This is a genomic window from Pedobacter mendelii, from assembly GCF_014635725.1.
Lineage (GTDB): Bacteria > Bacteroidota > Bacteroidia > Sphingobacteriales > Sphingobacteriaceae > Pedobacter > Pedobacter mendelii.
Genome location: NZ_BMDJ01000004.1, coordinates 57672 through 115342, shown reverse-complemented (window position 1 = coordinate 115342; position 57671 = coordinate 57672). Strand labels below are relative to the sequence as shown.

At 35.6% G+C, this 57671-nt stretch carries 38 protein-coding genes and 1 tRNA gene; 13 read left to right on the top strand and 26 right to left on the bottom strand.

Going from position 1 to position 57671, the window contains the following annotated elements:
• Positions 1-38: 38 nt before the first annotated feature.
• The 18 genes from IEV50_RS08650 to IEV50_RS08565 all read right to left on the bottom strand — a co-directional run bounded on the left by IEV50_RS08650 (position 39) and on the right by IEV50_RS08565 (position 30128).
• Positions 39-2420 (bottom strand): glycoside hydrolase family 3 N-terminal domain-containing protein, encoded by a 2382-nt coding sequence (locus IEV50_RS08650; RefSeq protein ID WP_188413120.1) that lies wholly within the window; start codon positions 2418-2420, stop codon positions 39-41.
• 11 nt (positions 2421-2431) lie between these two features.
• The gene (locus tag IEV50_RS08645; protein WP_188413118.1) at positions 2432-3502 is read right to left on the bottom strand and encodes a dipeptidase; all 1071 of its coding nucleotides are present in this window, start codon (positions 3500-3502) and stop codon (positions 2432-2434) included.
• Positions 3503-3511: 9 nt separating this feature from the next.
• Positions 3512-4624, bottom strand: a complete 1113-nt coding sequence (locus IEV50_RS08640) for a D-TA family PLP-dependent enzyme (RefSeq protein WP_188413116.1) — start codon at positions 4622-4624, stop codon at positions 3512-3514.
• A 6-nt stretch (positions 4625-4630) separates the two neighbouring features.
• Positions 4631-5101: a RidA family protein gene (locus IEV50_RS08635; RefSeq protein WP_188413114.1), complete on the bottom strand. Its 471-nt coding sequence runs from the start codon at positions 5099-5101 to the stop codon at positions 4631-4633.
• Between the two features lie 16 nt (positions 5102-5117).
• The gene (locus IEV50_RS08630) at positions 5118-6434 is read right to left on the bottom strand and encodes a gluconate:H+ symporter (protein ID WP_188413112.1); all 1317 of its coding nucleotides are present in this window, start codon (positions 6432-6434) and stop codon (positions 5118-5120) included.
• The gene (locus IEV50_RS08625) at positions 6435-8732 is read right to left on the bottom strand and encodes a glycoside hydrolase family 20 protein (protein WP_188413110.1); all 2298 of its coding nucleotides are present in this window, start codon (positions 8730-8732) and stop codon (positions 6435-6437) included.
• 19 nt (positions 8733-8751) lie between these two features.
• Complete coding sequence (locus IEV50_RS08620) at positions 8752-10386, bottom strand: alpha-L-fucosidase (RefSeq protein ID WP_188413109.1); 1635 nt, start codon at positions 10384-10386, stop codon at positions 8752-8754.
• 66 nt (positions 10387-10452) lie between these two features.
• A complete protein-coding gene (locus IEV50_RS08615; RefSeq protein WP_188413106.1) occupies positions 10453-11982 on the bottom strand; it encodes a SusD/RagB family nutrient-binding outer membrane lipoprotein in 1530 nt (509 codons plus the stop codon).
• Between the two features lie 10 nt (positions 11983-11992).
• The gene (locus IEV50_RS08610) at positions 11993-15412 is read right to left on the bottom strand and encodes a SusC/RagA family TonB-linked outer membrane protein (protein ID WP_188413104.1); all 3420 of its coding nucleotides are present in this window, start codon (positions 15410-15412) and stop codon (positions 11993-11995) included.
• A 76-nt stretch (positions 15413-15488) separates the two neighbouring features.
• The gene (locus IEV50_RS08605) at positions 15489-16508 is read right to left on the bottom strand and encodes a FecR family protein (protein ID WP_188413102.1); all 1020 of its coding nucleotides are present in this window, start codon (positions 16506-16508) and stop codon (positions 15489-15491) included.
• Positions 16509-16578: 70 nt separating this feature from the next.
• On the bottom strand, positions 16579-17193 hold the full coding sequence (locus IEV50_RS08600) for an RNA polymerase sigma factor (RefSeq protein WP_188413100.1): 615 nt from the start codon (positions 17191-17193) through the stop codon (positions 16579-16581).
• 928 nt (positions 17194-18121) lie between these two features.
• Positions 18122-20980, bottom strand: a complete 2859-nt coding sequence (locus tag IEV50_RS08595) for a M16 family metallopeptidase (protein ID WP_188413098.1) — start codon at positions 20978-20980, stop codon at positions 18122-18124.
• Between the two features lie 63 nt (positions 20981-21043).
• Positions 21044-22087, bottom strand: a complete 1044-nt coding sequence (locus IEV50_RS08590; protein WP_188413096.1) for a peroxiredoxin family protein — start codon at positions 22085-22087, stop codon at positions 21044-21046.
• A 76-nt stretch (positions 22088-22163) separates the two neighbouring features.
• Complete coding sequence (locus IEV50_RS08585; RefSeq protein WP_188413094.1) at positions 22164-23714, bottom strand: RagB/SusD family nutrient uptake outer membrane protein; 1551 nt, start codon at positions 23712-23714, stop codon at positions 22164-22166.
• An 11-nt stretch (positions 23715-23725) separates the two neighbouring features.
• Positions 23726-27349, bottom strand: coding sequence for a SusC/RagA family TonB-linked outer membrane protein (locus tag IEV50_RS08580; RefSeq protein WP_188413092.1), 3624 nt, complete (start codon positions 27347-27349; stop codon positions 23726-23728).
• Between the two features lie 155 nt (positions 27350-27504).
• A complete protein-coding gene (locus IEV50_RS08575) occupies positions 27505-28677 on the bottom strand; it encodes a FecR family protein (RefSeq protein WP_188413090.1) in 1173 nt (390 codons plus the stop codon).
• Between the two features lie 126 nt (positions 28678-28803).
• Positions 28804-29394 (bottom strand): RNA polymerase sigma factor, encoded by a 591-nt coding sequence (locus IEV50_RS08570; RefSeq protein ID WP_188413088.1) that lies wholly within the window; start codon positions 29392-29394, stop codon positions 28804-28806.
• Positions 29395-30054: 660 nt separating this feature from the next.
• Positions 30055-30128 (bottom strand) — tRNA-His (locus IEV50_RS08565).
• A 175-nt stretch (positions 30129-30303) separates the two neighbouring features.
• Between IEV50_RS08565 and rnhA the strand changes: the two genes are divergently transcribed.
• A complete protein-coding gene (gene rnhA, locus IEV50_RS08560) occupies positions 30304-30777 on the top strand; it encodes a ribonuclease HI (RefSeq protein ID WP_188413085.1) in 474 nt (157 codons plus the stop codon).
• Between the two features lie 2 nt (positions 30778-30779).
• Here the strand turns inward: rnhA and fbp are convergent, their stop codons facing one another.
• From fbp to gloA2, 5 genes are all read right to left on the bottom strand, one after another.
• Positions 30780-31859, bottom strand: coding sequence for a class 1 fructose-bisphosphatase (gene fbp / locus IEV50_RS08555; RefSeq protein WP_188413084.1), 1080 nt, complete (start codon positions 31857-31859; stop codon positions 30780-30782).
• Positions 31860-31878: 19 nt separating this feature from the next.
• On the bottom strand, positions 31879-32370 hold the full coding sequence (locus tag IEV50_RS08550; RefSeq protein WP_188413082.1) for a metallophosphoesterase family protein: 492 nt from the start codon (positions 32368-32370) through the stop codon (positions 31879-31881).
• Between the two features lie 52 nt (positions 32371-32422).
• Entirely contained in the window at positions 32423-33073 is a 651-nt protein-coding gene (locus IEV50_RS08545; RefSeq protein WP_188413080.1) for a tRNA1(Val) (adenine(37)-N6)-methyltransferase, read from the bottom strand.
• 163 nt (positions 33074-33236) lie between these two features.
• Positions 33237-33446 (bottom strand): hypothetical protein, encoded by a 210-nt coding sequence (locus tag IEV50_RS08540; protein WP_188413078.1) that lies wholly within the window; start codon positions 33444-33446, stop codon positions 33237-33239.
• Entirely contained in the window at positions 33436-33819 is a 384-nt protein-coding gene (gene gloA2, locus IEV50_RS08535; protein WP_188413076.1) for an SMU1112c/YaeR family gloxylase I-like metalloprotein, read from the bottom strand. Before gloA2 ends, IEV50_RS08540 begins: the two co-directional genes overlap by 11 nt.
• 239 nt (positions 33820-34058) lie before the next feature.
• Between gloA2 and purL the strand changes: the two genes are divergently transcribed.
• Complete coding sequence (gene purL, locus IEV50_RS08530; protein ID WP_188413074.1) at positions 34059-37736, top strand: phosphoribosylformylglycinamidine synthase; 3678 nt, start codon at positions 34059-34061, stop codon at positions 37734-37736.
• Between the two features lie 142 nt (positions 37737-37878).
• On the opposite strand, the gene IEV50_RS08525 is transcribed toward purL, so the two are convergent.
• A complete protein-coding gene (locus tag IEV50_RS08525) occupies positions 37879-38712 on the bottom strand; it encodes an energy transducer TonB (protein WP_188413072.1) in 834 nt (277 codons plus the stop codon).
• Positions 38713-38914: 202 nt separating this feature from the next.
• On the opposite strand from IEV50_RS08525, the gene IEV50_RS08520 reads away from it, so the two are divergent.
• Together IEV50_RS08520 and IEV50_RS08515 are read left to right on the top strand one after the other, a co-directional pair.
• A complete protein-coding gene (locus tag IEV50_RS08520; protein WP_188413070.1) occupies positions 38915-41089 on the top strand; it encodes a glutamine synthetase III family protein in 2175 nt (724 codons plus the stop codon).
• Between the two features lie 634 nt (positions 41090-41723).
• The gene (locus IEV50_RS08515; RefSeq protein WP_188413068.1) at positions 41724-42905 is read left to right on the top strand and encodes an AIR synthase related protein; all 1182 of its coding nucleotides are present in this window, start codon (positions 41724-41726) and stop codon (positions 42903-42905) included.
• Positions 42906-43006: 101 nt separating this feature from the next.
• Here IEV50_RS08515 and IEV50_RS08510 read toward each other — a convergent pair whose 3' ends face one another.
• Both IEV50_RS08510 and IEV50_RS08505 read right to left on the bottom strand, forming a co-directional pair.
• Positions 43007-43210 carry a DUF2683 family protein gene (locus IEV50_RS08510; RefSeq protein WP_188413066.1) on the bottom strand — a complete coding sequence of 68 codons (204 nt, stop codon included), beginning with the start codon at positions 43208-43210 and terminating at the stop codon, positions 43007-43009.
• Positions 43211-43518: 308 nt separating this feature from the next.
• The gene (locus IEV50_RS08505; RefSeq protein ID WP_188413064.1) at positions 43519-46914 is read right to left on the bottom strand and encodes a TonB-dependent receptor; all 3396 of its coding nucleotides are present in this window, start codon (positions 46912-46914) and stop codon (positions 43519-43521) included.
• An 805-nt stretch (positions 46915-47719) separates the two neighbouring features.
• Between IEV50_RS08505 and lpdA the strand changes: the two genes are divergently transcribed.
• From lpdA to asnS, 9 genes are all read left to right on the top strand, one after another.
• Positions 47720-49108 (top strand): dihydrolipoyl dehydrogenase, encoded by a 1389-nt coding sequence (gene lpdA / locus IEV50_RS08500; protein ID WP_188413062.1) that lies wholly within the window; start codon positions 47720-47722, stop codon positions 49106-49108.
• A gap of 179 nt (positions 49109-49287) precedes the next feature.
• Positions 49288-50127, top strand: coding sequence for an MBL fold metallo-hydrolase (locus tag IEV50_RS08495; protein WP_188413060.1), 840 nt, complete (start codon positions 49288-49290; stop codon positions 50125-50127).
• A 2-nt stretch (positions 50128-50129) separates the two neighbouring features.
• The gene (locus IEV50_RS08490; RefSeq protein ID WP_188413058.1) at positions 50130-50696 is read left to right on the top strand and encodes a GNAT family N-acetyltransferase; all 567 of its coding nucleotides are present in this window, start codon (positions 50130-50132) and stop codon (positions 50694-50696) included.
• Between the two features lie 78 nt (positions 50697-50774).
• Positions 50775-51134 (top strand): hypothetical protein, encoded by a 360-nt coding sequence (locus IEV50_RS08485; RefSeq protein ID WP_188413057.1) that lies wholly within the window; start codon positions 50775-50777, stop codon positions 51132-51134.
• Positions 51135-51343: 209 nt separating this feature from the next.
• Positions 51344-51871, top strand: coding sequence for a ferritin (locus IEV50_RS08480; protein WP_188413055.1), 528 nt, complete (start codon positions 51344-51346; stop codon positions 51869-51871).
• A gap of 447 nt (positions 51872-52318) precedes the next feature.
• Complete coding sequence (locus IEV50_RS08475) at positions 52319-53767, top strand: circularly permuted type 2 ATP-grasp protein (RefSeq protein ID WP_188413053.1); 1449 nt, start codon at positions 52319-52321, stop codon at positions 53765-53767.
• Positions 53768-53776: 9 nt separating this feature from the next.
• Positions 53777-54712 carry an alpha-E domain-containing protein gene (locus IEV50_RS08470; protein ID WP_188413050.1) on the top strand — a complete coding sequence of 312 codons (936 nt, stop codon included), beginning with the start codon at positions 53777-53779 and terminating at the stop codon, positions 54710-54712.
• A 53-nt stretch (positions 54713-54765) separates the two neighbouring features.
• A complete protein-coding gene (locus IEV50_RS08465) occupies positions 54766-55752 on the top strand; it encodes a transglutaminase family protein (protein ID WP_188413048.1) in 987 nt (328 codons plus the stop codon).
• A 236-nt stretch (positions 55753-55988) separates the two neighbouring features.
• Positions 55989-57437: an asparagine--tRNA ligase gene (gene asnS, locus IEV50_RS08460; RefSeq protein ID WP_188413046.1), complete on the top strand. Its 1449-nt coding sequence runs from the start codon at positions 55989-55991 to the stop codon at positions 57435-57437.
• Positions 57438-57671: the final 234 nt, after the last annotated feature.

Here is a 57671-nt window from a genome sequence, read left to right as displayed (position 1 = left end):
AGCGCTATAATATATTAAACATACATTATCGAAACATACTATTTTTTACTCATGTTAAATTGTCCTTCCAAACGAACATAATCAGAAGATGAAGCAATCATTATGGAATAGATTCCAGATTCTACTGACCATTTCATATTCTTGTCGTAAATTTCAAGATCTGCCTTATTTAGTATAAATTGGATGTTCCGATGCTCACCTGCTTTTAAATGCACTCGGCTGAATTGTTTGAGTTGCTTTGATGGCAAAACAACGGAAGAAGTATTATTTTTCAAATAAAGTTGAACCACCTCTTCACCGTCTATCTGACTGGAATTTTTCAAATCAAATGTCACCAAAACTGTTTGTTTTGAAGGGTTAGCAGTAATTTTTAAATCATGATACTCGAAACTGGAATAACTCAATCCATAGCCAAAGCTGTATAGGGGTTTAGCATCAACTTCAATGTAACCATGTTTTTCTGGAAATCGCGAATTATAATATACAGGCAGCTGACCAACAGACTTCGGAACAGATATTGGTAATCGTCCGGCCGGGTTATAATCACCAAAAATAACATCAGCAATAGCATTACCACCTTCCTGACCCGGATACCACGCATCCAAAATAGCAGGAACATATTCATCCGCCCAATTTAAATTTAAAGGTCGGCCCATTATCAAAACTAAAATTACTGGCTTTCCTGTTTCAACTACAGCTTTCAATAATTTTATCTGGTCGCCTAGCAAATCTAAAGTGGCTCTATCAAAACCTTCTCCGCTTTCCATATCGCTTAATTCATTATCTCCTGTATTAATTTTCGCTGCTCCAGTTTCAATGTATTCCGTTTCGAAATCTCTCGCACTTGATCCGCCAAGCACAATAATAACTGCATCGGATTTTTTTGAAGCCCGAACGGCTTCATCAATATTACTCTGTGTGGTATCTCTTATAGCACACCCTTTTACATAATTAATTTTAGTTTCCCCTGGTAGTTTATTTTTAATTCCTTCTAAAACAGTAACGATATTTTCTTCTGTTTGCGGTGCGGTGTAATCGCCAAGCTGATTGTAAATATTATTAGCATTTGGGCCAATAACAGCAATGCTTTTTAAAGTTTTACTTAAAGGAAGCACTTTATTCTGATTTTTTAACAGAATGATAGATTCCCTGGCAACTTGCCTGGCCAAAGCAATCTTTTGTGTATCTCTGATTTTAAGTTTAGCGTTTTCAGGATTAACATACGGATTTTCGAAAAGCCCAATATTGAATTTAATTCTCAAAGCGCGGCTTACAGCAGTATCTAAAGTTTTTATTGAAACTTTACCTCGCTTAATTGCGTCACGTAAAGCTTTGCCATAACCAACGCCACTTAAATCGGCATCCAAACCGGCATTTATGGAAAGTGCAGCTGCTTCAGCGGCATTATCCGCAACATGATGATTTGCCTTAAGACCTGAAATACTATTCAAGTCTGAAACGACAAATCCTTTAAAACCCCATTCCTTTCTTAGCAATTCATTTAGCAAAAATTCATTTGAAGAACATGGAATTCCATCAATTGAATTATAAGCGGTCATTACAGACAATGCACCTGATTTAACAGCTGCTTTAAACGGAGGCAGATAAAACTGATTTAAACTTCTTAAACCAACATTAATACTACCACCATTGTGACCTCCTTCTGGTGCGCCATAAGCTGCAAAATGTTTTAGTGTGGCAACTACGTTGAGACCACTTTTTAGATTATTTCCCTGAAAACCCTGTACCATCGCTTCACCCATCCTGCTATTTAAAACATGGTCTTCCCCATATGTTTCCTCCACTCTAGACCATCGGGGTTCTCTTGCTAAATCTAACACTGGCCCGTAGCCAACATGACCACCTTGCAACCTCGTTTCTTCAGCAATCGCGGCTGCCATTTTTTTTATTAGCTCCGGATTAAATGTACTTCCCTGACCTATTGATGTTGGAAAAACAGTCGTACCTATGGCCATGTGTCCATGAGGGCATTCTTCTGAAAGTAATATCGGAATGCCTAAATGTGTATTTTCTATAGCATATTTTTGAATTGCATTAGTGGCCTTTGCCGCTAATTCAGGATTTAAACCATTAGCTAATGTTTTTTTTGTCCATGGATCCGCCCTAAGCGTTGCCCAAAGCATGCCAGTATATTCTTCTTTAAGCAACTTTTTAAACGTTTCACTCACCTCTACCCCAGTTTCGGTTTTGGTATACATTGGCCAGCCTAGTGGCATTGATATCTGCCCTACCTTTTCTTCAACAGTCATCCTGGAAAGCAAATCTTTAATTCTACTTTCTACAGAAGCTTTTGAATTTTTATATAATGGAAGATTTGTTTTTGATTGCGCAAAACTCTTCGCACTAAAAACCGAAACGGCTAGTACCAGGCAAAATATTGTTTTTATATTTTTCTTCATGTTGAATAAAACTACGCCCAGGCTTTTCTTAGAAAACGCAACCAATTGCCATGCATCAGGTTTTCTATATCGGTATCGTTATAACCTCTTTTTCTGAATAAATCAGGGATTTTTTGCAAATCGGCAATGGTTTCCAAATCATAAGGGCATTGCTCTGTACCGAAAGCGCCATCTAAATCAGAACCGATTCCAACATGCTCCGCATTTCCTGCAAGCTGACAGATATGATCAATATGATTAATCATCACATCAAGATTACAATTCATTGCTTTCGGCTGGGAAATACCTCTTTGCCAGTTAGGAACCATCATCCAGGCATCTAAAGCACCGCCGATTACAGCACCTCTATCAATCAATTCCTTAATTTGTTCATCACTATACTGACGATTATGGTTAACCAAACTGCGACAATTGTTGTGTGATGCCCACACAGGACCACTAAAACGACTCATTGCATCCCAGAAACTATCGTCGCACAAATGTGTAGCATCCAGAATGATGTTTAATCGTTCCATTTCCTTGAGCAAATCATGCCCAATGGAAGTCATTTTTCCAGTTGCATCTGTTCCTTGAGCATAACGCCCGGGTCCATAATGCGCAGGGCCAACCGCTCTTAGGCCATTTTGCCAAGCCTTTTCTAAATGATCAACGGTTACAAAAGAATCGGCACCCTCCAAGCTTAAAATATAACCTACGGACTTTTTATCATTCGCTTGCCCGCTGTTCCATAAAGCCAAATGTTCATCCAGTGTTTCCAGATTATTAACCTGAAACATTTCGCCTTTATCTTCCATCGCTTTATACCAGGCCAGTTGACCTTGTGTTTGCGCCCATGCCTGTTCGGGCGAATGCCAGCCCGGCAAATGATTATCCGGCGCTACGTAACGGGCAATTTGTGTGGCCACAACCAGACCAATATTTCCTTTTCGTAGTTCAGGAAGGGAAACAGTTGCCAATCCGCGGTCAGGTTTATCGGTTAATCCAATTTCCCTTGTATTGATATCGCTAACATTTTTTGTTAAATCGCGATTCCATTCCAGGGCGTTCATACTTAAATCTAAATGAGCATCTATGGTAAACATGGCTAAATATTAAATGGTAATTTTTCTTTTTCTGGAGATGATTTCCCAGTGTTGAATAGACTTATCGGAAATTAAACAAATCGCTTTTTCATGCAGTGCAACGGTTGGACAGATGTGATATGGCAAGCCATAAAGCACATCACCAATATTATAATTTTCGGGTTCATCCGTACTTAAAACCAAATGTTCTTCACTCTGGCTCTGAACTTCTAAATTTGGGGCATTAATAAAAAATACCCGATTGTTTAACGCCTTTTCGGCGGCAACTGCTTTATGCCCTAAATCCGTACATACTAATCCATTTACAGGTTTAGAAACAATTCGGCTAGCTACAAGTGCCGCAATACTAAATTTTTGCTCAGGATAAGCATCCTGATAGCCCTTATCCCAAAGAATAAAAGTTCCTGGGCTGCATTCGAAGTCCGTTTCATCAGCATAAATTGGAAAAGTTGGCGTTCCACCTGCAATAATGCTTAATTTATTTCCATTAATGCTTTCAAATTCTTCTTTTAAACGTTTGAGCCAAGTAATAATTGGTTCAGATTTTTGTTTACGTATCTCCATGGAGGCATCATGAATATGCCCGTCGTAAGTGTGTAAACCTCTTACATTTATATTAAAAATGGAAATTAATAACTTAAACAAAATTGAAGCGAATTCTGGCAAAATTCCTGTTCGGTTCATACCAACGTTTAAATCCATGTAAACATCCACTGTAGTATATTCTGACGATGCTTTTTTTGCCAGTTTTTGAGCAATTTGCAGATTATCAACCAGGCAACTAAAATGTGTATTACTATATTTACGCTTAAGTTTAAAGAAACGGTTAATGTTTTCTCCAACTGGCTGGTAAGCCAATAATACATCTTTAGCATTTGCCATTCCAAGCATTTCTGCTTCGGCAATCGTAGCACATTTAAATTTATTAATGCCTTCAGCAATAAGCATATTGGTAGTTTCTAAACACTTATGCGTTTTAACGTGAGGGCGAAGCCTATCCACATCATTAACCATACCTTTAAGTATTTTAATGTTTTGAAGGATGCGTTCCTGATAAAAAATAACTGCAGGTGTTTCTATGCTTTCCTCATCAGACAATAAATACCAGTTTTCTTGTTGCATAAGATTTTAAAATAGTTCGAAAAGTGCTTCAATCTCAACGGGAATATTATCAGGCAAAGAGCCAAAACCTACAGCACTTCTTACCCCAATACCATTTTCTTCGCCCCAAATTTTAGCAAAAAGTTCGCTGCAGCCATTAATGATGAACGGATGTTTTTCAAATTCCGGCGTACAATTTACCATACCCAAAACCTTAATAACACGTTTAACTTTATTCAGGCTTCCAATGTTGGATTTTATGGTTGATAACATGGTTAAACCAACCTGTAAGGCAGCAAGTTTACCTTCTTCCTGAGTTAAATCCGATCCAATTCTTCCAATGATCAGAGATTTATCATCCTGAACGGGACCATGACCACTTAAATACAGGTATTTTCCATCAACTAAACAGGGCTTGTAAACACCAAGCGGTGCCGGAGCAGGTGGTAAGTTTAGTTTTAATTGTTCGAAGCGTTCGTCGGGAGTTAAATTTTCCATTTTATATATTTGTCTTTTAAGCGATTACAATGTTTAACAAAAGTACCCCTGCAAGTCCAACAATGCCAACAATGGATTCCATTAAAGCCCATGATTTGAAGGTATCTTTTAAAGTTAAACCGAAATATTCTTTAAACATCCAGAATCCGGCATCATTAACGTGAGAAAACATCAGGCTTCCTGCGCCAACTGCCAAAACCATCAGATTTGGATTGGTATGTGAGTGTTCCATGAGCGGTATAATAATTCCAGCCGTGGTTAACCCCGCAACCGTTGCAGAGCCAACACAAAATCTAATAATTGCGGCAATCATCCAGGCCAGAAACAAAGGTTCTGCATTAACATCCTGAAGGTAATCGGCAATTTGATTGCTTACACCACTTTCCGTTAAAATTTGTTTTAATGCGCCTGAGCCGGCAATGATTAACAAAATCATAGCAATATCTTTTAAAGCATCGCTATAAATGGTCATTATTTCTGTAGTCTTTTTACCTTGAGATAAACCTAATAGCCAGGTTGCAGCTATCAATACGATTAACATGACAATTGAGGGGCTTCCTGCAAATAAAATATAAGGAAATAAGGCCGAATCTGATTTCAAAATCATTGGCAGAAATGATGCGGCAGCCAATAAAATTACTGGAAGCAGGGCTGTAAAAAAGCTTTTAAAACCATTCGGAAGTTGTTCTTCAGTTAATTCTTTTGCCTTAAAAGAAGCCATTGGGCTTGCCGGAATGGCTTTAAGTGTACTGGAGAAAATAGGTCCGCCTATGATGATTGCGGGAATGGCGACAGCTAAACCATAAAGTAAGGTTAAACCCATATCTGCCTTAAATTGAATAACTAATGCAGCCGGAGATGGATGTGGTGGCAAAAAACCATGTGTAACGGATAAAGCGGCCAACATGGGTAAACCAATATATAATGCAGGTAATTTATACCGATAAACGACAGAAAATATCAACGGAACCATCAAAACAAAACCTATCCCATAATAAAGGGGAATACCAATTAAGAACCCGGTTAAAACCATTGCCCATTGAATGTATTTAGTTCCGAAAATACCCATACTAACCTGGGCAATTTTTTGTGCGGCGCCACTTTCGGCAACCAATTTACCAAGCATTGCACCAACAATAATAATAATGGTTAGCGAACCTAATACATCGCCCATGCCCTTTTCTATGCTTGACGGAATTTTGGCAGGCGGTATACCTAATGCTAATCCGGCAATAATGGAAACCATCAGAAATGATAGAAATGCATTAATTTTAAATACCGAAATCAGTACAATCAATAAAGCAATGCAGAGCAAAACGATTAGTATAGTCATTTAATTTACAATTATTTCATCAACCATTAACCAGGCCTTTGTACCTGCGCCGTAAAATCCATCAGGTATGATGCCCGCATTTGCGGCTTTAATACGAACATACCTCGCTTTTACCGGGTTAATTTTATGTAATGCGGTGTTTATGCCTTCAACAGAAAACTTTGTTTGGCGAAATACTTCTTTAAAACTAATATTATCGGCAGATACTTCCATAATAAGTTCTTTCGGCGGATGCATTTTTTGCCATTGGTAATTCAACACGTTAATTCCAATTTCATGAATGGTTTTATCGGTGCCCAAATCTACAACGGCTTCAAAATCGGTTCCACTTAATCCTAACCACTCACCGTTATTGTATAATGGAGAACCCAAAATTCCATTAACTAAAACCTGTTTATCAACACTATAATTACCATTACCTAAATTTTTTAATGAGATAATTTTATCTGATGCAAGATTTTTAATGATTTGCTGTTCATATAATTTGCCTACCGGATAACGTCCTTTAAAAAGTTTAGATTTAATCGTAGCAGACTTTTCCAATTTTATATTTGATGTATATTTCTTGCTATTTCTTGTTGGTTCGTTACCATTTAACGTATAACGAATTTCGGTATTGGGCATATCTGTTTCAAGAACAAAACCATTTGGCACAGGCTGGCCAACAATTTCATAAAATGATGTACTGTAATTTATTCCTTTAAGAAACTTCAGACTACCATTTAAGCGAGTTAAAAAATCAGGATAGTTTTTATATTCTTTCTTAGACCAACCTATTTCTGCCAAAGCGATAATCCTTGGAAAAATCATGTATTCGGCTTTTTGTACATCAGACATATATTCTGACCATACATTTGCCTGAATGCCTTTAATATAGCTCTGTTCAGTTAAATTGAGTTCAGCAGGCATTGGCTCGTAATCATACAATTTCCGGAGTGGTAAATAGCCACCTGCAGCTGTTTGTTCGCTTTTGTTTAAGGATTGATAATAATCAAGATAAACGAATTTTTCCGGGGTCATGATTACGTCGTGCTTCAGTTTTGCCGCAGCAATTCCTCCCGACAAACCTGTCCAGCTCATTACAGTCGCATCAGGTGCCAATCCACCTTCTAATATTTCATCCCAACCGATTATCTTTTTGCCTTTGCCATTAAGGTATTTTTCCATTCTCGAAATAAAATACGATTGTAGTCCATGCTCATCTTTTAGCTTTTCTTCTTTAATTCGCTTTTGGCATTTCGGGCAATCGTGCCACTTAGTTTTCGGACATTCATCACCACCAATATGAATGTATTTGGAAGGAAATAACATAATCACTTCATCCAAAACACCTTCTAAAAAATTAAAAGTTTCTTCATTACCGGCGCAAAATACATCATCAAAAACACCCCAAAAGGTTGCCGTTTCGTATCGAACACCAGTACAGCCGAGATTAGGATAACCTGCAAGAACTGCTCTTGCATGGCCTGGCATCTCTATTTCCGGAACCGTTGTAATTTGTCTGTCTGCCGCATATTTTACAATATCTTTAACTTCTTCCTGCGAATAAAAACCGCCATAACGTTTCCCATCAAAAACATGGGGATTCGCACGTTTATGTCCTATTAGGGTTTCTTTTCTAAAAGCCGATATTTTTTGTAATAAAGGATATTTTTTAATTTCAATTCTCCAGCCCTGGTCATCCGTTAAATGCCAATGAAAAGTATTAATCTTATAAAATGCCAGTACATCAAGCCATTTTTTTATTGCAGCAACGCTAAACATATTTCTGGCAACATCAAGATGCATTCCTCTATAATCAAAACGAGGTTCATCAGAAATATGGTATGCAGGAACCTGTATTGTTCTTCCGTTCTTTTTTATAAGTTGTGTTAAGGATTGCAGCCCATAAAACAAGCCCCGTTCATCAGGAGATTTGATATCAATCCTCTTTGACGAAATATCTAAAATATAACCTTCAGCTTTAATTTTTAATGTCGAATCGATAATAAAATTAATGCCATTAACTTGTTCTATACTACTTTTCGAAAGTAAAAATTCAGATATATCCTTAAAGTATTGATTGAAAAAACTTAAACTAATCTGCTGATTATCAGAAAAAAATAATTTTGTACTGGCTTTAATAATAAAAAACCCTTCTTTTCTTATTTCCCCAACAGGCTTTGGAATGATACCTGAACCAGAAACATTCTGACTAAAGGTTTTTAAAACTATTAATTGTAAAACTGTTAAAATAAATAGTTTTAAAATTATAGCCTTAGAGAAAAAAGTTATTTTATGAAAGGGAATGTTTATCATAACGAAATTACAATAAAGTCTAAGGTAAGCTTAAAACTTTATTTTCGCCTTCGATAACAACATTTTGCTGCTCTGCTACCGCTTTATATTCATAGGCACCTTTTGGTAGTTTTACAATCCCCATAAAAGTTCCTTCGGGCTTAATCGGAAGCCATGGTGTCATCTTCCATGGTTCAGCATAAAGCGTTTCTACCTGTCCACGATATGGACGATAATAAAATCGTGCACGTTTTGGCTTAATATCTTTATAATTAAGAATTTGCGCATTCATTTCGACTAAGCCATTAAGCAGCTTAAAATTACCAGTCTGTACCGTTGCAGCTTCTGCAAAAACAGGGCTTACATTTTCAAGTTTTATAACAACAGGATTTGGCCAACGGTGGTCATCATAAATTCGTTGTGCTTTTACAACGGAAACTTCTAATCCATTTTCGGTTTGCTTAAATTTGCAGGAAACGTCTAAATTGGGTTTATATTCTATAATTTTACTATTCTGCCCTAAAACACTAATATTAGTATTGCTTGATGATTTCACGGAGTGTAAAAGAAAAGTTCTGCGTTCTCCTTCTTTCCAATCTTTGGAATCCATAACAATCGCAAATAAAACACCTGTATCTTTTTTGGTGAAATAAATATTTTCTTCTTTACTTACCACCCAGCTTCGTACATCCTCCATTGCTTCGTGGTTGATGTAGTACCAGCCTGCCATTTCGCGTAACCGGTTTTCCTGTTCTTCAGCCAAAGCACCATTTGCCCTTGGACCAACATTTAATAATAAAGAACCACCTTTTGATCTGGCCTCAATAAGTAAATCAATTAGTTGAGAACCTGACTTATATCGCTCGTTTGTAGGCTGATATTGCCATGCGGTACCAATGGTAACTGGCGATAACCATGGCTGCGTAATTTTTGCGCCTGGTAAAGTCTGTTCTGGCGTTAAAATAGCGCCGCGGGTTATTAAAATATTAGGTTGCATTTTCCATGCGGTTTCTTTAACGGTTTCTTTCGGATCGCCATCTATAAACAGAACATCGATTTTACCGTAGTTTTGCATCAATTCTTCCGTTTGTTTACGGTTATATTCTGCGTATTCCTTAGTCGTTTTAGCGTCAAGATTGGTAATATTCCTACTGATAGGTATTTTATGTTTGTAAAGAAAATTGAAATCTTCTGGAGAAAAATAAAAACCAACATCTAATCCAGCTTCGCGGGTAGCGTTTACAAACTCTTTAAGTAAATCTTTTTTATAAGGGGTATTGGTAATGTTAAAATCGGTGGTTTTAGTATCCCAAAAACAAAAACCTGCATGATGTTTTGTTGTAAAAACAATGTATTTCATACCTGCAAGCTTAGCCAGTTCGGCTATTTCTTTTGGATTAAAAGAGGAAGGATTAAAGGTTTTTGGCAAATCTCTGAAATAACGTTCAGTGTAATCATCAGAAGCGCCAACCAGTGAATGACTGATTACAATGCCTAATTGTGCATCGACATTAAAATGAATAAACAAGCCAGCTCCTGTATTCCTAAGCCATTCTTCTCTTTCAGGTTTATTTAAATTGTAGCTACTGGAAGTCTCATCTTCCACAACATCATTTTTTTGTGCTGAAGCTATAATACAGAAAAACAGGCATAAAATAATTAATCGATATTTCATTATGCTAATAAATTAATCCCGCAGTGCAACCACTATGCACCGCAGGGATTTTGAAAATTAATTTTGTTAAAGTTTATCCCACCAAATTCGGGTTAAGAAATCATCCGCACCTTGTCTTGCAATTGCAGCATCAAGTGATGTACGATTTAAATTCTGCTCTGAAAGTGGGTAAAGCATCCTTCTGAAAATCTTACCTCCTGTTGCGTTTCCAACATAAACTACAGGAACCAATGCAGGGTAACCTGTTCTGCGGTAACTTGCAAATACTTCCTGGGCATCAGGAAATAAAGCCAACCAAAATTCAGTATAAATTTGTTGTAATTTATTATCTAAAGTTCCTGCTGCATTTAAAGGATGGTATTTAATGTATGTATTGATTTGTAAATCGCTTATAACACCATCGGTTGGTGAGATAATTGCCCACTGTTTCATAGCAGCTTTTATACCAGCTTCGTAAAGTGTAGATGCATTACCTGTATACCAACCACGTAAAACTGCTTCAGCTAAAAGGAAATTTGTTTCAGCCGTGGTGAAGATAAGTTTTGCGCCCCCCTGGGCAAGAACCGTTTTTTGATTTGGTTCAGAATAAGTTACAAAATTTGCAGGTTTTGCATTTAATGTTGCAGGCATTCCTTTTTGTATGGCAGCAGAAGTATCAGCTACACCATTTACATAAACCACAGATAAAATTCCTAGGCGAGGATCTTTATTGTTTTTCATGTAACTAATAAATGTATCCTGGTATTTCCCCCCTTCAGGGTTACTTATTCCGTCTGCTCTAGTGTAATCGCTATTGTATAAAGCCAGGGCGATTGGATTTTTATTTATATCCTGGCCAGCACTTAAGTAAGATATTTTAGCGATATCCGCGTCATCAGTGATAACTCCACCTGCTATTGCCCTTTTTACCCAGGTTTCAGCTAAAGCAGCATCTACTTTTGTCATTCTCATACCCAAACGAAGCATCAATGAATAGGCAAATTTCTTCCATTTTACAGTATTACCCGCATAAATTAAATCGGCTGCACCAAAAGTTGCTTTGGCAGTATTTAAGCTTAAAGCAGCTTCATCCAACTCTTTTAATAAATTTAGATAAATTGCTCTTTGTGCGTCATAAGCAGGTTTAAAATTTGAGTTGGTGTAACCCTGAGCCGCCTCGGTGTATGGAATATCTCCATATAAATCAGTAATTCTGCTGTAGCAATATGCTTTCCAAATCCTAGAAGAAGCTAATAAATTTACTTTCTCCGGATCTGTTTTAACAGCGTCGATGACCAAAGTGAGTTCGTTAATCTCTTGAGCATAAGCCGCACTAAAAACGGCAGATGATTGCTGACTTTGACTAGAAACATATTTAGAACCAAAACCTGCAACATCATTAAAACTGGTTGTATACTGCATGGTTCCTAGCAATAAATTCAGGTTGTTTTTAGCACCATCGTAAAGAGATTTTGTAAAAACAAAGGCCGGTTGTATGTTCGATGAAGCTTCAGGATCTGTATTAATTTCCTGAAAATCTTTTGTACATGAAGCAAATGTTGCGCTTAACCATAACATGCAAATAGTTGCTTTATATTTATTTGAATACTTTTTCATTATTAAAGCTTTAAAATTTAACCATTAAGTTCATACCGAAAGTGCGTGTTCTTGGTAATCCAATCGATTCAAAACCCTGTGCATTACCATTGGTGTAACTAGACTCAGGATCGAAGTTATCTGTTTGCTTGTATAGCGTAAGGATATTTCTTGCCACAAAAGATAAACTAGCTGACTGTATTTTAACAAGTTTTAAATTTTTAACCGGAATATTATAAGATAAAATAGCCTGACGAAGCTTTATGAAACTTCCATCATGAACAAAAAGTTCGGAATAATTCCTCATATCATTATAATATGCCCTCAAATCACTAACCGGAATCACGGCAGTATAAGGGTTCCCGGCTTGGTCAACACCATTAAGTGTTAAACCACTTTCCCTTCCTGGCAACGTACTTTTCATTAAGCCTAAGCGAGTTGCATAAACTTCCTTGATAGAAAGAACTTTGTTACCGAATTTTCCATCGATTAAGAAACTCAGGGTAAAATTACCGTACCTGAAATCTTGATTTAGTCCCATAGTTAAGGGGGGAACACCATCACCTAGTTCTTGCAAACCAGTAGCTACCGGACGTTTACTGGTCGAGTTGTATACGATTTGACCAGCAGTATTTCTTAGTATTTTTGTTCCAACAATTGTTCCGTAAGAGCTGCCTACAGTCTGATTAATGTAACCCCAGTTACCTACCGAATTTGCTACTTGAAAACTATTTGTACCTTCTACCAGTTTGATAACTTCACTTTTATTATAAGATACGTTGTAACTAACGTTCCAGCCAAATTTTTCACCAGAAACAGGATTACCCGATAATAAGAATTCGACACCTTTATTACTTAATTCACCAACATTTAACACGGCATTATTGTAGCCCGATGTTGATGAAATGGCAGCATTCAAAATATCGTTAGTTGTTTTACGACTGTAAACAGTAAAATCTAAACCTAACCTGCCTTTAAACATTTTCAACTCAAAACCGCCTTCGTAGGTTGTAGAGGTATATGGTTTTAAATTCTGGTTTGTGATATCATTGCTGGTAACATTCTGTAATGGTAAGCCCGAACTTGGTACGTTGCTGTAGGTTAAGTTAATTTTATAAGGATCTGCTGCACCTCCACCAACTTCTGCCCATGAAGCCCTAAGCCTGAAAATATCAATTGATGAAGGAAGTTTTAATGCATCAGATACTACAAAACTACCACCAACACTTTGATATAAAATGCTGTTATTTGCGGGACTTAATGTAGAAAACCAATCATTTCTTGCTGTATAGGTTAAAAAGAATATGCTCTTATAATCAAAATCTGCCGAACCAAATACAGAATTCGTTCTGATTCTTTGGAAGGTTGGAACTGTATTCGCTGTAGCAAGATTTTTATAACTGTAGAAATAAGGAATCGTAAAATTAGAACCATCCATATTTAATTGTTTATTTTCAAACCTTCTACTATTTGCACCACCAAGTATGGAAATTCCTATTTTTTCTGCAATACGAGTTTTATAATTACCTGTAATTAATGCGTTGGTTTCAGAAACATCAGATTTTATAGCTGAATACTGCCCGTTTGGAATATAAGTATCGCCTGTTGGCAAAATATTTTCATAATTGTAATTATAAAAATCACGACTAATAACTCCTTTTAAAGAAAAGTTCTTTACAATATCATACGTAATTGAACCTTGACCAATAAAACGATTTTTAGTGTCATTTTCTTTATATTTATTTATTACAAAATAACCGTTGGTAGCAATACCTGCGTCGTTCCATGGAGTTTGATTTCCAGCGGCATCATAACCTGGCGCTAACCACCTTACGTCTACAGTATTTGCAACCTCATATGGTGTCCAGTTTGGATTACCCAAAGCATCGCCGGCAGAAGTTCTGTTAAAACCTCTTTCAAGGTTGTATTGCGCTAAACCTTCTACCCTAATTTTATCATTTATTTTAGCATTAACATTTAAATTAGCAGTTTGACGTTTAAACCTGGTCGTCGAAATAATACCTTTACTATCTAAATCTGCAATGGATAGGCGATATAGGACGCCATCAGTGCCCCCAGAAAAAGCAACGGTATTGGTAAAATTTGTTCCAGTTGAATAGAAATTTTTAATATTATCTGTAACTGCACTATACGGATGTGTTAAACCATCAGCGGCAATGTAATCAGAACCATCTATTTTGGCTCCAAAAGAAAGGCGGCCTGTAGCTATTGCATCATTTTTTGTTAGCGGCTTAACTCCGCCGAGCCCTTGTCCGTATTCGTACTGGTAATCATTATCGTTTATAGCATTTTCGATAGTAAAAGTCGAGTTGTATTCAACGCCTATGCCGCGTTGTTTAACACCTTTTTTTGTGGTAATTAAGATTACGCCATTACTTGCACGAGAACCGTATAAAGCAGCAGCCGTTCCGCCCTTCAAAACGGTAATCGTTTCAATATCATCAGGATTTATACTAGAAATACCATCTCCTCTATCTACGTTAGTCGCTATTCCATTAGTTGTCGCAGCTCCGCCCGGAACCGTATTATCAATCGGCATTCCGTTTACAACATAAAGTGGTTGGTTATTTCCATTAAATGAGCCATTACCACGGATAATTACCCTACTGGAACCTCCAGGACCTGTTGAAAGTCCTGTAGCATTAACACCTGCCACTTTACCTGTTAAAGCATTCGCAATATTATTTTCCCTGGCTTGTGTAAATTCCGAACCTTTAACTTCAGTTACAGCGTACCCTAAAGCCTTGCTATCTCTCTTAATACCTAATGCAGTAACAACTACCTCATTTAAATTACTATTACTCTCTTTAAGTTTAATAGAAACAGGTGCATTTAAGTCTGAAATTGGCAAATCCAAACTTTCATAACCTACTGATGCAATGGTTAGAACAATTGTTTGACCTTTTAAATTAGCAGGAACCGTAATGCTAAATAGCCCTTGTGTATCAGTTGATGAACCAGTTTTGGTTCCTTTAATGTAAACTGTAGCCCCAATAAGAGGCGTGTTATCATTTGCTGATAAGACCGTGCCCTTAATTACATCGTCGCTATTTGCATTTCTCGAATCAATAATGATGTACTGGGAATCACTGATTTTGGTAAAACCAAGTAATAAACCATTTAAACTTAATGTTAATGCTGCATTTGCATCAGTAACTGACATAATTTTTGCCTCGGTAACATTAGTCACTTTGTTTTCGAGAATACCTTCTTTATAGGCAATTTTAATATCGAACTTATTTTTAATAAGTTCAATGGCATTTTTAAGGGAAATTTTAACTTCTGCCGTTACCTGTGGCGCTTTATTAGTCTTTTTATAATTAGCCAAGTTTCTGGCCATTAGCTGAGCAGAACAAAATAAGGCACATGCGCTGAACAACATAGTAAGGCAACAGTATTTCACTGCCCTGCTAAGGTTGAGTAATCTCATAATTTGTTTAGTTAAGTTGGTTTTGTTTAGTTGATTGTTTGTTAAAGAATTCAAGCGCTTAAATTCTGTAACTGATTTATTCTTCAATGGTAATGTTTTTGTTTTCGGTTTCGATATTTAAGTGTAAAGTTGTTTTAAGTATTTTAATCAAATCATTAACATTATTAACATTAATTTCTCCTTCTATTTTTAGCTTGCTCAGTTTGTCATCAAGCCTTACATTGTAACCTAAATCATCTACTAACAACAGGCTAATCTCTTCTAATGTTGCATCTTTAAATACCAATTGATGACCTGTCCAGGCAGTTAAACGCTCTGGGTCTTGAAGTTTTTGGTGGCTTAAACTTTTTCCTTCAGCATATTTTACAAAATCTCCGGGCACCATAATAAATTGCTTTTTTACTTTGCTAAGATCTTTATAATCAATCCTGATTTTTCCACTTACTAGGCCTATGCTAGTTTTCTCATGTCTATCTCTAACATTAAAAACTGTTCCTAAAACTTCGATATTAACATCACTACAATGAACTATAAATTTCTCTCCCGGTTTAATATTATTTGTATCTATATTAAGGTGTTTAACTTTAAAAAGTGCCTCTCCATTAATCCAAACTTCTCTTAATCCCTTATTAAAATTTTTAGCGTAAGTTATTTTAGAATTTCCATTAAGTGTTACTTCAGATCCATCTGGTAAAATAACTGTTCTGATTTTTCCAAAATCTGTTTTCTGGATTTCTTTATTAAGGAAATTATTGTAGATAAATACTGATAGAAATATTAATGCAAAAGCGGCGGCTACTTTAAAATAAAAAGGAAGTTTAAATACTTTTGAAGCTGATTTTTGTTTAACAATTGTTGCAGAAATTCTATCAAATATTTTGGATTGAGCATCTTCATTAAAAAAGGTATCTTGATTACGGAAAGCTACTATTGCATTGAATGCAGTTTCTGCAATTTTCTTTCGCTCAGGGTATTCTGCTTTAAATGCATCCCAGGCTTCCAAATCGGAAGTTTTTTGCGCTTTAACGAAACTTAAGAATGAATCATCATTAAGAAAATCTTCAAAACTGTAACTGATATATTTAGAAAAATCCATATAGAGAATGATATAATACTCCCTATATACACGCAACACATGAAATTATCCCTTGCTTTTAAAAAAAAAATTAATTTATTTCTAAAATTGCCTTTTCTGATAATGTAAAGCACAAAATAATTAATAAATCAGTTAATTTTATTTTTTCCTGAAGCTTATTGACGGCTTTATAGAGCAGTTTATATGCAGAATTTATATTCAAATTCATGATATCGGCAATTTCATCGTAATTTAAACCTTCATAAAACCTTAGGTAAACGATTTCCTGTTGCCTTGCAGGTAAAGTTTCAACAGCTTCTTTTATTTTTTTTTGAAGGGCTTTTTCCGACTCACTCTCGATCATGACCGTATCGAAGGAAACTTCAAAGTTAAATGGATAGTCATCATCAGAATCGATATTTACAAACCTTTGTTGTCTATCCATCTTTCTGAAAAGAAGATTTCTGAGCGATTTATATAAGTAATTTTTAACGGAAGCCGGATTACCCAGGTGCGATTTCTTCTCCCAAAGATTTACAAATAAGTCGTGTACAGCATCTTCAATCAGGGTGATATCTCTTGTAAACTTGAATCCATAATTGTTTAATGCTTTATAATGAACATCATAAAGTCGCACATAAGCATCCCAGTCACCACTTTTAAAAGCGCCCCATTCTTTGTCACTGTATTCATTATTAGAAACCACTTTAAAAGCTATATTTATGGAAATAAAGAAAGGTAGAGTTGATTGCTTTTAAATATGGATATAAAAAATTTTACAACAAAATATTCTGGATAAATTATAATTTATTAGATGCTCACTTTCTAAGGTTTTAAAACTCATTTTATTTTAAATCAAAAAAAACAGTATAAAGCAACTCGATGACGAGGATCGAACCAAAAAATTAATACCAATCGTCCCAGAAAGGCATTTTTGAATATATTTACATTTTTGGCATCAAAATATCGAACCATTTCCTATATGACGATTTATTCAATAACTAATTGAAAATAAATACATTAAACAAAAAAAAGCAGCTCTTTTCAGAACTACTTCAAAACTTTTGGGTCAGTGGCGGTGCGTAATTCGAACCATTTTGTGGACGAATTGATTGAAATAGGTGGTTTTTCGAAGATTTTTGAGAAATAGATTACACCTATTTCAAATACTTAAAAAATCTATGCACAAATTAAATGAAGTTTGCGATCATTCTAAGCCCGTACTTGAAGAATGAATTTTAATTTGCTTTTGCTATTCTTATAGTTAAGAACATTTTGAATGTTAACAGCAAAGAGATTGTAGGACTAAACATTGTCACTTTAATACTTGCTATTGTATTGGGCTTTGGTGTGCATATTCCAATACATTAAATAATGCTTAAAATAAATGGATAACGTTTCGTTTCCCTCTTGCGCAATTCTTCTGGCACCTTGCTGATTAACAGCTAACCACTTGTACCAGTCTTTTATTTTGAGTTTTTATTGATTAAAAAACGGAGGTTGCCATCCAGCATTACCTCCGCTATTAACTAATCATTAACTAATGAAATCTTTTGTCGCATTATTAAAGTAAAAAATTTCATTGCCTTTCAATTACAAGTATCTTATTCAATCCATATTAAACCAACTGTAGCTTATGGCTTAGCTGTTTCTGGCATTAAGATAACACGTATTAAATTTTCGCCGCTTAAATATTTAGAAGCCATATCCTTAATGCTTTCCGTAGTTATGTTTTTCATTATTACACCATGGTCATTGATCTCGTCAATATTTTCGCCATTCAAAATCTGATCCGTAAGGTAGTTTGACCAAAAATCGATCTTTCTTAATTGTGTTTCCAGCATACGATCTTCTTCCGCTTTAAATTTAGACAAGTTGGTATCTGTCGGTCCTAGATTTCTTAGCTTAGCCACCTCATCGATCGCTGAAGCAATTAGCTTATCTACATTGGCCGGGGCACATCCGAAAGAAATATTCAAGGTGTAACGTGGAACCGGGATTTTCGAATATCTTACAATTACCGATGGAGAATAAACCCCACTTTCTTCCTCCCTTAATCTTTCAATTAACCTAATCTGTAAAACTTCAGCCATGGCATCCATAGCTAAATTATTGCTTGCATTATAGGCGTAATCGCCACTAAAAATTAATCTTACTGTGGCCTTTCGTTCCAAACCCTTATAAATAATTTTGGTTACCTGACCAGCAGGCGGACGGATTCCTAAATCCTTAGGTTTCTCATTTTTATAGGTGGATGGTAAAGAAGCAATATATTTTTCAATAAGCGGCTTAACCTTAGCTACGTCGAAATCGCCTACAAATGTAAAGGTAAAGTTAGCTGCATCTGCAAATCGTTCTTTAAAAATTTCATAACTCCGGTCATAATTGATCTGGTTTAATTTTTCGAGATTTGGTGGGCTTCTGCGTGGACTATTATTGCTTAAAACATTGTTTAATGTATCGTAAAAAACGTTTTCAGGATTATTTTTTCTATTTTCCAAACTTGCTTTGGTTTGGGCAATATATTTATCAAACTCAGCAGGATCCTTTTTGGGGTCGGTAAAATAGAGATAAGTCATCTGTAACAAGATTTCTAAATCATCAGGTGATGCTGCGGCCTGTATACCTTGGCTATAATCTGTAATGGATACACTGGTCGCGACAGAACTTGACGATACATATTTGCTTAGATTTTTATAATTATAGTTTCCCAAGCCCGATTTCGATACCAAATAAGAAGCAACATTTGCTGATTCATACTCTAAATCACTATATAATGAGCTTCCTCCTGGTGCGAATACTTTCACTAAAATGGTATTGGCCGCAAATTTGTTTGGTTTAAGAATTACTTTTGTACCGTTACTTAAGGTAAGTTCTGTAGCTTCAATAGCCTTCAAAATAGTTGTTTTTACAATTTTTCCGGGCAATGGTTGTTTACTAATTAAGGGCTGATCTGTAAAATCACTCTTGTAAGGAACTAGCGTCTCATTTTGGACCGATTTCATCCAGTTATTAACAGTTGCTTCATCTGGCAAATTGGTTTTCTCTTTTTCTGGAGCGGTAATGATAATATCGCGATGGATCTTACTAATGAATTTCAGGCCCAACTTGTTCACATCAGCTAATTGGATGGTTGGCATTTCAGCTAACATCATCAATCTTTCCTTTTCTATGCCTGGGGCAGCATTATCATGTAAAAAATAGTCCAGGTATTCTTTTACATATCCATCAGAGTACGCTGTAGTTTTCTGTTTATAATTGTTTTCAAACAATTTTAATGAATTCTTTTTTGCTCTATCAAGTTCAGCTACACTAAAACCATATTTTTTTAATCTTTCTATTTCACGCCACACTGCTTTAAAGCCACTTTCCAATTCTCCTGGATTGGCGGCAACTCTTAAGGTAAAAGCATCTAGGTTTCCTACAAAGCCTCCGATAGAAGCGCCACCCCCAAGAAAAGGCGGACGAGGTGCTTCAGCTAATTCACGATAACGATCTCCTAACATTACGTTGAATAAATTTTTGACCATAAAATCCCGATAATCTGCTGCTGTTTTCAATGGGTGCGCCTCCTGCTTAATGAGCACCTGTAACTGAGTAGATGTCATTTCAGGGTCGGTAACTTTCACAAAATTACTGTTGGTTGAAGGTGTAATTTGATATTTAGTCCTGACTTTTTGATTTACTGGATTTTGCAGGTCTGAAAATTTACGCTTGATCTCTTTTTCAATCTCATCAACATTGATATCGCCTACTACAATTAAGGCTTGTAAATTTGGTCTGTACCAATCGTTATAAAATTGAGCTAGTGTTTCTGGCCTGAAATTATTTAATACGGTATCCAAACCAATGGGCAAGCGTTTACCATAGCGAGAATTATTAAACAATACTGGAAAATATTTTTGCTGCATTCTTTGTGCAGCACCCTTACCAAGTCTTTTTTCTTCTATAATTACACCTCGTTCTTGGTCAATTTCTCCAGGATCAAGCAAAGCTCCCTTTGCCCAATCACGCATAATCTGAATGCCGTTACTTAGTATTTCAGGTTTGTCGCTAGGCAAGGGCAATTGATATACAGTTTCATCAAAGCCAGTATATGCATTAATGTCAGCACCAAACCTCACCCCAGCTTTCTGAAGATAATTTACCAGTTCGTTTTTTGGAAAATGGGTGGTGCCGTTAAAGTTCATGTGTTCCATAAAATGAGCAAGTCCCTGTTGGTCGTCATTTTCTAGTATTGAGCCTACTTTATTGGCTAAATAAATGGTAACCCTATTTTTTGGGGAATTATTTCTCCTGATAAAATAAGTAAAGCCATTAGCGAGTTTACCAGTCCTAACAGCAGTATCGAGCGATAATTTAGCCAATGAATTACTTTTTACAGTATTTTTTGGCGGACTTACTTTGGTTTTATTTTGAGCACTTACTAAAAGCGCACAAGTGATCAAAATAGCAGCGAAGGGCCACCCTTTGATAAATATTTTAATTTGCATATTAGATATATTTTTTTGCCTTGAACAGTTGTAAATAATAGAAGGATTGTATTTGATTGTTTCCTATTTATTGAAAACCTCTTTTAGTTTTTTATTTAACTCCTCACCCCTTAAACTTTTAGCGATGATCTTGCCATCCGGATCAACCAGGAAGTTTTCGGGAATAGAACCTACACTATATCTTACCTTCGCTTCATTTTGTCTTTTAAGGTCAGACAACTGCTTCCAAGGCAATTTATCTTCTTTGATAGCTTTAATCCAGTTGTCTTTAATCTCATCTAATGACACGCTTAAAATCACGAGATTTTTGTCTTTATACAAGTTATATTGTGCTAAAACATTTGGATTTTCATCTCTACAAGGATGGCACCAAGATGCCCAAAAGTCGATAAAGACATATTTCCCTTTAAAATCGGAGAGTTTAACTATTTTTCCATTCTGATCCGGCTGGGCAAAATCTGGAGCAATTGATCCCACATCTACCTTTTTCCACTTTCCCAACTTTTCCAGATAGTTCTTTCCTTCTGGAGAGATTTTTATTTCAGCAGAAAGACTATTAAATAGTGGCTCAACTACATTAAGATCTGGAATACCTCGCGACAAACTGTAGTTTAATTCTGTTAAGCTAACCAATGAGTTAGGGTGTGCTTTAATAAACTGGATACTCACAGCCTTTTGCTTATCATTATAAGCCATACTTGTTGGATCCCCTTTAATTGTTTGCTTCAGTTTAACTAGCTCATTTTGGTCATCATTCAGTGGTGTTCCTGAAAAAAATATTTTTCCAATTGAATCCAAATTATTGGCCTTAATATCGCCGGGTTCTAACCAAAGACGTACCATAAAAGCCATAGGTTTAGGAGTTCCCTCCACCTCATCAGGAATAACCATTAAACTGGCCTGCCCCTTTTTATTGGTGGTTCCCGATATCTTGATCATTCCATCTTTTACCTGTGCTATATTTTTCACAGGCTTACCGTCTTCAAAATATTGAAGCGTATAAGTTGCAGGTTTATTGGTTTTTCCTTCTATAATAAATGTGCTGTTAACTTGTGCAACTGAAATTAGCGGGCATAGGATTGCAATTAAAATAATTAGCTGTTTCATTGGTGTTTTAATTAGGATCTTGTTAAAGCTTCTAGCTTGATAAATAAAATCAAGCTAGAGTTTTAGCAAGATAAGGTTAGTAGGTATTTTGTTTAATAGCCCCTGCACCGTTATTAATATCAGTTTGAGGTAATGGAGAAGCGAAACGCCTTGAATTTGCAGGCAGCGTATACAGTTGAGTAGGCTGAGTATTTTGTACAGCCGATGGTGTATAGGGATAAAAAATTTTGCTAATTACCGCTACATCGTCAGCTGGATAGCTATTTGTATTAAACCTACGAATATCTGCCCAACGTTGCGCAAATGGAAGTTCACGACGACGCTCCTGCAAAATAACAGCAATAGCCTGATCTGGGTTGACCGCAGCTAAAGGTGCTGTCCCTGTAACTGTCCGCTTGCTATAAAGCAAATTTACGGTTATCATGGCACCACCAAAATCACCGGTTCTGGCCTGGCATTCTGCCTTGGTCAAGATCATTTCGGCTACAGTAGGTCCCTCAGGTATTTTCGTTTCTGCAAAAAACACATAGCCAGGATAGTTAAATGATGGACTTGTTAATCCTTTTTTATACGAAAAACCTTGGGTATAATGATATTTATAACGAAGATCATTATTTTGATCGTAAAGGTTTAACAATTCTTGGCTAGGGATAAACCATTGCGTAGTATTGTGAATAAGCCTATAATATAATAATTCTTTCCAAGCGAACGCATCCGTCGGATCGTTTCCAGCCTCTCTATTGTGGGTATACGGAAATGTTAAGGTTACCGTTCTGGCATTTGGCGTACTTGGATCAATGGAAACTGTAGATGGTGTACCAAAACTCATTTCCGTATTATAATTGATCAACGTGCTATATAAGGAAAGAGAAGCATTGGCATAAGTGAGTGCCTTAACATAATCATTCCTGTTGAGGTAATATCTTGCTGCAAAGGCATTCGCAGCCGCAGAATTTGACCTCCATGGACGAGCTCTTCCATTTTGCACCAAAGGAACCGTAATTTTTAGGGCTTCCGTAAGATCTGCCTCGATCAATTGATAGGTCTCAGCCAATGAACTTCTAGCAGGCACATCATAATCTGGAGTAGTTTTGATCGGCAATCCAGGTTCATTTTTATTGGCTTCGGTATAGGGTAAACAATAGGTTGTAGCCAGTTGCCAATAGCTGTATGCCCTGATCAAATAAGCATCGCTTTTCAAATTCGCTTTTTCTTCTGCTGTTCCCGTTACTTTATCAACGTTGTACAAGACAAGATTGGCATTGAATATTTTAGCATACTCGCCAGTCCAAAAATTTGTACCACTAAAGTCAGAAACATCCCGGTTGGCCAGATCAGTTTTATCCCACAAGGTAAATTCAATTTGTGGTATGGTAAATGTAGTTGGTCTTGCATTGTAGAGCGCTACAGAGAAGCCATTATCATCGGTTCCGTTGATGGTTATATTATTATTTTCTTGGTTAAATAAGCTATAGTTTTCTAATAATGCATTTAAATCTGAAGCGTTTTGAATAAGTACCGAAGTTCCCTTAGATGGTTTTTCATTCAAAAACTTTTCACAAGAAGTAAAGCAAGTGGTTGCCATCAGTAAGATGACGGTTAAATATAATTGATGTATTGATTTCATGATTCTAGGAATTAAAGTTGAAATTTGATGCCAAACGTATACTGCGCTCTTGGTCTAACCGTACCAAAACCAGTTAAAGGATTTGTTGGGTAATCTGGATCAATACCCGTATCATTAGCTAACCAGGTATATAAGTTATTACCTTGAAAGGTAAGCTGTGCACCACGTACATGTACCTTGTTCAATAATTTAGCTGGGATATTGTAGCTTAAATTAAGTTCCTGTAAGCGAATTAATGAGGAACTAACATAGTTATAAGACAAGTAAGGGTAAAAAGTTATCCAGCTATTAAATGTTGCATCATTAGGGTTACTTGGTAAGGTTAAAATTTGGTTGGGGTCTCCGTTGAGTACTTTTGACAATTGGTTATTCGGAGGTGTTGTACGACCTGAACTTGGGTAATTAAAAAATTGCGATCTGAATATGCCCCCAGCCCTTGCAGTTACAATAAACGACAAATTGAAATCATAAACTTTGAACGAGTTTGTCATACCGAAATTGTAGGGCGCATCCTGTGGTCCTAATCTTTCCAAGAATCCTCTTGCATCGCCAACTGGAGCTGATGTTAAACTAGCGGGACCTGATGGGCCTTGTACAGCTGGAGCATTTGGCCCACCTGGAATAGAACCTGGGAGAACCAGACCAAGGTATTTATAAGCCCAAACTGTGGTTGCACTGTAACCTTCCACATAAGATGCGGAGCCTCCATTTACTAGACTGAATGCCTGATAATTGGTATTAAAAAGTCGTGTAATTTTATTACTGTTATATGAAGCGTTGAAACTTCCGTTCCAGGAAATATCAGCACCCTTTATAGGTAAAGAAGTACCCAAAGTAATTTCTATCCCACGATTGGTCATGGCTGCATTATTAAATTTCTGTGTAGTTGCACCAACTATGGAAGAAACCGGGATTTGGGCAATAAGATCTGTTCCCTTTTTCCGATAAACATCAATTTTTCCATATAATCTGTTGTTTAGTACGGCATAATCTAAACCCAGGTTTAATGTTGCAGTTTTTTCCCAGGTTAACGTCGGATTCCCCTGATTGGCAACAGTAGCGGTAAAGGCATTGGTATATTGGTTTGGAGTACCTGCTAAATTAAGAAGCGTAAATGGACTGGTCGAGTTATCTACGTTCCCTGTCCGCCCATAAGTAGCACGCAAAGTTAGCCTATCTAGCCAGGAAATATTTTTCATAAAATTCTCACCGATTATATTGTATCTCAATCCCATTGAAAAAAATGGAGAAGAGCGATATTCAGGATCTGCTGCGATTAAATTGGAGGCATCGGTGCGATAACTGCCAGATAAGGTATATTTACCTTTATACGTATAGGCTGCATTAGCAAACACTGAATAAAATTTTTGAACGGAATAACTAAAACTATTGGTATACTGAAAACTATTAAATCCTTGAATATTGGTGCTTACAGCTGGCAGAGGAGTTCCTGGGCCATACGGAAAAGTACCTACCGTTAAAGTCTTATCATTATAACCAAAAGTAGTAGGGTTGGTAAAGGATTGGCCTACCGATCTACTGATTTCGGTACCAGCAACGGCATTAATTTCATGATCGTTGCCAAAGGTGCGAGAAAAATTAACTTGGTTTCTAAAATTATAGGCTTCTGTTGTAGTTCTGCTTTGATCTAAAGTGCCTCCCAAGGGAAGGCTTGGCGAAACAGTACCTGTTGGCTGTAAGTTCCAGAATGCCGATTCGTTAATTCTTTGTCTTGTTCTAAACGTTTTATCGCTTTGATAAATTTTACCAATAATATTAAAATTTTCATATTGAATTTGTGGATTATAAGTTAATCCATTTAATATTTTGAAAACTAAACCAGCTTGTAGGCGACCTATCATGTCTTTTTGCGAAAAATCACGTTCATTGATTTCTTGTATCGGATTATAAGAAAATGAATATGGAAATTTCGATAGGGGTACAAAACGATCTAATATGGGCTGATAATATTTGTGAACATCCGTTAAAGAACCATCGGGTTTTTTTAGCAATTCATAAGGATAAATCCCCTGAATATCTCCAGTACCCACCCCATTAGTAGTCGCTTTTTGGATCTGAAAAGTTGAAGACAAGTTAAAATCAAGCCATTTGAAAATATTAGCCGATGCACGATAATTTACAGCATATCTATAATTGCTAGTACCCTGAAAATTTGATTGTACTTGCTCGGCAAGTATAGAAACCAAATTATTGATATTCTTACCCCCTCCAGATAAGGTTAAATTATACTGATGGGTGGTCGGGTTAGCTAACAGCTCGTCAGTTATCTGCTTTCGGTTATCTTGGCTGCCTAACTGATTTAAATTAGTGGCTAACTGTGCACTTGACAAAAAACCCAGATAGTTTTCGTTAAGATTTATACTCGCCTCGTTTTGCTTAAAATAATTATTGGCATATGAGTTTGTTAATATTCTTGCTCCCCATTTCTGAAAGGCAAATTGTTCATAAGCCACTGTTTCTGAAGAAGGCGCAAAACCAGTCAAGTAATCTACGTCCACTTTACGTGCTAAACTGGTAAATGCTGAAAACTCAATCTTAAGTGGACTGTTATTTTTCCCTTTTTTAGTAGTAATTACAATTACACCATTGGCTGCCTTTGCACCCCAAACTGAAGAAGCAGCCGCATCCTTCAATATATCAATACTTTCCACATCGTTTGGGTTTAATGTAGAATAGATATCAATAGCTCCTTTAACCGGAAATCCATCTACGACAACTAATGGTTGGTTACTAGGTCCGCCATTAAACGAACCGGCAAACAGTGTTGATTGGCCACGTACTTTAATGTTTGGCCTCCCATTAACATCTAAAGATACCTGCATGCCTGCCGTAGTACCAATTAATCGTGACGCAATGTTAACGGATGGTTTTTCTAATTGCTCCTTTTTAATGTTGTCATAAGCGCCAGTTATACGCTCGGCAGAAATCTGCTGATAACCTGTATTAACTACATTCACGGTTTGTAATACAGTAGGTGCCCTTTTTAAAATAATCTGTTCATTGATGTCTGCATTTGAAGCATTGAATATTATTTCCTGCTTCTCATAGCCAATGGAAGTAATGGTCAATTTGTATACCCCTGCACTAACATTCACAAAGCGAAAATCACCAAAATCGTCAGTTATAGTAATAAAACTTTGGTTGCCTTCCAATCTTACTGTAGCGCCTATTACTGCACCAGCTGAGTCAACTACCCGACCTTTAACTACAATTGCTGTGATAAAAGCCCTAGACAACTTTTCTGTCAACGTTTCAATCTTGGGAGACACGACTACAGATTTATCTTCAATAGAGTATTTTAATGGCTGAGCATCAAAGATCTTTTCCAGTACATCTTTCAGTTCGGCATCCTTCAAGTTTAAATTAACTGGCCGAGCTCCCTTTAAAGTGGAGGCACTAAATAGAAAATCATAGCCAGTTTGCAACCTTATTTCATTAAACACTTTTATCAATGGGGCATTCTTCTCATTCAAGGTTACTTTTTGCGCAAACGAATTTGCACTAACCTGTAAGATAGCTGTGATCAACAATAGCATAATTAGCTTCATAATCAACAGAATTTTATTCGTACAGCCATGAGGCGGCACAAAATTTTTATAGTAAAATTTGTACATTTGTTTAGTTTGGTTGATCGTGAGACCCTTACTTTTCCAGAGAGACAGGTAACACGAGGTTCTTAAATAGTTGAATAAATTTTTAAGACATCCATTCAAAGTCATTCTGGTTAGCGCCAGATTGGCTTTTTTTTGTAGGAGTATTTTTTGTAAAATTATTGCATCACAATTATCCTCCTTCCTTCAATTCTTAAGTGTGCTCCACCTGCTTTTTGAAGCATTTTTAGAACCGAACTTAAATTTTTGGATCGCGATATTTTACCATAATAAAGTTCCTTGGTAACTGTACCCTCATATTTTATTTCTACGTCATACCATCTCGACAATGAAAACATAATATTTTTGATATCTACTCCATTAAAAATAAAGTCGCCATTTTTCCACGCTAAAACTTCCTGTATGTCCGCCTGCTTTGTCACAATATTATTTTCTTCTAAACTGACAATCCCCTGTTGACCAGGATTAAGAATTTCTGTTCGTAAACCACTTTTTATCTTTACACCCCCTTCTAATAAGGTAGTTTTTACATTAGGTTCATCTTTATAAGAATTAATATTGAAATGAGTTCCCAACACTTCAACAGTTTGATTATCTGTTTTTACTACAAATGGGTGTGCTTTATCTTTTGTAATCTCGAAATATCCTTCTCCTTTTAAAGTTACATACCGTTTTTTTAATGATGCGAACGTTGAAGGATAGGTTAGCGATGATGCAGCATTAAGCCAGACTTTAGAACCATCTGGTAGATTTACAATGTATTGTTGTCCATTCGCTGTTGACATAGTATTAAACTCTGGCCTTTCAGTACCAACATTTTTGATGGTATATATTAGTTCGCCTTTTAGTGATTTGGTAATGATTACTCCCTGTTGTTCTGCAAGTTTTCCTGTTGCCGCATTACTTAGTAAAATCTTTTGCCCATTTCCCAATGTAAGGGTAGCTGAATTAATGCCCGGATTTGCATCATAAGCATAAATGGTTTGTTTTTCTTTTTCATCGTATGATCTATAGAAATAAAAACCAATTCCAACAACCAATATAACCGAAGCAGCAGCTATAATCCGAGGCCAAAATTTGGCACGATAAGGTATGGTCTTCTTGATGTGACCATATTTGAAAATGTACGATAACACATTTTCCTTTTGCGTTTCATTAAGATCTTCATCGGTTAAATCAATGCTTAAAACGTCAGGTAATTTGGCTAATAGTTCTTCTGCGTACAGTGGATCAAGAACATAATTGAATAACTCTTCCTTTTCAACTGCCGATATTGTTCTTTCAAATTGAAGTTTGACTAACTCCTGAAGTCTTTCTTTTGATAGTGTCATTAATATTAGCTTAGATTTAAGATTAACTTAACTTTATAATACTATTGACAAAGATTCTAGATGAAAGGGGCAGTCAGTTTATCTTTTTTAGAGGAAATAATTTTAACTATTTGATATTCAACGATATTATTTAAACAACACCGCAAAAAACAAGGGGTAGGCAACCGCATGCTTTCTAAAATGCTCCCTAATATTTTTAAGTGCCTGTTTCATGTGTGAATGAACGGTTTTAGGTGAAATGTTCATTTTTAGGGCAGCATCATCGTATTTTAATCCCTCCAAATGGCAGAGATCATACACAATACGTTGCTGGGGAGGGAGGTTATTCAAAGCCTCATGAAGTATTCTAACGGTTTCGTTGTAATCCAATTGAAGCATGGTCGAGTTATCGTTCTCCACAAAATCCCTTTTAATTTTAAGACTAGACTTTGCCTCGAAAGCAAGTTTACGAAGCACATTGAAAGAATGATTCCTAACTAAACGATTAAGGTATGCGCCGAAATTTTGAACTTTGGCTAGCTTTTCCCTACCAAGCCATATTTTAAGAAAAATATCCTGAACAATTTCCAATGCAAGCGTTTCAGAATGTGTGAGCTTACTTCCATATTGATAGACATAGCGTTCATAATTTCTAAATAGAATCGTAAATGCATTTTGTTCCCCTTTTGCTATTCTAGCTAGAATTTCTGCTTCATTAGGAAGTGGGTTAACTGCCATTTTTTAATTATATCCTAATTTTAAATATACAAAAACCAGTGCCAATAATAGCTATAATTATTCAGATTCCCAGTTGGCCCCATCTGATGATGAAGTATGAGTACCCATCAAGCAATTACCTGCCTGTTTACATGGATCTTGCTTTCTCATGTTCCTTCCTCTTACTAGTTTTAATTTGGGAAGGTGATATTGATTTACAAATTTTCGGTTTTTTTGCTGGCTTTTTCTTCTCTGTTATTGGTTTCGGATCGATCAAGGTATTCAACTGTTCCCTGAACAGATAGCCAATCTGCTTTTTGATTTTCATGACATCGATGCTGTAGACTATAGAGCGACAGAAGAAGAATGCAATGAGAAAATATCCAGACTTGAATCACGATTACGTGATCTAAATGTGGAAAATTCGACGTTAATTGACTTAAGCCCATTGCAAAAGAGGCAATTAATAGCCTACGTTTATTGGACGGATTTTATGAAAAAGCCATCGTTGAGGGCAAAAGATACCTAGTAGAGATGTTACTTCCTGAAAAAGTGGCCTATGGTGCTATGTATCGAACACCCTACAAGAACTTGGCGATGAAGCTTATCTATTTAAAAAATAAATAGTTACGAGCAAAAAAAAAGGACAAATCCATTCGAAAATGTCTTTGTCCCATAAAGGGTGGCTGATGGGGCTCGAACCCACGACCCTCGGCACCACAAACCAATACTCTAACCAACTGAGCTACAACCACCGTATTTTTTAGTATCACAAAAGTACGACTTTTAATATTTCCTGCAAATATTTTTTCATAAACAAATGGCAACTAATTTTAATTAGCTATTATTCAATTATTTGAATTTTAAATAATTTGTAAAGAAGAGGCAAAAGCCACTATTTTAAACCTAAAAACATAACTTTACACCCTTATGATCGAGATTTATACAGATGGTGCAGCAAGCGGAAACCCTGGCCCAGGTGGGTACGGAACAATTTTACGATCGGGTAAACATGAAAAAGAACTTAGTGGCGGTTTTAGAATGACCACCAACAACCGTATGGAATTACTTGCCGTGATTAAAGGTTTAGAAGCATTAAAAAGCCTGAACCAGCAAGTTACAGTTTACTCTGATTCTAAATATGTTGTTGATGCAGTTGAAAAAAAGTGGGTTTTCGGTTGGGTGACAAAAAATTTTAAAGATAAAAAAAACAAGGACCTGTGGTTGAGATTTTTGGAATTATATAAACTACACAAAGTAAAATTTATTTGGATTAAAGGCCACAACGATCATCCTGAAAATGAACGTTGTGATAGGCTAGCTGTCGCAGCATCACAAGACAAACAAAACTTATCAATTGATACTTTTTTTGAAGTAGAACGAAACAAACCAACTTTATTGTAAAATCAATCAATACCGCCTATAATTCCTAAGTTTTCTAGCTGCTCTTCAACTTTGCCATTTAAAGGTTTTGGCTTACCTGTATAAATAAGCATCATTTCTTCCGCTTTTTCAACCATAGCTTTAGATCCTATAAAAATTGGTACACGCTGATGTAGTTCTGTAGGATTGATATCTAAAATACGTTCAAAACCTGTGGAAGCCTTACCTCCTGCTTGTTCAATTATAAAGGCCATCGGATTACACTCATATAATAATCTCAATTTACCATTTGGCGATCTGGATGTTGTAGGGTAAATATAAATACCACCTTTAATTAAATTTCTATGGATATCGCCAACCATCGAGCCAATATAGCGAGACGTGTAAGGGCGTTTTGTTGCATCATCTTCAACCTGGCAATATTTTATATATTTTTTTACTCCATCAGGAAAGTGCACATAATTACCTTCATTTATAGAATACATAAAACCTATTTCAGGCATTTTCATCTCTGCATGAGATAAGCAAAATTCTCCTATGGACGGATCTAAAGTAAACCCATTTACACCTTTACCAGTTGTGTAAACCAACATCGTAGATGAACCATAAATAATGTAACCTGCAGCAACTTGTTCAGTTCCTTTTTGAAGTACATCATCTAAACTTGCTTTACCATCAATTGATTTGCGACGATAAATAGAAAAAATAGTACCAACTGCAACATTAACATCTGTGTTAGAAGAACCATCTAAAGGATCGATACAAACAATATATTTTGCATTTTGAGATACAGGCGATTCAATATGAATAATTTCATCTTCTTCTTCTGTAGCCACAATACAACATTCGCCACCGCTAGTTAAAGCAGCAATGAATTGCTCGTTCGCATAAACATCTAATTTTTTTTGTTCTTCACCTTGGATATTCGTTGTACCAATATCGCCAAGTATATCCACTAAACCAGCTTTGTTAACCTCGCGATTAACAATTTTAGCTGCAATGGCAATATCTCTTAAAAGCCTTGATAATTCGCCTTTGGCATAAGGAAAATCTGCTTGTTTTTCAATGATAAACTGTCCTAATGTTTTTACTCCACATACCATACTTAGTGTACTTTATACGTTATCTACCTGATAACTCTATAACCTCTAAGGTATGAATATTTTCTTCTGTAATACAAAAACGAACCAAAGTTCTTACTTTATGCCAGCCTTGTTTACCCGCTGCCCCGGGGTTAATATGCAAACATTTTAACTTTTCATCAAACATTACTTTTAAAATATGCGAATGTCCTGTGATGAAAAGATTTGGCGGGTTAGTGTATATTTCCGATTTTATTGAAGCTGAATATTTACATGGATAACCCCCAATATGAGTCATTAATACATTTACGCCTTCGCAACTAAACCTATTCTGTTCAGGATATTCGGAACGGATGATTTTATCATCAATATTTCCATAAACACCCTTTAATGGCTTAAAGGCTGCTAAAGGCGCTGCAACATTTTCTCCAAAATCGCCTGCGTGCCAAATTTCGTCGCAATTATCGAAGTGTTTAAAAACAGCTTCATCCAAAAAACCATGGGTATCAGATATTAGTCCAATCCGCTTCATTTAATATTATGTTGTATTGTAAAAATCAAAATTATGTTTTGCTATTAGCTGATTAATAAGCTAAGAAAAAATCTTTTAATAAGTTTTTATAAGCTTCAGTATGCACCTTTAAAGATTCATATATAAAAAAATCATACTCCTTAAAATTTACCTGCTCTTTAGAGAAACAAATTATCTGCCTGAATTCTTTTTTGCTTTTATCAGAGTGAATATGAACTTTTTCTACCAAATTTATACCTGAGGCAGTGGCAATTTCGATAACCTCATTTGCTTGCTTTACAGGCAAGATTAACCAAATTTTACCAGCATCACTTAACATGGAAATTGATTTTTTTATTAGAATAGAAAAAAAATCTTCATCTGCATGCCTGGCAATCCCTTTACGTTTCTCTTCATTTTTTAAATCATTTACAAAAAATGGTGGATTGGAGACAATTAAATCATACTTATTCGCATGTTGAAATTGTTCTATAGCTATATTTTTAACCGATAATCGGTTGCTGAAAACCGATAACTTAAAATTTCTTAAAGCAGTAGTAGATGCCTGTTCATCTATTTCAACGGCCTCAACTTGGGCAGATGCAAAACGTTGAGCCAGCATTAATGCTATAACACCTGTTCCTGTGCCAATATCTAATATATTTTTAGGCTCATCCTGATGTACAATTGCAGCCAAAATAACACCATCGGTATTAATCTTCATGGCGCAATTGGTTTGATCAACCTCAAAATGTTTAAACTTAAATATATTTTTTTTATTTATCACGGTTACCAGAAACTAAAAATAGTAAAACTCAAAATGTTATCCACAATAAAAAAAAACAGCAAATAACTGATTATAAAGTAATTATATTTTAAAATTAACATCAATCAAAGTTTAATTGCAGGCTGTTAATAATTTTAACAAACGTTTGTTTTCCATCCTGATTTTGATGCGTTATGTTTGTTAAAGCAATTTGAATGTACCGCGTTTTTACCGGTCTTTGAATTGTGAAAACAGTAAATACTCGATCGGTATCTAAGTAGCCAACAACAAAATTGTTGGCTACTTTTCTTTTAAGTGCTTTATTTCTCATACAGCTCTAATGGTAAACCATCAGGGTCGGCAAAAAAGGTAAAGCGCTTTTCGGTTAATTCATCAATCCTAATGGGCTCTGTTATAATCCCATATCCATTCAATTTATCAATTTCTTTATCAATATCATCAACTTCGAAAGCTAAATGTCGTAAACCCTGGGCTTCAGGTCTTGAAGGCCTTTCAGGCGGGTTTTCAAAGGAAAAAAGCTCAATTTGATATAAATCATTAACAGCTAAATCCAATTTGTAAGATTTCCTTTCTTTACGAAAAAATTCACTTAAAATTTTAAACCCTAACTTGTTAACATAAAAATCTTTTGATTTTTCATAATCTGAACAAATAATTGCGATATGGTGAATACGGTTGAACATTTAATGAATGAATTGTTGAATGAGGACAAAGTTGCATAAAATATGAATTATTGAATGACAAATTTTATAAATATTGAAGCACAAAACCATAAAACAATTAGGCAATTCAATTAGCATTATACAATTGAGCAATCCAACAATTAAACTATTTTCAATTATTCAAAATTCTCTCATTCAATCACTCATTCCTTCACTCATTAAATTAAAAAAACCTAAATTTGCAGCTTCAAAAAAAAAGCATGATTCATTTCTTCCTAAGTCAATCCGACACGGTTTTTGTATTGCAAACAGACCAAGCCATATCATCAACTGATGTTACAAAATTAGAATGGTTATTCGGCGGTGCCAAATTACAAAATGAAACTGCGTTAAGCGGTTTTTTTATTGGTCCTAGAGCTGCAATGATAACCCCATGGAGCACTAACGCAGTAGAGATTACGCAAAACATGGATGTTCAGGGCATCATCAGAATAGAAGAATTTAAGAAGGTAGCTGGAGATTTTTCGGATTACGACCCAATGCTTTCGCAGAAGTACAGCGAGATTACTCAAAATGTTTATACTATTAATATAAAGCCAGAGTCAATTTTAGAGATTACAGATATTGCCGCATACAACAAACAAGAAGGACTTTCATTAAGTGATGAAGAGGTAGAATATTTAGTTTCATTAGCAAAAAAATTAGAAAGACCATTAACCGATTCAGAAGTTTTCGGTTTCTCTCAAGTAAATTCAGAACATTGCCGACATAAAATTTTTAACGGAAAATTTGTTATCGATGGTGTTGAACAACCTTCATCATTATTTAAGTTAATTCGTAAAACATCCGAAGAAAACCCGAATGATATTGTTTCCGCATATAAAGATAATGTAGCTTTTATTAAGGGCCCTGTTGTACAGCAATTTGCACCAAAACGTGCCGATGAACCTGATTATTACAGCACAAGCAATTTTGAATCTGTAATTTCATTAAAAGCCGAAACACACAACTTCCCAACCACAGTTGAGCCTTTTAATGGTGCTGCAACTGGTTCTGGTGGAGAAATTAGAGATAGGCTAGCCGGCGGACAAGGCTCTTTACCTTTGGCAGGAACTGCGGTTTACATGACAGCATTATCTCGCTTGGAAGAAAATCGCCCATGGGAGAAAGGTGTTGAAGAGCGGAAATGGCTCTATCAAACACCTATGGATATTTTAATCAAAGCATCAAACGGTGCTACAGATTTTGGAAATAAATTCGGTCAACCATTAATTACAGGTTCAGTTTTAACTTTCGAACATGAACACTTCGACAAGCTCAGCATGACATCTCGTAAGCTGGGTTTCGATAAAGTGATCATGCTTGCCGGAGGTATTGGTTACGGCAAAGCAAGTCAGGCTCAAAAACACAAACCGAAAGAAGGCGATAACATTGTAATTCTTGGTGGCGAAAATTATAGAATCGGGATGGGCGGTGCAGCAGTTTCATCTGCCGATACTGGTCAGCACGGATCGGGAATCGAGTTAAATGCAATTCAACGCTCTAATCCTGAAATGCAAAAAAGAGCGGCCAATGCCGTTCGCGGAATGGTAGAAAGTGAAGAGAATTTTATAGTTTCAATACATGACCATGGGGCTGGAGGCCATTTAAACTGCCTTTCAGAACTTGTTGAAGAAACCGGTGGTTTAATCAATTTAGATAAACTGCCCGTTGGCGACCCTACCCTTTCCGCAAAGGAAATTATCGGAAACGAATCGCAAGAACGTATGGGCTTGGTTATTGGTAACGATCACATCGAAACACTCCAAAAAATAGCCGACCGCGAACGCTCACCAATGTACACCGTTGGAAAAGTAACTGCTAATCATCGTTTTACTTTCAAATCGGAAACTACAGGTTTAAAACCAATGGATTTCGAATTGAAAGATATGTTTGGCAGTTCGCCGAAAGTTGTAATGGAAGATAAAAAGCTGGATAGAACATACGAGGCTTTAACTTACCAGGCAGAAAAAATTAACGAATATTTAAATCAAGTGCTTCAGCTAGAAGCAGTAGCATCAAAAGATTGGCTAACAAACAAAGTAGATCGTTGCGTTGGTGGCCGTGTTGCCAAACAACAAACCGCCGGCCCCTTACAATTACCTTTAAATAACTGCGGCGTAATGGCTTTAGATTTTCTAGGCAAAGAAGGTATCGCAACTTCAGTTGGTCATGCACCGGTTTCAGCTTTGATTGATCCTGCCGCAGGAAGTAGAATTGCAATTGCAGAATCGCTTTCAAATATCGTTTGGGCACCACTTAAAGATGGATTAAAAAGTGTTTCTCTTTCTGCCAACTGGATGTGGGCTTGTAAAAATGAAGGCGAAGATGCTAGATTGTACGAAGCTGTTAAGGCTTGCTCTGATTTTGCAATTGAATTAGGAATCAATATTCCAACAGGAAAAGATTCGCTTTCGATGAAACAGAAATACAAAGATGGCGATGTAATTGCTCCCGGAACAGTTATTATTTCTGCAGGCGGAAATTGCAATGACATTACTAAAGTGGTTGAGCCTGTGCTTCAAAAAGATGGCGGCTCGATTTATTACATCAATCTGTCTAATGATAGTTATAAATTGGGTGGTTCATCATTTGCACAGATTTTAAATAAAGTGGGAACAGAAACCCCCGATGTTAAGGATGCTGCTAAATTGAAAAATGCTTTCAACACCATTCAACAGTTAATAAAAGAAGATAAAATACAGGCAGGACACGATATCGGTAGCGGTGGTTTGATTACAACACTGTTAGAAATGTGTTTTGCAGATAATAATTTAGGTGCGGCATTAAATTTATCTGCTTTGGGCGAAGAAGACATTATTAAACTGCTATTTGCTGAAAATATTGCTTTGGTTTTCCAGGCAGATTCAAGTGTCGAATCTACATTATCTTCAAACAATGTTGAGTATTTCAAAATTGGTGAAGTAACTTCAAAATCAACGTTAGAAATTAAAAATTCTACAGATAATTTCAGTTTTGAGATTGATCATTTACGTGATGTTTGGTTTAAAACTTCGTATTTATTAGATAAAAAGCAGAGCGGCCCTGTTAAAGCTAAAGAACGTTTTGATAATTATAAAAATCAGCCACTTAAATACAATTTCCCTAAACAGTTTGATGGGAAAAAACCAATTATTGATAATAGTAAACCAAAACCTAAAGCGGCAATAATTCGCGAAAAAGGAAGTAATTCTGAACGAGAATTGGCAAACGCAATGTTTCTTGCAGGTTTCGATGTTAAGGATGTACACATGACAGATTTAATCTCGGGAAGAGAAACACTTGAGGATATTCAGTTTATCGGTGCCGTTGGCGGTTTCTCAAACTCTGATGTTTTAGGTTCGGCAAAAGGTTGGGCTGGTGCATTTATGTATAACGAAAAAGCGAGAATTTCTTTAGAAAACTTCTTTGCCCGTCCAGATACCCTTTCTGTTGGCGTTTGTAACGGTTGCCAGTTATTTGTTGAGCTCGGTTTAATTAATAAAGAACACGAAGAAAAGCCAAAAATGCTTCATAACGAAAGCCATAAACACGAAAGTGTTTTTACTTCTTTAACAGTTGCAGAAAATAATTCGGTAATGCTTTCCACTTTAGCGGGCAGCACTTTAGGTGTTTGGGTATCACATGGTGAAGGTCGATTCAGTTTACCTTATTCTGAAGATAAATATAGTATTGTTGCTAAATATGCTTATGAAAATTATCCGGCAAGCCCGAATGGTTCTGATTACAATACAGCGATGATGTGTGATACAACTGGTCGCCATTTGGTTATGATGCCCCATATTGAACGCTCTTTATTCCAATGGCACTGGGCAAATTATCCAAAAGGACGTAAAGATGAAGTTTCGCCATGGATGGAAGCATTTGTTAATGCCAGAAAATGGATTGAAAAAATTTAAGGCTGTAAGATGGGAAATGGATGTAAAATGGATGTAAAATGGATGATGAGAAATGGAAAAAAACCCATCTTCCATCTTACCTTCTTCCATCCACCATCTTACATCTTACATCTTCCATCCTCCCTCACCCATCTTACCTATACTAATTGGCAAGCGTAAAATTTATTGGTATATTATACCTCACACGTACGGGATTACCCTTATTTCTCCCTGCTTTCCATAATGGCGATTTCTTAATCACTTTGATGGCTTCTTCATCACAGCCAAAACCTATGCCTTTTAAAACCTGTACATCAGTTATCGAGCCATCTTTCTCTACTACAAAGCTTACAAAAACCTTGCCCTGCACGCCTTCTTCCTGAGCTCTGTATGGATATTTTAGATTACGTTCCATGTATTTTGCCCAGGCTTTCATTCCACCTTCAAATTCAGGATATTCATCAACGCCGCCAGTGATGTAAATCTCCTTATCTTCTCCATTCCCTACACCATCTTTAGCCACACCCGAACCATTATCTTTATTATCGGTTACTATAGCATTAGGACTAACAATACCATCTTGTGTTACCGAGCTGATTACCGCATCTTTCACATCAGCCATAGTTGGCGGTAGCAAAACCGCATCGTTTGTTACAATTATTTTTGAAGGAACAGCAATTGTTTTAACTTTAATAGGCTCAGCTTTTTCTGGCTCTGCTTTTTTTGGTTCATCAGGCTTTTTCATTTCATGAATAACATCCGTTAAATCGACACTTTTTGAAACAACAGTTATTTCAATTTCTTTAGGAAACAACATAATATAAACCATAGGACTTACAAACAGCAGCACAAAAAAGCTACTTGCTATAAATAATGATTTTGTCAATATAGATGATGATTGCATCCTTAACACATAGGCACCATAATTTTTATTTCTGCCTGAAAATACAAGATCGAGCCACTCGGTTTTGTAAAGATTAAATGAAGAATTAAACATAGCTTTTAAGTTTTATTTCATGATGTAAAAATTTAAATAATTCCATAAAACTTTAAAAAATCTATATTCTTTATCAAAAATGAAATTTTTCATCTCGAAAACATTTTTATATTTCATTTTCAATAATTTTTAATTATTTAAATGAATTATTTGATAAAAATTAAGAAAATATGCTATTTTTGACAAAAAACATAACAAATTAATGAAAAGCTTAAGAACCATCGCATTAAAAGAGGCTCAAAACAGAATTTCACCAGAAGTTAAATCACCATCAGCAAAAATTTCTGACTTTTTTGGCGCTAATGTATTTGATAAGAGAAAAATGAGAGATTTCTTATCTAAAGACGTGTATGAGAAGTTAATATCATCCATCAACCAGGGTGAGTTAATTAATACGGATGACGCAAATCAGATTGCAACAGCTATGAAAGCTTGGGCAATGAGTGCAGGCGCTACACATTATACACATTGGTTCCAGCCTCTAACAGGTACAACTGCAGAAAAGCATGATTCATTTTTTGAGCCAAGTGGCGACGGTGCCATCGAGAAATTTGCAGGAAGTGCTCTAGTTCAACAAGAGCCGGATGCATCAAGTTTCCCAAATGGTGGTATTCGTAATACCTTCGAAGCTCGTGGTTACACTGCATGGGATCCTTCATCTCCTGCTTTCATCATGGAAAGCAAAGCTGGTAAAACACTTTGTATCCCTACAGTTTTTGTATCTTATACCGGTGAAGCCTTGGATTATAAAGCACCTTTGTTAAAAGCATTAGCTGCGCTTGATAAAGCCGCTGTTGATGTTTGTCAATATTTTGATAAAAGTATTACTAAAGTAAATGCTTCTTTAGGTATCGAACAAGAATACTTTTTGGTTGATGAGTCTTTATTTAATGCTCGTCCTGATTTATTATTAACAGGCCGTACTTTATTCGGACACATGTCTGCTAAAGGGCAGCAATTAGAAGATCATTATTTCGGTTCAATTCCTGAACGTGTATTCAGTTATATGGTAGATTTTGAAAACGAAGCTTTAAAACTTGGTATTCCTTTAAAAACCCGCCATAACGAGGTTGCTCCTTCTCAATTTGAGTGTGCACCTATTTACGAAGAAATCAACTTAGCCATCGATCACAATCAATTATTGATGGATTTGATGGAGAAAGTTGCTCGTCGTCACCATTTCCGTGTTTTATTGCATGAAAAACCTTATGCTGGTATAAACGGATCAGGTAAACACAACAACTGGTCGCTAATTACCGATACAGGTAAAAACTTATTAGCACCAGGTAAAACGCCTAAAAACAACTTAATGTTCCTTGCTTTCTTTGTAAACACAATTAAAGCGGTTAGCGAACATGCAGATTTATTACGTGCAAGTATTGCATCGGTAAGCAACGATCACCGCTTAGGTGCTAATGAAGCGCCACCCGCAATCATCTCCATCTTCCTTGGTTCTCAATTAAACGATGTATTAGATGAGATTGAGCACTCACGCATCAGTAAAAAAATTAAAGAAGATAATGCACTTTGGTTGGGTATTCCTAAAATTCCACAAATTCTGTTGGATAATACAGACCGTAACCGTACATCTCCTTTTGCTTTTACAGGTAATAAATTTGAGTTAAGGGCTGTTGGTTCTTCCGCAAATTCTTCAGCACCAATGACCATCTTAAATGCAATCATGGCTGAGCAATTGGTTAAATTTAAAACTGAAGTTGATAAATTAATTAAGAAAGGTGATAAAAAAGATATCGCTTTACTAACTGTAATTAAAAAATACATTAAAGAATCGAAAGCAATTCGCTTCGAAGGTAACGGTTACAGCCAGGAGTGGGAAGATGAGGCTTTAGCTCGTGGTTTATCAAACATCAAAACCACACCTAAAGCATTAGATGCTTACTTATCTGATAAATCAGCAGAGTTATTTAATTCTACAGGTATTTACAGCAAACGTGAAATTCATGCCCGTCATGAAATCATGTTAGAAAACTTCTACAAAAAACTTCAGATTGAAGCACGTGTAATGGGCGAAGTTGCAAACACTGCAATAATCCCTGCTGCAATTGCTTACCAAAATGCTTTAATTACAAACGTTAAAGGATTGAAAGAAATCGGTATTGATAGCAAAGTATCTATAGATATTGTGAAGAAAGTTTCTGAGCATTTAGAAATTGTTAAATCAAATATCGATGCGATGTTAGAAGAACGTAAATTAACCAACAAAATCGAAGATACTCGTGAAAAAGCAATTGCTTACGATGAGAAAGTTAAAACATACTTCGAAGTTATTCGCTACCATGCAGATAAATTAGAGCAAATTGTTGACGACAGCGTTTGGCCATTACCAAAATTCAGAGAATTGTTGTTCATGAAATAAGCTAAGCCGAAAGGTTTTAAGCAGAGGGCGTAAGGTGAAAACTTTACGCCCTTTTTTATTAAGATTTTTAGGATTATAGGATTTTAAGATAAATGCCCCAAGAATTAAGTGCTTTAGAATTTGGAAAAGGATAGGATTTTAAAATAACTTAAATGCCATTACAGAATCTTATATGGTAAAGATTATATTTTCAGGACATATTCCTCATATACAAATGCCAACCGAATAGAATGTTAAGTTTGGCAAAACGTTTAAAACACCAACCATGAACGGGTCGTCATTCCCAATTTAATTGGGAATCTTAATGCAATTAGTATGGCAAAGCCTTTATAAAGCTATTATACTTAGGTATCTGATGTGGTAATAAAGAATAGAATTTATAAGATGACATGATTTTAAGATTATGACAACTTAAATGTTATAATATGGTATATATTTTAATATAAATAGGATTACTAAGATTATGTCAAAATAAATGTTTTAGTAGTCTTTAAATATTATATCGTAAGCTTAAAGCATTTCTAATTCCATTTTCCATCTTACATTTTCACCAATTTTTCAATTTACAGGAGAAATTAAAACATCTGAATTCAGTCTTCGAACTCCGGACTTTTTCCTTTATCTTTGCGCCAACATGAGTGATAACAGGTACAATCAACGTGGCGTTTCTGCCTCAAAAGAAGATGTGCACAATGCCATCAAAAATATCGACAAAGGAATTTTCCCAAAAGCATTTTGTAAAATCATCCCTGATATTTTAGGTGGTGATGAAGCCTATTGCAATATTATGCATGCTGATGGTGCAGGTACCAAATCATCCTTGGCTTATGTATATTGGAAAGAAACCAATGATATTTCTGTTTGGAAAGGCATTGCACAAGATGCTATTATCATGAACCTCGACGATTTAATCTGTGTTGGTGCGACTGATAATATATTGCTTTCTTCAACAATTGGTAGAAACAAAAATTTGATTCCAGGCGAAGTTTTAGCAGAAATCATTAATGGAACCGAAGAAATTTTGGCCGACTTAAGGGAACAGGGCATATCCATTTATTCAACCGGTGGCGAAACTGCCGATGTTGGCGATTTAGTTAGAACCATTATTGTTGATTCTACGGTAACCTGTCGTTTAAAGCGATCAGAAATCATTAGTAACGATAATATTAAACCAGGCAATGTTGTTGTTGGTCTGGCATCCTACGGACAAGCAACTTACGAAACTGAATACAATGGAGGAATGGGTTCTAACGGATTAACCTCTGCCCGTCATGATGTATTTAACAAAACTGTAGCAAACAATTACCCAGAAAGTTTTGACCCTGCAGTTCCTTTTGATTTAGTTTTCTCAGGCAATAAAAATCTGACAGATGAAATAAACATTGATGGTTTTGGAACAACAACTATCGGCAAATTAGTCTTATCTCCTACCCGTACTTATGCACCGGTTATTAAAAAAATATTAGAAAGTTATCGCAGTCAAATAGATGGCATCGTTCATTGTAGCGGTGGTGCTCAAACCAAAGTGCTGCACTTCGTTAATGATGATATCCACGTTATAAAAGATAACCTATTCCCTGTTCCACCATTATTTAAACTGATACAGGAAGAATCAGGAACGGATTGGAAAGAAATGTATAAGGTATTTAACATGGGCCATAGAATGGAATTATATGTACCTCAGGAAATTGCAGCAAACATCATTGAAATTGCTAGAAGCTTTAATATTGATGCTCAAATCATTGGCCGCGTAGAAAAAAGCGACAAAAAACAGGTGACGATAGAAAGCGAAAAGGGAACTTTTGTTTATAATTAGAAAGAAAATAATGTATCGGATCAATAATGTCCTTTTAGAAATTCGATATAAATTATTTCCTCAGTAACTATATAAATAACTCTGTGCTTGTTGGATATATTCTATTTCCATAAATCGGCAATGGGAATTTTTTTCGTACGCCCTTGCTTAATATCCTCATCACCTTTTTTTATTTTTGCAATAAATTTAGGATCATAAGGACTCTTTTCTATTTTTTCTTCAGTTATTTTAACGCCCAATTCTTTTAGCAATTGTTTAATTAGGGTTGCCTTTTTATCAGGTATTTCTATCGTTGCAATCGTCATATTCATAAATTTAAATACAAATCTAAATAATAATTCATTAACTTCTAAAAGCTTTAATACTGATGCTCAAATCATTGGCCGTGTAGAAAAAAGCGATAAAAAACAGGTGACTATAGAAGGCGAAAAAGGAAGTTTTACTTATAATTAATTAGACTAAAAATAATAAAGCCATGCAGATTTCGAAGTCTGCACGGCTTTTTTGTATCCATTGATATAATTTTTACAGATTTAAGGAACACGCTATAATTTTCTTAACAAAAAAAGTCCCGATTTTCATCGGGACTTTCAACTATATTAAATTTAATGTATTAGTTAAAATTATAACGAACACCAAACTGCATGTAATAAGTAGAAGCTGTTGTTTGAGATGTACCAAAAGTTTCTCTAACAATATCACTTGATGCATTTGCAACTCTGAATGTAGGTCTATTTGTTGCACTAATTGCATTAGTTCCTGTAACATTTTGAGGTACTAGGATAGATGCATTGTTCACGAAGTTAACATTACCCCATTTACGGTTTAATAAATTACCTACATTAAAAATATCGACAGTGAATTGAAATGAATTTTTAGTTTTACCGAAGTCTTTAAAAACCTCTTGAGTTAACCTGAAGTCGAATTGATTTCTCCAAGGTGAAGTACCACCATTACGCTCAGCAAATTTACCTCTGTTTTTGCTTAAGTATTTATCCTGATTAACATATGATTCAAATATATCAGCCTGCTCTTGAGCACTATATGCTCTTGCATAATTAGCTGTTCCAGCAGGAATAGCTACGAAAGAAGCTGCTGTCAATTCTCCTGGATTAGGAATATAAATTAAATCATTACCTGATACACCATCACGATTAAAATCACCATTGTATGTATAAGAGAATCTACCTTGTTGGGCACCTTCATAAAACAATGAGAATGAAGTAGCTAAATTTCCAAAGTATGCTTTTCTATATGAAACGTTTGCGATTACTCTATCTGGATTTAAATTGCTTGAGTAACTCAATGTCGGATTATTTGGATTACCAGATGTTTGAGGCAATGACCATAAATTACCTAATTGATCACCACCTTGATCTCCATAATTACGTTGATCCGAACGAGTATAAGCAATCATAGCTGCAATTCCATTAGAGAACTGTTTTGTCAATTGAGCAGTAGCCATCCAGTTATAACCACCTTTTACATTATCCATTTGGATAGCGTTAAAACCTGTAACCGTACCGTTAGCTCCTCCACTTGGAGTTCCTTGTGCAACTGGTAAACCTGCTGCATTGATTGGGTTATAATATTTGTCTGAATTGCTAATAGGATAGAATAACCTTGTATCGCCATATCCAGAAATCTGAATATTAGGATTTGCAAGATTTAAATTTCTAGCAAAAGCTACATTCAGATCACGTCCATATATACCTTCTAATGTTCCAACAATTCCAAATGGCAACTTAAAATCAAAGGCTAAACTAGATTTCCAGGTTTGAGGGAATTTTAAAGTTGGAGACATAACACTTATTCCTGAAGATGGAATTGAACTTCCTGCGGGTGGTGCTGCTGTAGTTAATTGTGGTGCAATTGACGGATTGAAGAACGGAGCGGCATTTCCAACATAACTTTGAGTATATTGAATTAAACCTGCATCTCCTGATTGAGAAACAATCCATACAAATGGAATACGACCAGTAAAAATACCAGACCCACCACGAACTTGAAACGAACGATCGCCCATTACATCCCAGTTAAATCCGAAACGCGGGGAGAATGACACTTTATTCTCTGGTAAAACACCAGTATCAATTTTTTGTCCTGCAAAATTTAAACCAGCAACTAAAGGATGTGTTCTTACTTCAGTTACATCTGGGTAACTTGCCTGTTCAACACGTAAACCCGCAGTAAATTTTAAACGATCGCTTACTGTAAACTCATCCTGTAAATAGGCAGAGTATTGTGCAAACTTAAAACTTGGAAAAGCCTGAGAACCATCAGCAGTCAATGGATATGTCACTGTATATTGTGCTGGTCTTTGGTTTGTTATAAAATCATTCCAAGTTCTAAAGGTATAAAAACCAGTTCCAAAGCGTTGGAAACCATTTTTGGTTGTACTGTATTCAGCCTGTACTCCTAAAGTGATATTATGCTTACCTAATGCTAAACTTAAATCATCGCTATAGGTATAACTTGTTACATCTCTCAAGTTACCATATGAGAATGGCTCATAACCAAATGTAGTTAAAACACTTCCTAAATTTGCGTTACTAGTTGGTGTACCATCTAAAATATCAACTAAAGGAAATGGACTTCCATCTGTTGTACGAGGATCATTCTGGTGTGAATATGTTGCTCTTAAAACATTTGTAATCTTACTTCCAAAGTTTGAGTTTAACTCCGCTACGCCTGAATATAAGTTAGCAGCTTGATAATAGTTTGAATTGAAGAATGGTAAACCAGCATTTCTAGCGGTACCAGATCTGGCGTTAGCATAAGCTAAACCTGTTATAGAACCGATCGGTGATCCACTAGTTGATGTACTTGCAGAAGCGGGAGACTTACTTTCAACTTGGTTATAACGAACACTAAAACGGTGATTTTTATTAATATTCCAATCTAAACGGGCAAACATTTTTTCGTTATCGCTAACATTTGAATAACCTTGATAAGGACCAGTTGAATAGTTATATCTACTTAACAAATAAGAGCTAACTTGATTCAAAAATGATTCAGAAGCTTGAACAACATTCGGATTTGCAATATTGTAAGGATTTAATGCATTCGAAGCAATACGTTGCGTCCCTGGTGAAGTTGTCAGTTTCTTCTCATAGTTTACGAAGAAAAATAATTTATCCTTAATTATTGGACCACCTAAACTAAATCCATAATTTTTCTCGTCTAATTTTTGAAGTGTACCTAATCTAAAGCTTTCACCAATTCTTTTCCCTTGATTATCTTCACCACGCATGGTGTAAAAAGCGTTACCAGAAAAAGAATTCGTACCAGAACGTGTTACAGCAGAAACAGAACCACCGGTAAAACCAGTTTGACGAGCATCATAAGGAGTTACGTTTATGGAAATTTGCTCCAATGCATCAATCGAAATCGGTGAACCACCCGCAGGAATGTTACCGCCAATACCAAACTGGTTGTTGAAGTTAGCACCATCTACAGTAAAATTATTCGAGCGGTAATTACCACCTCCAATTGAAGTACCATTTGCCTGAGGTGTTAAACGGGTTAAATCATTAACACTACGCGTAATCGTTGGCAAACTCTGAATTTGTGCTTTATTGATTACGGTTGAAGTACCATTCTTGTTAGAATTCAAAATAGCATTTGCTCCTTGTCCAACAATTTTAACTTCAGCCAAGGTTGAGCTATTATCAACTAATGTAGTATTAACCACATAAGGCTCTCCTAATTTCAGATAAACCTCAGTTAATTTTGATGGTTTGTAACCAACGAAACTAATCTCAACGGTGTATGGTCCACCAACACGCATACCACCAATTGTAAAACGACCATCATTATTGGTTGATACGGTGTAAACTGTACCTGTGGGCGTGTGCGTAGCTTTGATACTCGCACCAGGCAAAGCCCCCTTGTCATCCTTAATGGTTCCTGTCATTGATGAGGTTGTTACCTGTGCATGAACACTTAAAGTAATCCCCACAAAAGCCACAATAACAAGTAATAATCTTAAAAGTAAAGATTTCTTCATACTTTGATTTTTAAATTTGTTTTTTTTGAATAATAAATCGAAAAGATTTTATGCCGCAAATGTAATTATTAATTTTTAACACATTTTAACATTCAATGTTAAATTATCGTTAAGTCTTACAAAACTTTTCAACAATTAACATAGTTTTTCAGTCTATTAACTTTCAGTTTATCAATACTTTGCCTTTACAAATAAATTATCACTAAGAAATGCTACAAATTGCTATAATTAACGCAGTAAAATTTATTCAAACTTAAAATTTTACTAAAAACACATCCTAACAATTATGTTTTTTTCAAAAGAAACCTTAAAAAACAACAAAAGCTAAATCTAAATGCGGTATTAGGCAATCCAACTGAAGATTATCAAATCCTGAAACTAAATTCTGAATTATTCTATATTATTATTGCTTTATTACTGTTTATCAAGCATGTACATATTAAAAAATTCTTAAGAAAATTTGCTGGCTATTTATAATATATGATTGCTTTGTAAATTTATAATGCATAAACATCCTATGATTCAAATTGACTGCACCGTTTAACATTTTTTTTTTAGTTTTGATGATTATTAGAAACTCGTCTTTCTAATAAATGTAATGCCGAAATAGTTAATATTTAAGCGAGGATTACCTGTTTTCAGAGCCTTCTTTTACCCGGAGATTACAATAAATAAAACAATTAAAAAGCAAATCTCTTTAGAAAAGATAGGAACCATCCATAATTAAATCATAGTATAAATATCCGATAAATGATTATTTTATGGTAGGCTCCATATAACAGATAAAAACAAAAAATACAAATAGATGAATTACGATGTTATTGTTTTAGGCAGCGGCCCAGGTGGTTATGTAGCTGCAATCAGAGCCTCACAATTAGGACTAAAAGTTGCAATTGTTGAGCGTGAATCATTGGGTGGTATTTGTTTAAATTGGGGATGTATCCCTACTAAAGCACTTTTAAAAAGTGCTCAGGTTTTCGAATACATTAATCATGCAGCTGATTACGGAATTACAACCACAGCTGCAACTGCTGATTTTGCTGCCGTAGTAAAACGTAGCCGAGGCGTTGCAGATGGTATGAGTAAGGGTGTTCAATTTTTAATGAAAAAAAATAAAATTGACGTCATTATGGGTACTGGTAAGCTTAAACCGGGAAACAAATTAGAAGTTAAAGGTGCTGATGGTTCTCAACAAGAATTAACAGCCAAAAACATCATTATTGCTACAGGTGCTCGCTCAAGAGAATTGCCTAACCTCAAACAGGATGGCAAAAAAATTATAGGTTACCGCCAGGCAATGGTTCTACCTGAACAACCAAAAAGTATGGTTGTTGTAGGTTCAGGTGCTATTGGAGTAGAATTTGCATATTTTTACGCAACGATGGGAACAAAAGTAACCATTGTTGAATTTATGGATAATGTTGTTCCTGTTGAAGATGAAGATGTTTCTAAACAATTACTGCGTAGCCTTAAAAAAGTTGGTATTGATGTAATGACTTCTGCTTCTGTCGAAGCAGTCGACACCAGTGGCTCAGGCTGTAAAGTTTCTGTTAAAACGGCTTCTGGCATGCAAACTATCGAAGCGGATATTGTTCTATCTGCAGCTGGTATTGTTGCCAACATCGAAAACATCGGTTTAGAAGAAACTGGTATCAAAACAGAAAAAGGTAAAATTGTTACGGATGAATTCTATAATACATCTGTAAAAGGCTATTATGCTATTGGTGATGCAGTTGGCGGACAAGCACTAGCTCACGTTGCATCAGCAGAAGGAATTATTTGTGTAGAGAAAATTGCTGGTCAGCATGTTGAGCCATTAGATTATAACAACATTCCAGGATGTACGTATTGCACACCAGAAATAGCTTCAGTTGGTTATACAGAAAAAGCAGCAAAAGCAGCTGGTTACGAGTTAAAAATTGGCAAGTTTCCATTTTCAGCATCAGGTAAAGCAAGTGCTGCCGGCGCAAAAGATGGTTTCGTAAAACTTATTTTTGATGCTAAATACGGAGAATTGTTAGGCGCACACATGATTGGCACTAACGTTACAGAAATGATTGCCGAAATTGTTGTTGCTCGTAAATTAGAAACAACAGGACATGAGATGATAAAATCTGTACATCCACATCCAACCATGAGCGAAGCCATTATGGAAGCTGCCGCTGATGCTTACGGAGAAGTGATACATTTGTAAGGTCTCAAGGTAAAAGGCTAAAGCTAAAAGCTAAAAAAATAAAACTAAAACATTAAACACCTTTATAGAAACCCTTTAGTTAGTTCTAAAGGGTTTTCTTATTTTTAACCGATTCAAATCTTGATACTAGTACTTGATACTCGATACTAAATACTTGATACTAAATACTTGATACTAAAATGAAACTCCACACCATAAACACAGGCTTATTTAAATTAGACGGAGGCGCGATGTTCGGCGTTGTACCAAAAGCCATCTGGCAAAAAACAAATCCTGCTGATGCTAATAACCTTTGTACCTGGGCAATGCGCTGCCTATTAATTGAAGATGGTAATAGCCTTACATTAATAGATACAGGAATTGGAAATAAGCAAGATGAGAAGTTTTTTAGCCACTATTATTTGCATGGTGAGGATTCGATTGATAAATCTTTGGTAAATTTAGGTTTTAGTACAGCAGATATTACCGATGTATTTTTAACCCATCTGCATTTCGACCATGTTGGCGGCGCAGTAATTCGTGATGGGGAAAAACTTATTCCAGCATTTAAAAACGCAACTTATTGGAGCAATGAAAAACACTGGCAATGGGCTATTGAACCAAATGCAAGAGAAAAAGCATCTTTTTTAAAAGAAAACATATTACCAATACAAGAAAGCGGACAATTAAAATTCATTTCCGAGCAAGATAATATAGAATGGAGAAAAGGAATTAACATTGGCTTTGCCTACGGACATACCGATGCCATGATGCTTCCTAAAATAAATTACAAAGGTAAAACCATCGTTTACATGGCTGATTTACTTCCATCGGTCGGACACCTACCCCTTCCCTATGTAATGGCTTATGACATGTTTCCCTTAAAAACACTAAATGAAAAGCAGGCTTTTTTAGAAGAAGCAGTTAACAACAATTACATTTTATTTTTAGAACACGACCCAATTCACGAATCTTGTACTTTGCAAAGAACTGAGAAAGGAATCCGTGTAGCAGAAACCTTTAATTTAAGTGATATTTAATAATGATTCGCAAAGCAAAAATTAGTGATGCAAAAGCTGTCAGCCGCTTAATTATTCAGGCAATGGGCGAACTAGCTTACAAATTCAGCAATACCAATAATCATGATGCTACAATAAAACTATTTGAACATTTCTTTAAAGAAGCCAATAACCAGTATAGTTTTGAAAATACATTAGTTTATACTAATGAAAACGATGAAGTGCTAGGTTCAATAAACGCTTATGATGGCGCAAAGTTGATAGAACTCAGAACTAATTTTTTAAATTATCTTTCTCTTCATTGCAGATTAAAGAACTTTATCCCAGAACCCGAAACGCAAGCTGGCGAATTTTATCTAGATACAATTAGTGTTAACCCAACCGCACAAGGTAAAGGCATCGGCAAACAATTAATTGATGCCGGCATTAAATGGGCAGCAGAATTAGGCCATACTAAAATAGGTTTACTGGTCGAAACTAATAATGATAAAGCGTTGAAGCTTTATCAAAACAAAGGTTTCAAAATTAATGATGAAAAACAACTTATTGGAGGAATTTATCATCACATGATTTATCACATCTCGGTGTAAATCCTTTAAAGGTAATATTAAGAATTTATTTCTATTTTTATTTGTATTTAATCTAAATAATAGCAATTTTTGTAACCGATGGAAAAAGCTTGTATCAATATTAACGAACTGATTAACGTATTCTCAATAAAACAAGGTTCTATTTATCAATCGGATAAGTTAAACTGCTTTTTTGTTGATTTCGGCGGTAAGTTTGCTCGTTACAATTGTCTATCACTTCGCAAATTAAAAAAGGTTGTTGAAGATATTGATATCGATGCACTTCTATTGAATACCCATAAAGCTGATTTTGAAGTTGTAACTTTTAATGGCTGCGAGCATATTTATTTGCTGAACGCTTGCGAGATTGTTGCTTTAAAGGAATTATTACAAGGTACTTTTACCATGTTTAAACTAAATCATTTAATCAGCGATTGCTTACATAGATTGGTTGTTTAGCGATATTGGTTAATGGAATAGGAAAAAATTAGCAATCAACTGAGTACTTACTTCTTCTATTTTCCATCCACCCTACGCCATCTTCAATTTCCCATCATCCATCTTACATCTTCTTTACAACAATTTAGACTAATTTCATATAGCAAATACTGCACACAATATGCTTATTAAGATGTTACATTTGTACCATTAGTTAAGCAGTTAAAATTATGAAAGACTTAATGCGAATAAAAAGTTTAATATCACAGGATATTGAAACACTTTTAAATCAGCAGATTAAAAAAGAAGCTCACTCTTCATCACTATATTTATCAATGTCATCTTGGTGCGACCAAAATGGATTTGATTTTTCAGCAGATTATTTTGCAAAACAAGCTGAAGAAGAAAGAATGCACCAACTCAAGTTATTCAAATACGTTTTGGATATGGGTGGAAATGCAATTTCTCCGGAAGTTTCAGGAATTAAAACTGATTTTGCAGGCTTCAGAGAAGTTTTTGAAGATGCCTTGGAAGCTGAAATTGCCATTACCCAAAGCTTTAAAAACATTTATGCAAAATGCCAAAACGAACAAGATTTTGTTACGATGGAATTTTTAAACTGGTTCTTAAAAGAACAACGTGAAGAAGAATATAAAGCTCGTCGTGCTTTAGAATTATTCGAAGTAATCGGCGAAGAAGGAACAGGAAGATGGGAAATTGACAAACACGTTAACAAAATTACCTATTCGGAACAATAAACAACAAAACATATATTAAAAAAAGCTATCTTGATATTCATTGAGGTAGCTTTTTTTTTTATATAAAGATTTTACAGCGAAACCGTACAAAAACAAAAAAGCTTCCTTTTACGAGGAAGCTTTAATTTAGTTTAGGTTGTTTGGTTTATGTTGATTATGAATATCCTGTTTTGAAAGTCTTTATAAAAAAAGCGCCGTTACCAGCGCTTTTTTTAAACCAAATATATAATAATAATTAACGAGCATTACAAATGTACGAAAATTATGGATATTTGCAAGAAAAAAATGCAAATATTTAATTTATTTTTCATTAAAATATATAAATACTTATAAATCATATATAATACAACTTAAAATAGCTTTAAAAAACATTTAAAATTAATTTTTAATATAAAAATTAAGGTTTTTTACTTTCAAAATCATACTTTAAACAAATATTTAAGTCAAATGATAGAAAATTTTATAAAAAACTACTTAAATCATCCAAATACTTTTGATGAAATGTTTTTAAATAGTGATAACTACAGAAATCACTATTCAAATTTTATAAATAATTTCTCGAAAGAATCTCTCGACAATCTTAACAAAAAGGAAGAACTTGCTAAAAAACTATTCATGAGCCAGGGTATAACCTTTACCGTTTACGATAGTGGCGAAGGAATTGAGAAAATCTTCCCTTTTGATATCATCCCACGCATCATTACTTCCAGCGAATGGTCTTTTATCGAAAAAGGAATAAAACAAAGATTAAAGGCTTTAAATCTTTTTCTTAAAGATGTTTACAGCAATCAATTCATCTTAAAAGATAAAATTGTACCCACCAACGTAATTTATTCTTGTCCACATTTTTTGCGGGAAATGCATAATGTTAATGTTTTGCATGATATATACATTCACATCGCAGGCATCGATTTAATCCGCGACCATGATGGAACATTTTATGTATTGGAAGACAACCTACGCACGCCATCAGGCGTAAGCTACATGCTCGAAAACAGAGAAATCACAAAAAGGCTATTTCCTGACCTTATTCCGCAATGCGGCGTAAGAAGTGTAACAGAATATCCTGCAATATTATATAAAAACTTAATGGCGCTTTCGCCGAGAGCTGTTTCTAACCCAACAATTGTAATGTTAAGTCCTGGAATGTATAACTCAGCTTATTACGAACATACTACATTAGCTCGTTTAATGGGTGTAGAATTGGTAGAAGGACGTGACTTAGTTGTGAAAAATCAAAAGGTTTTTATGAAAACAACTATAGGCTTACAACAAATTGATGTTATTTATCGACGTGTTGATGATGACTATTTGGATCCCTTAGTTTTTAATCCGAATAGTGTTTTAGGTGTAGCCGGTTTAATGGGTGCTTACAGAAAAGGAAATGTAGCCATCGTAAATGCCGTTGGAAATGGCGTAGCAGATGATAAAGCTGTTTATACCTATGTACCTGATATGATTAAGTATTATTTAAATGAAGAACCCATTTTAAAAAATGTACCAACTTACCAGCTAAGCAATCGTGATGAACTTGAATATGTTTTTGAGAACATAAACAAAATGGTAATTAAAAAAACCAACGGTAGCGGAGGTTATGGAATGCTGATGGGGCATGCTGCCAGCGAACAGGAGACTGAAGAATATAAACTGGAGATTTTAAAAGACCCAAGAAATTTTATTGCCCAGCCAACAATAAGCTTATCCTCTGCCCCATGCTTTATCAATGGAAAACTTTCGCCAAGAAGAATTGATTTAAGGCCTTTTGCATTGAATGGCCCAGATGGAATTTCAATTGTACCTGGCGGATTAACCAGGGTTGCTTTAAAAGAAGGTTCGCTTGTGGTAAATAGTTCGCAAGGCGGTGGCAGTAAGGATACATGGGTTTTAACTTCTTAGATTACGAATATGTTAAGTAGAGTAGCTTCAAGCTTATATTGGTTAAGCAGATATGTGGAGCGCAGCGACGGAATGTTGCGCATGTTAAAAATAAATTATGCTTCATCTCAAGATACCATTCAGGAATTTACCTGGAAACCTGTAATCAGGATTTTTTCTTCTGATGATGAAAATGAATTGTTAAATATTCAGCACGATAGTCGTGCTGTTATAGAATACCTTTTATTAAACAGAGAAAATCCGAATTCAATTTTAAATATTATTACGCTTGCCCGTGAGAATGCCAGAAGTGTTCAGGAACACATCCCAAAAGATTTATGGCAATGTTTAAATGAATATTATCATACCGTAAAGGATGAAAAATTGCTATGGTATGTACAAAAAGATGACCCGATTACAGCACTGGATATTTTAATTAAGCAGGTTATGCTTTATCATGGCACAGCAGATAGTGCTATGGAACGCGGAGAAAGCAGAAGCTTTATGAAAATTGGCAAACATCTCGAAAGAAGTATTCAATCAATAGATATTTTGGATATTAAGTTTAGTTCGATAAGTACGAATCCTGATTTATTAACGGATATTGCTTATTGGAAACACCTGCTTTTATCGCTTGGCGGATACGAATTGTATTTAAAAACCTATCGCCAGGGCTTTGATGCTAAAAACATTATAGAACTAGTGATGTTAAATAATGACTTCCCTCGCTCAGCTCTTTACTCCATGCATAACATCGAAAGATATTTTGGGCGATTGAAAAGTGAAAACAACATTGAACATTACAATAATTTATCTTTTAAAATCGGTCGTTTACGCAGCATGATTACTTATAGCTCTGTAAATAATATGGGTGAAGAAGAACTACATAATTATTTAACGCAAATTAGAGCCGAACTTTTTGGCATCGGAAGCTCGTTAAATGAATATTATTTCGCAAATTCATAGTTAATTAATAAACCCGATTAGTCCAATTGCAAATAGAATTAACAAAAGCATTTATGCCGATTTTTAAGATTAAACACATTACCAATTATAAATACGAGTTGCCTGTTCGGGATAGTGCAAACCAGATTATTTTATTTCCGATAAAAGATGATTTCCAGAAAGTGATTCAGCATGATTTAAACATATCAGGAAGCCCTGAAATTGAGATATTTATAGATTATTACGGCAATGAAGTCGGAACTTTTACACAGAACGAACCACATTATCAACTCAAGATTTTCTCTAAAGTGTGTGTAGAAACCTTCCCAAAACCATTGCCTCAGGATGATATGTTTAGTAGTGAGCAATGGACAGGATTAGATATGATTAAATATGAGGTGCCTTATATTGATTATCTGCGACAAGAAACTTTTGATGGTATTGTTCAATTAAAGGAAACTGCATTATCTATCAAAAGTGATGAAGATACCCCATATCAAACAGCGATAAAATATTGCGCCCACGTATTTCAAAATTATGAATATATAAAAGGGATTACAGCTGTTGATACCACCATTGAGGAAATTATGAAACTTAAAGCAGGTGTATGTCAGGATTTTGCCCACGTTTTAACAGCAATGCTTCGTTTAACAGGTATTCCTGCACGTTATGTTAGCGGTTACATTTGCCCTAACAGAGATGGCATGAGGGGTGAAGGCGCAACTCATGCCTGGGCCGAAGCATATCTACCCGAATATGGCTGGTTAGGCCTCGACCCTACAAATAACTGTATTGCAAACGAAAATCATGTACGCTTGGCTGTTGGAAGAAATTTTACCGATTGCTCGCCCGTTAAAGGCGTTTATAAAGGTGGCTTTGAGCACATTATGGAAGTAAATGTTTCCGTTGGTTATAATGATGAAGACTTTAATGAAAACGAAAATTACTTTCAACCCAAAGAAATAAATTACTCAAAACCATCTGCAACGGTTACGGCAGCCAGAAAGCAAAATAGTTACCAGCAATACATGGAGGCAATGCAGCAGCAACAACAACAATAAAGACCAGGATTTATCAGGATTTAAGGATTATAGGATAAGACCAGGAGTTTATCAGGATTTGAGGATTAGAGCATACTTAGGATTAGAGCGAAGAGGCAGGAGTTCTTTAACTTGGTTACGATAGAATTTAGTGGTAGATTTTTATTGAATATTGATTAGAAATTATAAATTGAAATCTAGGAACTGCCAACTGGTAAAGTTTTTTTTCTAAATTTGCGCCTTTTACAAATAACAATATGATTAAGAGACAGCAAATTAAAGATTTATTAAAATCGACTGCATTTGGCACAGAAGTAACGGTTATGGGATGGGTTAGAACTTTCCGAAATAACCAGTTTATCGCTTTAAATGATGGAAGTTGCATGGGCAATATCCAGGTGGTTATCGATTTTAATAATTTACCTGATGAGCTGTTAAAGAGAATAACAACCGGTGCCTCAATTGCTGCAACGGGCAAACTAATCGAATCCTTAGGAAAAGGTCAAACCGTTGAAATTAAGGCAACATCGGTTGAGATTTTAGGTGATAGCGATCCCGAAAAATTTCCTTTACAACCTAAAAAACATAGTTTAGAGTTTTTACGCGAAATTGCACACTTACGTTTCCGTACCAATACTTTTAACGCAGTTTTTAAAGTTCGACATGCTTTGGCCTTTGCCATTCACCAGTTTTACAATGAGCGTGGTTTCGTGTACATGCACACACCAGTAATTACAGCCAGTGATGCAGAAGGTGCTGGCGAAATGTTTAAGGTAACAACTTTAGATTTCGATAATACGCCTCGTAAGGAAGATGGAAAAGTAGATTTTTCTCAGGATTTCTTTGCCCGTGCAACAAATTTAACCGTTTCTGGTCAGCTGGAAGGTGAATTGGCTGCAATGGCTTTTGGACAGATTTACACTTTCGGACCTACATTCAGGGCAGAAAATTCAAACACAACGCGTCACTTAGCAGAGTTTTGGATGATTGAACCTGAAGTTGCTTTCGCTGATTTAGAAGATAACATGAATCTTGCTGAAGATATGATGAAGTATGTAATTAAATATGCTTTAGATAACTGCAAAGATGAACTGGAGTTTTTAAATACACGCTTAACTGAAGAAGACAAACAAAAACCCCAAAACGAACGTAACGAATTTTCTTTGTTAGAGAAGCTTGATTTCTGCTTAACAAACGAATTCGAGCGGTTAACATATACAGAAGCAATTAAGATTTTAAAATCTTCTAAGCCAAACCAGAAGAAACAATTCAAATATTTAATTGATGAATGGGGCGCTGATTTACAAAGTGAACACGAGCGTTACTTGGTAGAAAAGCACTTTAAAAAACCAGTTATTTTAACTGATTATCCTGCTGATATTAAATCTTTCTACATGCGCCAAAATGAACCAGATGCCGAAGGAAGGCAAACCGTTGCGGCTATGGATATTTTATTTCCTGGCATTGGAGAAATGATTGGTGGATCGCAACGTGAAGAACGTTTAGACCGTTTAACAAAACGTATGGAAGATATGAATATCCCTCAAGACGAGCTATGGTGGTATTTAGATACTCGCCGTTTTGGTTCTGCACCACACGCAGGTTTCGGCTTAGGCTTCGAAAGATTAGTATTGTTCGTTACCGGTATGACTAACATCCGTGACGTAATTGCATTCCCTCGTTTCCCTAAAAACGCAGAGTTTTAATATTTAACAAACTTCCGAAGTTTAAGCGCTGTTTGGGCTTAAACTTCGGAAGCTTAAGCTCAAAAGCAAAAACCCATTTATATAAAAGCCGCTGTCTCAAAAGTACAAAATGTCATCCTGTTGAAGGACTTGCAAAATTGCCTTTTACGGCGTTTAGACAAGCTCAACGAGCCAAGGCACATACTTAAATAGAAAAATTTTCAGCCCTTGTTTTTTGTTTATTTTTGACACCAA

Bases quoted from the DNA above. Each gene is read 5' to 3' on its own strand.
- IEV50_RS08650 (WP_188413120.1), bottom strand. From the start codon at position 2,420: ATGAAGAAAAATATAAAAACAATATTTTGCCTGGTACTAGCCGTTTCG.
- IEV50_RS08645 (WP_188413118.1), bottom strand. From the start codon at position 3,502: ATGTTTACCATAGATGCTCATTTAGATTTAAGTATGAACGCCCTGGAA.
- IEV50_RS08640 (WP_188413116.1), bottom strand. From the start codon at position 4,624: ATGCAACAAGAAAACTGGTATTTATTGTCTGATGAGGAAAGCATAGAA.
- IEV50_RS08635 (WP_188413114.1), bottom strand. From the start codon at position 5,101: ATGGAAAATTTAACTCCCGACGAACGCTTCGAACAATTAAAACTAAAC.
- IEV50_RS08630 (WP_188413112.1), bottom strand. From the start codon at position 6,434: ATGACTATACTAATCGTTTTGCTCTGCATTGCTTTATTGATTGTACTG.
- IEV50_RS08625 (WP_188413110.1), bottom strand. From the start codon at position 8,732: ATGATAAACATTCCCTTTCATAAAATAACTTTTTTCTCTAAGGCTATA.
- IEV50_RS08620 (WP_188413109.1), bottom strand. From the start codon at position 10,386: ATGAAATATCGATTAATTATTTTATGCCTGTTTTTCTGTATTATAGCT.
- IEV50_RS08615 (WP_188413106.1), bottom strand. From the start codon at position 11,982: ATGAAAAAGTATTCAAATAAATATAAAGCAACTATTTGCATGTTATGG.
- IEV50_RS08610 (WP_188413104.1), bottom strand. From the start codon at position 15,412: ATGAGATTACTCAACCTTAGCAGGGCAGTGAAATACTGTTGCCTTACT.
- IEV50_RS08605 (WP_188413102.1), bottom strand. From the start codon at position 16,508: ATGGATTTTTCTAAATATATCAGTTACAGTTTTGAAGATTTTCTTAAT.
- IEV50_RS08595 (WP_188413098.1), bottom strand. From the start codon at position 20,980: ATGCAAATTAAAATATTTATCAAAGGGTGGCCCTTCGCTGCTATTTTG.
- IEV50_RS08590 (WP_188413096.1), bottom strand. From the start codon at position 22,087: ATGAAACAGCTAATTATTTTAATTGCAATCCTATGCCCGCTAATTTCA.
- IEV50_RS08585 (WP_188413094.1), bottom strand. From the start codon at position 23,714: ATGAAATCAATACATCAATTATATTTAACCGTCATCTTACTGATGGCA.
- IEV50_RS08580 (WP_188413092.1), bottom strand. From the start codon at position 27,349: ATGTACAAATTTTACTATAAAAATTTTGTGCCGCCTCATGGCTGTACG.
- IEV50_RS08575 (WP_188413090.1), bottom strand. From the start codon at position 28,677: ATGACACTATCAAAAGAAAGACTTCAGGAGTTAGTCAAACTTCAATTT.
- IEV50_RS08570 (WP_188413088.1), bottom strand. From the start codon at position 29,394: ATGGCAGTTAACCCACTTCCTAATGAAGCAGAAATTCTAGCTAGAATA.
- rnhA (WP_188413085.1), top strand. From the start codon at position 30,304: ATGATCGAGATTTATACAGATGGTGCAGCAAGCGGAAACCCTGGCCCA.
- fbp (WP_188413084.1), bottom strand. From the start codon at position 31,859: ATGGTATGTGGAGTAAAAACATTAGGACAGTTTATCATTGAAAAACAA.
- IEV50_RS08550 (WP_188413082.1), bottom strand. From the start codon at position 32,370: ATGAAGCGGATTGGACTAATATCTGATACCCATGGTTTTTTGGATGAA.
- IEV50_RS08545 (WP_188413080.1), bottom strand. From the start codon at position 33,073: ATGAAGATTAATACCGATGGTGTTATTTTGGCTGCAATTGTACATCAG.
- IEV50_RS08540 (WP_188413078.1), bottom strand. From the start codon at position 33,446: ATGAGAAATAAAGCACTTAAAAGAAAAGTAGCCAACAATTTTGTTGTT.
- gloA2 (WP_188413076.1), bottom strand. From the start codon at position 33,819: ATGTTCAACCGTATTCACCATATCGCAATTATTTGTTCAGATTATGAA.
- purL (WP_188413074.1), top strand. From the start codon at position 34,059: ATGATTCATTTCTTCCTAAGTCAATCCGACACGGTTTTTGTATTGCAA.
- IEV50_RS08525 (WP_188413072.1), bottom strand. From the start codon at position 38,712: ATGTTTAATTCTTCATTTAATCTTTACAAAACCGAGTGGCTCGATCTT.
- IEV50_RS08520 (WP_188413070.1), top strand. From the start codon at position 38,915: ATGAAAAGCTTAAGAACCATCGCATTAAAAGAGGCTCAAAACAGAATT.
- IEV50_RS08515 (WP_188413068.1), top strand. From the start codon at position 41,724: ATGAGTGATAACAGGTACAATCAACGTGGCGTTTCTGCCTCAAAAGAA.
- IEV50_RS08510 (WP_188413066.1), bottom strand. From the start codon at position 43,210: ATGACGATTGCAACGATAGAAATACCTGATAAAAAGGCAACCCTAATT.
- IEV50_RS08505 (WP_188413064.1), bottom strand. From the start codon at position 46,914: ATGAAGAAATCTTTACTTTTAAGATTATTACTTGTTATTGTGGCTTTT.
- lpdA (WP_188413062.1), top strand. From the start codon at position 47,720: ATGAATTACGATGTTATTGTTTTAGGCAGCGGCCCAGGTGGTTATGTA.
- IEV50_RS08495 (WP_188413060.1), top strand. From the start codon at position 49,288: ATGAAACTCCACACCATAAACACAGGCTTATTTAAATTAGACGGAGGC.
- IEV50_RS08490 (WP_188413058.1), top strand. From the start codon at position 50,130: ATGATTCGCAAAGCAAAAATTAGTGATGCAAAAGCTGTCAGCCGCTTA.
- IEV50_RS08485 (WP_188413057.1), top strand. From the start codon at position 50,775: ATGGAAAAAGCTTGTATCAATATTAACGAACTGATTAACGTATTCTCA.
- IEV50_RS08480 (WP_188413055.1), top strand. From the start codon at position 51,344: ATGAAAGACTTAATGCGAATAAAAAGTTTAATATCACAGGATATTGAA.
- IEV50_RS08475 (WP_188413053.1), top strand. From the start codon at position 52,319: ATGATAGAAAATTTTATAAAAAACTACTTAAATCATCCAAATACTTTT.
- IEV50_RS08470 (WP_188413050.1), top strand. From the start codon at position 53,777: ATGTTAAGTAGAGTAGCTTCAAGCTTATATTGGTTAAGCAGATATGTG.
- IEV50_RS08465 (WP_188413048.1), top strand. From the start codon at position 54,766: ATGCCGATTTTTAAGATTAAACACATTACCAATTATAAATACGAGTTG.
- asnS (WP_188413046.1), top strand. From the start codon at position 55,989: ATGATTAAGAGACAGCAAATTAAAGATTTATTAAAATCGACTGCATTT.